Here is a 55975-nt window from a genome sequence, read left to right on the forward strand (position 1 = left end):
CGGGCCTCGTCGCGATCACGCCCTCCTGCGGCACGGTGTCCCTGCTCGGTGCGCTGGTCGTCGGCCTCGCCGCCGGCGTCGTCTGCTCGTACGCGGTGAGCTGGAAGTTCAAGCTCAACTTCGACGACTCGCTCGACGTCGTCGGCGTCCACCTGGTCGGCGGCGTCATCGGCACCCTCCTCATCGGACTGTTCGCGGTGAAGGAGATGACCGGCGGGGCCGAGGGCCTCCTCTACGGCGGTGGGATCGCGCAGCTCGGCAAGCAGCTCCTCGCGGTGGTCGTCGTGGCGCTGTACGCCTTCGCCGTGACGTACGGCATCGGCAAGCTGATCGACAAGACGATGGGCTTCCGCGCGAGCGAGGAGCAGGAGCACACCGGACTGGACCTTACGGTGCACGCCGAGACCGCTTACGATCACGGGGTCCTGGGCCACGGCGCCCCGGTCGCCCACTCCGTCCCCGCAACAGCCCAGAAGGTCACGACCCAGGCATGAAGCTCATCACCGCGATCGTCAAGCCGTTCCGCCTCGACACGGTCAAGACGGCCCTGCAGGAACTCGGCGTGCACGGCCTGACCGTGACCGAGGCCAGCGGCTACGGCCGTCAGCGCGGCCACACCGAGGTGTACCGGGGGGCCGAGTACCGGGTCGATCTCGTGCCCAAGGTCCGGATCGAGGTCGTGGTCGAGGACGCGGACGCCGAGGACGTCATCGACGCGATCGTGAAGGCGGCGCAGACGGGGAAGATCGGAGACGGGAAGGTCTGGGCAGTGCCGGTCGAGACGGTCGTACGCGTACGGACGGGCGAGCGCGGCCCCGACGCGCTCTGACCGCCGACGCCCCCGCCACGACTCCCGCGACGAACACGGCCGCGACAACCACCCACGGCAGCGCTAGGAACGAGGCGCTCGCCGACTCCCGCGTGTCCTTCGCGCTCGCCGTCAACGTGACGTCGCCCCAGTCGAACTGGGGCGCGTCCCGCCATGGTTCGGACAACCGCACGCGCTCACCGGGCAGCAGCTCGGAGGGGACGCGCGACAGGGAGCGCGTCAGGAGGGTCCGGCCGAACAGGCCCGTCGCCCGCAGCTCCACCTTCGGGTCGAGGGTGACGTTGCCGGTGTTGTGCAGGGTGTAGGAGACGGTCGCCGTGCTGTCCCCGAGGCCGGGGACCAGGGGCTGGTGGTGAGTGACGCGGACGTCCTCGACGGCGATGGCGGGCAGCGTGGGTCCGCCGACGCGGAGGTAGACACGGGCGCCGACGGCCAGCTGCACACCGAGCGAGACGGAGCCGTTCCCCTTGCCGCCCTTCCCCCGCTCTCGACCCCGCTCGAGCGGAGAGGCCCCCGTGTCCAGCGCCACCAGCGCCCCCGGGTGGTCACCCGGTTCGGCGCCCTCGGGCACTTGCAGGGTGAACGGCACGGTGACCGAGCCGTGCGCGGGGACCGTCACCCGGGCCTTCGCGGGCTTCGCCCAGGCCCCCACCCCCCGCTGCTTCTCCGTGGCCGTCCGCACCGCGAACCCGCCGTCGCGCGCGGTGTTGTAGGCGTCGGCCGCGTACAGCCGGAAGGTGAGCGGCTTCTCCGTCTTGTTGGCGACGACGACCTCGTCCTTCACGGTCGTACCGGGGTCGGCGGAGAGGTAGAAGTACGGGCGCGCGCCGAGGGGGGAGGCGGCCGGGTAGACCGACCAGCTGCCGTTGTCGGCGGCGCGCGCGGGCACCGCCGGTGAGGCGAGGAGGAGACCGGGCAGGAGGCACACGAGGAGGGCGTACGGCTTGCGCATGGGTGCGGACCCCTGGGAGAGACGGGAGAGAGGCGGACGGGCGGGTGCGGACCTGGTACGAGGGCGCCCGTGGCCGGCTGGATGCGCCGGACGGTCAGGTGAGCGTCAGGGTGAGCACGCCGGAGTACGACCCGGGAGGTGCGAACGCCGGTACGTCGAGCGAGAGCCCGGCGTCCACGGTGAACTCACCGCCGGTGAGAGTGCCGTCCGGGGCGGACGCCAGGGTCGCTCCCGATGCGCCCACCGTGCCCGCCGAACCGGTCCGGCAGGTGCTGGGGCTGCCCGCCTTGGTCGTGCAGGCCGGGGTCCAGCTCAGCTTTCCGGCGTCGATCCTGGCGCCGGGGCCGGTGAAGTCGGTGACCTTGCCGGTCAGGGACCAGCCCGCGGGTCCGCCGCGGTAGTCCTTGACGGTCACGGTCCGCAGGGCGCCGGCCGAGGCCCCGCCCTTGCCGAAGTCGACCGCCGACAGCTGGACGGCGTCCCCCGCCTGGGACATCGACAGGGTGCCCGCCTTCACCGTGGTGGTGAGCTTCTGGCTGTTCGCGGGGACGGGCGTGTCGTCCACAACCGTGTACGCGGCCGGACCGGCGCCCTTGTCCGCACTCCAGGCGCCGCCCTCGTAGGCCACGACACCGGTCGTCGTCCGGTCGCGCACGACGAGCGAGCCGCTGAAGGCACCCTGTGCGTTCGCGGTCACGGTCGCCGTGTCCGCGCTCTGGGTGGCCCCGGAGCGTCCCGCCAGGGTGACGCTCGCACCAGGGGTGAAGTTGCTTCCGGTGACGGTGACGCCGTCACCGGGTTTCCCGGACGCCGAACCGAGGGTGATGGCGCGGTTGTTGACCGGGGTGGAGTCCGTCGCGGTGACCGTCTCGGAGACGGGCGCGGGCGGATTGGTGACCGTGCAGGGGGTGTCCAGCTCGAGGATGTAGCTGGTGTGGATGTTGTAGTCGCCCGGCGACAGGGTGACGGCACCCGGCGAGGTGACCGTGAAGGTGCCGGTCATGCTGAACGACGGGAAGGCACCCTTGCCCGGCACCGGATCGTTCTTCTTGGGCCCGGTGACCGTGACGGACCCGTTCTGGGCTCCGCCCAGGGTGACCTTGCCGGTGGGCGTCATGATGTCGGCAGGCAGCGCCAGGTCGGTCGGATTGCTCGCGGCGGCCGTGACCACCGTGTAGGTCACGGTGACCGTGTCGCCGACCTTGGGACTGGCGTTGTCCACCGTGATCTTCGCGGTGGTGGTGCCGTCGATCGGGGGGATGCCCGCGACCGCGGGCGGAATGCAGTGGGTGGGGAAGCTCACCTGCTGCGGGGTGGCGCCGGCCGGACAGGCCAGGGCGCCCCCGCCGGCGACCGCGAGGGCGGTCACCGTGAGCACCGAGGCCCAGCGGCGTCTTCGAGTCGGTAAAGCCATGACGGCCCCCTCGTGTGGTTGCGGGCGCAGCGGCTCTTCTGCGCCGACAGGGGGCCATTGACGTGCGGGTTGTGTGAGAAGTCAATGGAGATGCGGCAAGTGGACTGACGGACCGTCAGTTCCCTCCGTTCGGCCGCGCGCGGGCCCTCAGCCCGCGGTCACCGTGACGCGAACCGTCCCGTCCGGTCCGGCCACCAGCACCGGCGTCCGAGCCCCGCCGAGGTCCCGCACGGCCGCACGGTCCTCCGCGGACGCGCCCTCGGCCTCCGTGACGACCGCCGCCGCCTCCAGCGACTTCGCGCCCGAAGCCACCGCCATGGCCACCGCTGTCTGAAGGGCACTCAGCTTCAGCGACTCGAGGGCGACGGTCCCGGCGGCGTACGTCCGTCCGGTCTCGTCCCGTACCGCGGCCCCCTCGGGCACGCCGTTGCGGGCCCGCACGGAACGAGCCAGGGTGACGATCTTGCGGTCCTCGGGGTCGAGCGCGTTGCTGTCGGTCATGCCACGAGCATACGAAGAGCGGCCGAGGTGATCCCGCAACGGGGTACCGCCGAAGTCGTCCCGTGCCGGAGCAATGCCGAGATCATCCCGCCACGGGATACATCGCCCCGCGCCTGCCCTGCGGCGACGCCAGCCACTCCAGCTTCGCCGTGGTGTTCGCCTCCTCCAGCGGGGTGTGGAGGACGATCGTCAGGTCGGGCCGCGCCGGGACCTTCAGCGCCGTCGACTCCACGCACAGCAGCCCCACCAGCGGATGGTCCAGCTCCTTGCGGATCACCCCGGCGTCCTTGATGTCCCGCCGCTCCCACAGCTCGGTGAACTCCGTGCTCACCGACCTCAGTTCGGCCAGCACCGCCCGGAACCCCTCGTCGTCGGGGCTGGCCGAGCACATCGCCCGGAACTGCGCCACGACCGTGTGCGCGTTCTGCTCCCAGCTGTGGGAGCGGGAGCGGTAGAGCGGGTCGGTGAAGAAGTCGACGATGCAGTTCTGCGTGATCTCGGGCCGCATCCCGAGCACCCAGCCCGCGGCATCGTTGTACATCACGCAGTTGTAGTACCGGTCCATGATGTGGGCCGGATACGGCATCCAGGCGTCGATCAGCCGCCGCATGCCCTCGCAGCCGTGGTCGGGCGCCGGTTCCGGCGCGGGCGGGTTCAGCCCGGCCAGGACGTACAGATGCCGGCGCTCGGCGTTGCTGAGCCGCAGCACCCGCGCCACCGCGTCCAGCACCTGCGGGGAGACGGAGATGTCCCGCCCCTGCTCCAGCCACTGGTACCAGGAGGCCCCCACCCCGGCCAGCACGGCGACCTCCTCGCGGCGCAGACCGGGCGTACGGCGCCGCGGCCCGCCGGCGGGCAGTCCGGCCTCCGCCGGGGTGACCCGGGCTCGCCTGCTCATCAGGAACTCGCGCAACTCACGCAGCCGATGGCTCTTCAGCGCGTCCTCGGGCACGTACGGATCCCCCCGTCCTGTCTGGTGGTGCCACCACCACCATAAGTGCCGACTCCCCACGGATATTCCGTTCGCACGAGGCTCTTGCCCATGGCGATCGACACCACCACCGAAACCATCCCCACACGCGAACCGCTCGACAACCCCCGGCTGTCGACGCGCGACAAACTCGTCCTCTTCGTGCTGTGCGCGGCCCAGTTCATGGTCGCGCTGGACTTCTCGGTCCTGAACGTGGCGCTGCCCGTCCTCGGCGACGACCTGGGAATGAGCCGCTCCGCCCTCCAGTGGGCCGTCACCGCGTTCGCCCTGCCGTCCGGCGGCTTCCTGCTCCTGTTCGGCCGGATGGGTGACCTCTACGGGCGCCGCAGGCTGTTCCTGACCGGCCTGGCCATGTTCGCTGCCGCCTCGCTGCTCGCGACGTTCGCCTGGGACCCGGCGTCGTTCCTGGCGGGCCGCGCCCTTCAGGGCCTCGGCGCGGCGGCGATCGTGCCCACCGGGATGTCGCTGCTCACCACGACCTTCCCCGAGGGCCCGGCCCGTGACCGCGCCCTCGGCATCTCGGGCACGCTGCTGTCGCTCGGCTTCACGGTCGGCATGGTCGCGGGCGGCGTCCTCACCGACGCCCTCGGCTGGCGCTCCACGATGGGCCTGCTCTCGGTCTTCGCACTGATCGTGCTGCCGCTCGCGCCCGGCCTGCTGCCCGAGTCCCTCCCCCACAGCCCTGACGGCGTGGGAGGTACCCCCGTCCCGGACCGCCCGCGCCTGGACGTCCCCGGCGCGATCACCGTCACCGGCGGCCTGCTCTCCCTGATCTACGCCCTCTCGACGGCCGCCGACCACGGCTTCGGCCGTGCGGACGTCATCGCGACGCTGGTCGTCGGCGCCCTGCTGCTGACGGCGTTCGCCCGGGTCGAGTCCCGCACCGCGCAGCCCCTGGTGTCGCTGCGCATGCTGCGTCGCCGCACGGTGGCGTGGGGCAACCTGGGTGGCCTGGTCACCTTCTCGATGATGTCCACGGTGATCTTCGTGCTGACCCTCTACCTGCAGGAGGTCCTGGGCCTGTCCGCCTTCGAGACCGGTCTGGTCTTCGGCTTCCAGGGTGTCCTGTCGGCGGTGGCGGGCGCGTACGCCGCCAAGGTCATCGGCCGCTTCGGCGCCCGCCGCACGCTGGTCGGCTCGCTTGCCGGGCAGGGCGTGCTGATCGCCGCCCTGCTGGGCCTGAACAGCCACGTCTGGTCGGTGTGGCTCGCCACGGCCGCAGTCTCCCTGGCCAGCATGTGCCACCTGGGCGCGATCATCTCCTACGGCCTGACGGTCACCTCGGGCGTCCCGGACGAGGAGCAGGGCCTGGCCACCGGTCTGGTCACCTCCACCCAGCAGGTCGGGATCACCGTCGGCATCCCGCTCCTCGGCGTCCTGGCCACCACGTCGACGGACCTGCTGTCGGGCCTGCACACGGTGATCGCGCTGGACGCGGCGATCGTCCTGGTGGCGGCGGTCCTTCTGGCGCTGGGACTGCGCACCCGGCCTGCGGGCGGCTCAGGGCCGGTCGAGGCGGAGGCGGTCGGCGCGCGGTAGGCCGGCGACGACCAGGTCGTACGAGTCCTCGATGAGCTCCCGGACCAGGCGGTCCGGGAGCTCGCCGTCGACCGTGACCGTGTTCCAGTGGCGTTTGTTCATGTGCCAGCCGGGGACGATCAGGCCCTCGTGCTCGCGGCGGAGCCGCACCGCGTCGTCCGGGTCGCACTTGAGGTTGACCGTCAGGGGCCGCGCCTGGAGGGCCGTCAGCGCGAAGAGCTTGCCCTGCACCTTGAAGACCGAGGTCTCCGGGTTGAACGGGAAGTCCTCCACCGCGGCGTTGAACGACAGACAGAAGGTGCGCAGCTCCTGAGGGGTCACTCGGGCTTCTTCTCCTCGTCCTCGGCGGGATCCACCGGGCCGACCGGCTCCACCAGCACCGTCACGATCTTGTTGCGGCGGCCCGCCGCGGCCTCCGCCGTCAGACGCAGTTCCCGGCCGTCCGGGAGCTCCACCACGGACGACGCCCCGGCGATGGGCACCCGGCCCAGGGCCTTGGCGAGCAGACCGCCGACGGTCTCCACGTCCTCGTCGTCGAACGCCTCGAGCCCGTACAACTCGCCCAGGTCGCCGATGTCCAGACGGGCGGTGACCCGGTAGCGGTCGTCGCCCAGCTCCTCCACCGGCGGCAGCTCGCGGTCGTACTCGTCGGTGATCTCGCCGACGATCTCCTCGAGGATGTCCTCGATGGTGACGATGCCGGCCGTGCCGCCGTACTCGTCGATGACGACGGCGACGTGGTTGCGCTCCTTCTGCATCTCGCGCAGCAGGTCGCCCGCGTTCTTGGTGTCGGGCACGAAGGTGGCCGGCCGCATGGCGGTGGAGACCAGCTCCGACTCGGCGTCCCGGCTGATGTGCGTCTTGCGGGCCAGGTCCTTCAGGTACACGATCCCGACGATGTCGTCCTCGCTCTCCCCGGTGACCGGTATGCGCGAGAAACCGGAGCGCAGGGCGAGGGTGAGGGCCTGGCGGATCGTCTTGAAGCGTTCGATGGTGACCAGGTCCGTCCTCGGCACCATCACCTCCCGCACGAGGGTGTCGCCCAGCTCGAACACCGAGTGCACCATGCGGCGCTCCTCGGCCTCGATCAGGGACTCCTTCTCGGCGAGGTCGACGAGGGCGCGCAGCTCCGCCTCGGAGGCGAAGGGGCCGCGGCGGAAGCCCTTGCCTGGGGTGAGCGCGTTACCGATGAGGATCAGGAGGGACGGGATGGGGCCCATGATCCGGGCCAGCGGCACCAGGACGTACGCCGCCACCGTGGCCGTGTTCAGCGGGTGCTGGCGGCCGATCGTGCGCGGGGAGACGCCGACGGCGACGTACGACACGAGGACCATGACCGCGATCGCCACCAGCAGGGCCTCCGCGGTACCGGGGAGCTCCTTCAGGCAGGCGTAGGTGACCAGCGCGGCGGCGGCCATCTCGCACGCGACACGGACCAGCAGGGCCACGTTCAGATAGCGGGTCGGGTCCGCGGCGACCTGGGCGAGCTTCGCGCTGCCGCGCCGGCCCGCCCTGACGGCCTCCTCGGCGCGGAAGCTGGAGACGCGCGCCAGGCCCGCCTCCGCGCAGGCGGCGAGCCAGGCGACGACGACCAGGGCGATCGCGCCGACGACGATCTGGGGGCTCATGACACGGTGGGGGCCGGGGACGGGCCGGTCAGGCCCCTCTCCGCGCGCCAGCCGTCCACAATGGCGGCCTGCAGACCGAACATCTCGGCCTTCTCGTCCGGTTCCTCGTGGTCGTAGCCCAGCAGGTGCAGCACCCCGTGGACGGTCAGCAGCTGGAGCTCCTCGTCCATGGAGTGCTGCGTCGGGGCCTCGGCGCCCTGCTTGGCGGCGACCTCGGGGCACAGCACGATGTCGCCGAGCAGGCCCTGCGGGGGCTCGTCGTCGTCCTTGGACGGCGGCCGCAGCTCGTCCATCGGGAAGGACATGACGTCCGTGGGCCCCGGCAGGTCCATCCACTGCACGTGCAGCTGCTCCATGGCGTCGGCGTCCACGACGATCACCGAGAGCTCGGAGAGCGGGTGGATGCGCATCCGCGCCAGCGCGTAGCGGGCGATGTCGAGGATCGCCTGCTCGTCGACCTCGGTTCCGGACTCGTTGTTGACGTCGATCGACATGTGGTGCTCGGTCTCTACTTCCCCTTGTGCCCGGCCTTGCCCCGGTTCTGGCCCTTGTGCGTGCCGTTCTGGGTGCCGTGCTTGCTGTCGTACTGCTCGTACGCGTCGACGATACGGCCGACCAGCTTGTGCCGTACGACATCGTGTGACGACAGCCGGGAGAAGTGGACGTCCTCGACACCCTCCAGGATCTCCTGGACCTGGCGCAGACCGCTCTTGGTGCCGTCCGGGAGGTCGACCTGGGTGACGTCACCCGTGATCACGATCTTCGAGTCGAAGCCGAGGCGGGTGAGGAACATCTTCATCTGCTCGGGGCTCGTGTTCTGGGCCTCGTCCAGGATGATGAAGGCGTCGTTGAGCGTGCGACCGCGCATGTACGCGAGCGGGGCGACCTCGATCGTGCCCGCGGCCATCAGCCGGGGGATCGAGTCGGGGTCGAGCATGTCGTGCAGCGCGTCGTACAGCGGGCGCAGGTAGGGGTCGATCTTCTCGTAGAGGGTGCCGGGCAGGAAGCCGAGGCGCTCGCCCGCCTCCACCGCCGGGCGGGTCAGGATGATGCGGTTGACCTGCTTGGACTGCAGGGCCTGCACCGCCTTGGCCATGGCCAGGTAGGTCTTGCCCGTACCAGCGGGGCCGATGCCGAAGACGATCGTGTGCTTGTCGATCGCGTCGACGTACCGCTTCTGGTTGAGCGTCTTCGGGCGGATGGTGCGGCCGCGCGACGACAGGATGTTCTGCGTCAGCACCTGCGCCGGGGTCTCCTGCGCGCCCTCGCCGTTCTCGCCCGCCCGGAGCATGGCGATCGAGCGTTCCACTGCGTCCTCCGTCATCGGCTGCCCGGTGCGGAGCACCAGCATCATCTCGGCGAACAGGCGCTGGATCAGGGCGACCTCCGTCGCGTCGCCGACCGCGCTGATCTCGTTGCCCCGGACATGGATGTCGACCCCGGGGAAGGCCGTCTCGATCACGCGCAGCAGGGAGTCGCCGGAACCCAGCACCATCACCATCGGGTGCTGGGCGGGGACGGTGATCTGTGCACTCGCCTGCCCCTGCGCGGGGGTGTGAGCTGTGGGTGTCTGAGTCATGGGCCGGCTCTGTAGGCCTGCGATTCCTCCTCCGTACGGCCGCGCGACTGACGGCGACCTCGCGACTTCAAGAGTACGACGCGGAGCTGACAGAGCCGTAGGGCTTTTCGTCGCGGTCTTGCACCGCCGCTCGGGTGACTTCGCCAGGGCCGCCGCGGCGCCCCGGGCGCGGAGACCCATACCACTTCTTCACGAAGCACACCGCTCCGTATCACGCCTTTTCATCAATCATGGCTGCGAGGGGTGACAGAGTGGTGACGCAGTGCAATGGTGCCGCACATGACCAGTCACGGGGGCCACGGGCCCGTCTTCTGCACCATCGTTCCACCGCACGTCCTCGACAAGCTCGCCCGGCACGAGGACACCGCGCTCGCCACTCCCGCGCGCCGCACCCTGGAGCGCGACGCGCTCGAGCGCACCCGCCGCCGGCTGACAACGGTCATCGGCGCACCCGCGGCGGCCCCGCCCCAGGACACCGCCGGCCAGCCGCACCGCACCGTCTACGACGCCGGGCACCACCAGACGCTGCCGGGGAAGAAGGTCCGCGGCGAGGGCGACGAACCCGGCAAGGACGCCACCGTCAACCGGGCCTACGCGGGCCTCGGCGCCACCTTCGAGCTGTACCGGACGGCGTACGGGCGCGACTCCATCGACGGCAAGGGGCTCGCGCTGGACGCCAGCGTGCACTTCGGTCAGGACTACGACAACGCCTTCTGGAACGGCGAGCAGATGGTGTTCGGCGACGGGGACGGCAGGATCTTCCTCGACTTCACCCTCCCGGTGGACGTCATCGGGCACGAACTCACCCACGGCGTCACCCAGTACACGGCGAACCTGGCCTACTTCGGCCAGTCGGGCGCCCTCAACGAGTCGGTCTCGGACGTCTTCGGCTCGCTGATCAAGCAGTACACGCTCGGCCAGACCGCCGACGGGGCCGACTGGCTGATCGGCGCCGGGCTCCTCGCCCCGCACGTGAACGGCACGGCACTGCGCTCCATGAAGGCGCCGGGCACCGCGTACGACGACCCGGCGCTCGGCAAGGACCCGCAGCCCGCGACCATGGCCGGGTACGTGAGGACCAGCCAGGACAACGGCGGCGTGCACATCAACTCCGGCATCCCCAACCACGCCTTCTACCTGGTCGCCACCGCGCTCGGCGGACACGCCTGGGAGCGGGCCGGGCAGATCTGGTACGACGTGCTCACCGGCGGCGAACTGCAGCAGGACGCGGCCTTCGCGGACTTCGCGAAGCTGACCGTGGCGGCCGCCAAGTCCCGCTACGGCGCCACCGGCCAGGAACAGGAGGCGGTGCTCAAGGCCTGGGAGGAGGTGGGGGTGCCGACGGCGTAGTTCTGTACTAGACAGACACCCATGCGTATTCACGTCAGGCGCACGGGCGGTTTCGCGGGCATCGAGCGGCAGGCCGAGGTGGACACCTCGGGGCGGCCCGACGCGCCCGAGTGGCACGCCCTGGCCGAGCGCGCGCTCGCGGCCGGCCAGGGCGCGCCCCCCGCGGGGGTTCCCGACGGATTCAGCTACCAGATCACCGTGGACGGCAGGACGGTGTACGCCGCCGATCCCCGGCTGACCGAGGAGCAGCGGCAGCTGGTCTCGCGGGTACTCAAGGAAGGGGCCTGACCGCTTGTTCACGCGCCTGCCCGTTGACTTCTGTTACCGGCGGTAAGGATGATCCGCGCATGGCGACAGACGAGCGCACGGCGACGGACCCGATACCTCAGTTCCCGCCCGGCTTCCTGTGGGGCGTGTCCACCTCGGCCCACCAGATCGAGGGGGCGGCCGGCGAGCGCGAGCCCTCGGTGTGGGACGCCTTCACCGCCGAGCCCGGCCGGGTGAAGGACGGCTCGACCGCGGAGGTGGCCTGCGACCACTACCACCGCTACCGCGAGGACGTGGCGCTGCTGGCCGGCCTGGGCGTGGACGCGTACCGCTTCTCCGTCTCCTGGCCCCGGGTGAACACCCCCGGCGGCCTCGACTTCTACGACCGCCTGGTCGACGAACTGTGCGCGGCGGGCGTACGCCCGGTCGTGACCCTCTTCCACTGGGACCTGCCGGTCACGCTGGACTGGCTCCAGCGGGACACGGCGTCGCGTTTCGCCGAGTACGTGTCGGTCGTGGCGGGCCGTCTCGGCGACCGCGTGCACAAGTGGATCACGCTCAACGAACCCGCCGAGCACACGCTGCTGGGCCATGCGCTGGGGGCGCACGCGCCCGGCAGGCAGCTGATGTTCGACGCCCTTCCGGTGGCCCACCACCAGCTGCTGGCCCACGGCCTGGCCGTACGGGCGCTGCGCGCGGCCGGGGCGGCCGACATCGGGATCGCCAACTCGCACGGCCCGACGTGGCCGGCGTCCGGGAAACAGGAGGACGTGGAGGCGGCGGAGTTCTACGACGTCCTGCTGAACCGGTTGTTCGCGGACCCGCTGCTGCTCGGCCGTTACCCGGACGGAATGGACGAGTTGATGCCGGGCGACGTGCACTCCGACCTGAAGGTGATCGCGGAGCCGGTCGACTGGTACGGGATCAACTACTACGCGCCGACGCGGGTGGGCGCCCCGCAGGGCGCGGAGATCGAGTTCGGCGGCCTGACCCTCCCCGCCGAACTGCCCTTCTCCGTACGGGAGACCGAAGGTCACCCGGTCACCGACTTCGGCTGGCCGGTGGTCCCCGAGGCGCTCACCGAGCTGCTGACCGGCTTCCGCGCACGCTACGGCGACCGCCTGCCGCCCGTCGTCATCACCGAGAACGGCTGCTCCTACGAGGGCGTCGACGACCAGGAGCGCATCGCCTACCTGGACGGGCACATCCGGGCCCTGCACCGGGCGCTGGAGGCGGGTGTCGACGTGCGGGGCTACTTCGTGTGGTCGCTGCTGGACAACTTCGAGTGGGCGGAGGGGTACGCGCGCCGGTTCGGTCTGGTGCACGTGGATCACGAAACTCTGGAGAGGACGCCGAAGGCGTCGTACGGCTGGTTCCGGGACCTGCTGCGGGCCCGGGGATGACGACGGCCGACCGGGCCGTGCCCGCCGTCGACGCCCTGGCCGAACCCGTCGAACGCGTCGGCCGGGGCTGGACCTGCGCCCTGTCGCTGGCCAACGGGGCGATCTGGGTCGGCTGGTACGGCCCGCTGCAGATCCTGCTGGCCTCCCAGGCGAAGGACTTCGCGCCCGGTTCCGGGATGTCCAAGGAGACGATGCTGGCCTGGGTGACGGGGGCGGGCGCGGCGGTGTCGCTGGTCGCGAACCCGTTCTTCGGCGCGCTCTCGGACCGTACGACGGCGCGCTGGGGCCGCCGTACGCCGTGGATCGTGGCCGGTACCGCCGGCGGCGCGGTGTCGCTGCTGCTGCTCGCGGGAGCGGGCGGTCCCTGGACCATGGCGTTCGGCTGGTGCCTGGTGCAGCTGACGCTGAACGCGGCCTTCGCGGCGGTGACGGCGGCGGTGCCGGACCGGGTGCCCCGGATGCAGCGGGGGTCGGTGGGCGGCTGGCTGGGCGCGGCGCAGATCCTCGGCGTGGTCGGCGGTACGGGCCTGGCGACGGTGGCCGGGGGCGTCGGGGCGGGCTACGCGGCGTGCGCGGTGTTCACGGTGGCGGGCGTCCTGCCGTATGTGCTCGCCCACCGGGACCTGCGGCTGCCGGTGGCGTCCCGGCCGCCCTGGTCGTGGCGGGGCTTCCTGGCCGGCTTCCGGCTGAGCCCCCGCCGCCACCCGGACCTGGCCTGGGCCTGGCTGACCCGCTTCCTGATCAACCTCAGCAACGCCCTGGTGCTCCTGTACCTCCTGTACTACCTGCGGGACCGCTTGCACCATCACGACCCGGACCAGGGCGTCCTGATCCTCACCGCGGTGAACGGGGTGACGCTGCTGGCGACGGTGGTGGTCGGCGGGGTCTGGTCGGACCGGGTGGGCCGCCGCAAGCCGTTCGTCATCTGGTCCGGGGTGCTCATGGCGGTCGCGACGGCGGCCCTGTCGGCCTGGCAGACCTGGCCGGGGGCGATCGTGGCGGCGGCGGTGCTGGGCGTCGGCTTCGGGGTGTTCACCTCCGTCGACTTCGCGCTGATGACGGACGTCCTGCCGAAGGCCCTGGACCGGGGCAAGGACCTCGGGGTCGTCAACGTCGCCAACGCCCTGCCCCAGGTCGCCGCCCCCGCACTGGCGGCACCGATCGTCACCCACCTCGGCGGGTACCGCGTCCTCTATCTGGCGGCGGCCCTGATCGGGATGGCGGGAGCGGGGCTGGTGGGGCGGATCCGGGGAGTGGACTGAGCCGGTGTGCGACCGCCCCGGGACTCAAGGGCGCCGCCAGTCGTCCCCGGCCATGTGCGAGCCGGCCATCGGGCCCATCCGCAGCATGCCGCCGTCCACGCTCCAGGAGGCCCCCGTGACGTAGGACGCGTCGGGGCCGGCGAGGAAGGCGATCACGGCCGCGACCTCACGGGCGTCGCCCGGGCGCCCGAGCGGGACGCCGGGGCGGGGCTCGGTGTGCACGTCCGTGTCCTCCTGGCCGGTCATGGGCGTGGCGATCTCGCCGGGCGCCACCGCGTTGACGGTGATGCCGTGCTCGGCCAGTTCCAGGGCCATGACCTGGGTGAGCAGGCCGAGCCCGCCCTTGGCCGCGCAGTACGGGGCCGCGCCCACCCGCGGCTGGTGCTCGTGCACGGAGGTCACGTTGACGATCCGCCCGCCGTCACCCTGCCGGATCATCCTCCGCGCCGCGCGCTGACCGCACAGGAACGGGCCCAGCAGGTCGACGTCCAGGACCTGGCGCACGTCGTCCAGCCCCAGGTCCAGGAAGGGGGTCATGGTGCCCGTACCGGCGTTGTTGACCAGGACGTCGATGCGGCCGAGCTCCTCGCACAGCGCGTCGACCGTGTCCGCGGCCTCGGGAAGCCGGGTCAGGTCCACCTGGGCCACGGCGGCCCGCCGCCCCTTGCCGCGGACCTCCTCGGCGGTCTGTTCGGCGCCCTTCTGGTCGCTGTGCCAGGTGATACCGATGTCCATCCCCGCCTCGGCCAGGCGGACGGCGGTGGCGCGGCCGATACCGGAGTCCGATCCGGTGATCACGGTCACCTTGGACGCGGACGGGGTGGGGGCGGACATACGGGCCTCCCGCGGGGGTGTGCGGTCCTGGACGAGGGGTCGACCGAGGGGCCGACGAGGGATCGCAGTACCCGGGGACGTACCGGGCAAACGGTGGCCGGCGCCTGCCGGGTACTACGGGGCGCCGGCGTCGCGGGCGGCCCACACGGTCGGGTAGTGAGGCCGGAAGCCGAGATCCCGCCGGATCCGCTCGGTGGACATGATTCCGAACCAACGGGTCGGGATCAGTGCGCTTGCGGAGTTCGGCGGGCACCTCGACGCCGTTGAGCCGGCGCCCGGGCACCGAGTCCCACGAGCGCCTCCGGCTCCTGCGGGTCGTGGGACTGCAGGACCTGTCACCGAGCGAGGCTGCGCAGGAAATGTGACTTTAGGAACTATTTGTCCGAAAGCCACCCCTGGTCCCGCATACTGATACGGGCCTTCGCATCCGGCGCGCCTCGGCTAGCATGCGGAGCATCATGCGTTTCGGGCTGCTTCTCCTTAGCTGCCGCGGCGAGGGCCTGTAGTCGAGGCCGACTCCCTCCCCGCGGAGCTTGGCGTTGCGTCGTCGGCCGTCCTTCCGGACCCCATGAGGAGCCCACGCACCATGGCGAACCGCCAGCAGCCCACCTCCATGCCGATCCACAAGTACCGGCCGTACGAGCAGGTCGACATCCCCGACCGCACCTGGCCCGACCAGCGGATCACCAAGGCCCCGCGCTGGCTCTCCACCGACCTGCGCGACGGCAACCAGGCCCTGATCGACCCCATGTCGCCGGTGCGCAAGCGCGCCATGTTCGACCTGCTGGTGAAGATGGGGTACAAGGAGATCGAGATCGGCTTCCCGGCCTCCGGCCAGACCGACTTCGACTTCGTGCGCTCCATCATCGAGGAGGAGGGCGCGATCCCCGAGGACGTGACGATCTCCGTCCTGACCCAGGCCCGCGAGGACCTGATCGAGCGGACCGTCGAGTCCCTGAAGGGCGCGCGGCGCGCCAACGTCCACCTGTACAACGCGACCGCCCCGGTCTTCCGCCGGGTCGTCTTCCGCGGCTCCAAGGACGACATCAAGCAGATCGCTGTCGACGGCACCCGGCTGGTGATGGAGTACGCGGAGAAGCTGCTGGGCCCCGAGACCGAGTTCGGCTACCAGTACAGCCCCGAGATCTTCACCGACACCGAGCTGGACTTCGCCCTGGAGGTCTGCGAGTCGGTCATGGACGTCTGGCAGCCCGGCCCGGACCGCGAGATCATCCTCAACCTGCCCGCCACCGTGGAGCGTTCGACCCCGTCCACGCACGCGGACCGCTTCGAGTGGATGCACCGCAACCTCTCCCGCCGCGAGTTCGTCTGCCTGTCCGCCCACCCGCACAACGACCGCGGCACAGCCGTCGCCGCCGCCGAGCTGGCGGTGATGGCGGGCGCCGACCGCGTCGAGGGCTGCCTGTTCGGCCAGGGCGAGCGCACCGGCAACGTGGACCTGGTCACCCTGGGCATGAACCTCTTCTCCCAGGGCGTCGACCCGCAGATCGACTTCTCCCACATCGACGAGATCCGCCGTACCTGGGAGTACTGCAACCAGATGGAGGTCCACCCGCGCCACCCCTACATCGGGGACCTCGTCTACACGTCCTTCTCCGGCTCCCACCAGGACGCCATCAAGAAGGGCTTCGACGCCATGGAGGCCGACGCGGCGGCTCGCGGCGTCACGGTCGACGACATCGAGTGGGCGGTGCCGTACCTGCCGATCGACCCCAAGGACGTCGGCCGCTCCTACGAGGCGGTCATCCGCGTCAACTCGCAGTCCGGCAAGGGCGGTATCTCCTACGTCCTGAAGAACGACCACAAGCTGGACCTGCCGCGCCGGATGCAGATCGAGTTCTCGAAGATCATCCAGGCGAAGACGGACGCCGAGGGCGGCGAGATCACGCCGAAGGAGATCTGGGACGTCTTCCAGGACGAGTACCTGCCGAACCCGGACAACCCGTGGGGCCGCATCCAGGTCAGGACGGGTCAGACGACCACCGACAAGGACGGCGTCGACACCCTCACCGTCGAGGCCACCGTCGACGGCGAGGACACGGTCCTGACCGGCACCGGCAACGGCCCGATCTCCGCGTTCTTCGACGCCCTGCAGTCCATCGGCATCGACGTACGCCTGCTGGACTACCAGGAGCACACGATGAGCGAGGGCGCCTCCGCGCAGGCCGCCTCGTACATCGAATGCGCGATTGACGGAAAGGTCCTGTGGGGGATCGGCATCGACGCGAATACGACACGTGCCTCGCTGAAGGCGGTCGTCTCCGCGGTCAACCGAGCCGCCCGCTGACCCTCTGACCTCCACGTTCACGGCCCCGTCCGCCTCCTGAGGCGGACGGGGCCGCGTCGTGCACCGGCCATTTCGGCCGAAGATCACGAGGAGGTCTCGTCCGGGGTGCTGACTCCGCCTCAATAATGTGGCTAACATCACGCCAGCAGCGGCGATGATGCCGCGGCGAGGACGGAGGTGCGACGTGCTGCCAGGACGGGGACGCAACGGCCCAGAAGCCCGCAAGGGCCGCATTTCGCAGATCCTCGGCGTCCGTACCGCGTGGACCGCCGTCGGCGACGGCGAGTTCTTCTGCCCCGGCTGCGGGGGCGACCGCAACTACCAGCGCCTCACCGGACGGCGTCGCCTCACCCTCGCCGGCCTGCCGGTCGTGCCGCGCGGGGAGACGGGTCCGGTCGTGGAGTGCGCGGCCTGCGGCCACCACTACGGCACGGACGTCCTGGACCACCCGACCACCACCCGCTTCGCCGCGATGCTCCGCGACGCCGTCCACACCGTGGCCCTGGCAGTCCTCGCCGCGGGCGGCACCTGCTCCCGTACGTCCCTGGAGACGGCCGCCACCGCCGTCCGCTCCGCCGGCTTCGACGACTGCACGGCGGACGGGCTCAGCGCCCTGGTCGACGCCGTGGCCGCGGACACCGGCCGGGTCTGCGGCGAACCGGGCGGCGGCGCGAGCCTGGCCATAGAGCTGCACGAGGCCCTGGACCCGCTCGCCCCGCACCTCGCCCCCACCGGCCGCGAGTCGATCCTCCTCCAGGGCGCCCGCATCGCCCTCGCCGACGGCCCCTACACCCCTGCGGAACGCGACGTCCTGGCCACGGTGGGCGCGGCGTTGACGATCTGCTCGCAGGACGTGACGCGCCTGCTCGCGGCGGCCCGCACGGTGTCGTAGTCGGCACGACGGGGCAGCGGTCACCCGGTCCGGTTCCGGCGCATTCCCCCGACCGACCCGAGTGACCGTCACAGCAGCCCGGCCGCCGCGAGATGCTTCCCGACCCGCTCCCGCTCCTCCTGCGTGAGCGGCACCTGTGGCTCCGCCGTCGCCGGGCACGCGATCACCCCGCGCAGATGCAACGCCGCCTTGAACGCGCCCAGCGCCGACGAGCTCGCGCCCATCCGGGCCGGGTCCCCGACGCCGACCATGCCGTACAGCGCGCACAGCCGCTCCTGCTCCGCCCGCGCCGCCTCCCAGTCGCCCGCGCGGCACAGCCGGTCCAGGCGGACATAGCCCTCCGGGTCCACGTTCGCCAGCCCGGGCACCGCCCCGTCGGCGCCCAGCGCCAGTGCCGAGTCCACGACCAGCTCCGAACCCGTCAGCGCGCTGAACCCGGTGAGCGCGGGACGCGACCGCACCCCCGTCACGACCGTGCGCAGACCGGCCAGGTCGCCGCTTGAGTCCTTCAGCCCGGCCAGCGTCCCGTCCGCCGCCAGCTCCAGCACCAGCTCCGGGCCCAGCTTCACGTGCACGGAGACGGGGATGTCGTAGGCGACGACCGGCACGGGGGAGCGGTGGGCGACCAGCCGGTAGTGCCGGGCGATCTCCGCGGGGTGCGTCCGTGTGTAGAAGGGCGCCGTCACGACGACCGCGTCCGCGCCCGCCCGTGCCGCATACGCCACGTGGTCCAGCACCCGCGGTGTCGTCATGTCGATGGCCCCGGCCAGTACCGGCACCTGCCCGGCGACATGGGCCACCACCGACTCGACCACGACAGCGCGCTGACGGTCCGTGAGGTGGGCGGCCTCGGCGGACGACCCCAGCACGAACAGGGCATCCACCCCGCCGTTCAGCAGATGGTCCACCAGCCGCAGCAGAGAGGGCACATCCACCTCGCGGTCCGGTGCCAAGGGGGTGCAGACGGGCGGGATTACTCCGGTCAGCGGGGCGGGGAAGGGCATCGGGGCTCCCGGACGTGTTCCTGTTCCCGGCGCGGCGCCGGCCACGGCGGTGGCCGTCGGGGGCCGGGACGGCCGACGTGTTCGGCTCGGAGGCGGCTCGCCCCCTCCCCAGGATGGTGGCAGCGAGAGCGCCGGCCGACGGCCGCCGACGGCCACCGCCGTGGCCGGCGCCGCGCCCGCCCCCGCGGGCCCGCCGGCCGACACTGGACCGATGAGCGATCCCGAACCGGACGACGGCGGCAGCGGGGCCGACGGCGGAGGCTGGGACCCCGGGGCTCCCGGCGTCCTGCGACTGCCGTCCGGGCGGCTGGTGCGCGGGCGGGGCCTGCGGCGGCCCGTGCCGGACGGGCCCGCGCCCACGTACGGGCTGTATCTGCTCGGCGGGCGGCCCCCGGACGTGCCCTGGGCCTGCGACTGGCTGCGGTGGCCCGACTTCCGGCTGCCCAGCAGCCGTGGCGAGGCCCGGCGGCTGCTGACCGAGGCATGGGAGCGGGCCGCACACGGGCGCGTCGAGGTCGCCTGCGGCGGGGGACGCGGCCGTACCGGTACCGCGCTCGCCTGCCTCGCCGTACTGGACGGCGTGCCGCCGGAGCGGGCCGTGGCCTATGTGCGCGCCCACTACGACCGGCATGCCGTGGAAACACCCTGGCAGCGGAGGTACGTACGGCGCTTCACAGGCCGAGCGTCATGATGAGCCGGTCCTCTCCGGCCCCGAAGTAGTCCTTGCGCACCCCCTCGTCGGACGAGAAGCCCAGCGACCGGTAGAGCATGATGGCGGCCGCGTTCGCCGGCTCCACCGTCAGCCGCACCTCGCGCACCTCCTCGGCCCGCAGCCGGCGCAGCACCTCCAGCATCAGCCGCCGGCCGAGCCCGCGCCCCCGCTGGTCCCGGGTGACGCCGAGGCTGACGATCCAACTCCGGTAGCGGTCTGGCGTGGTGACGTACAGGACGTACCCGTGCAGGCTCCGCCCGTCGTCCAGCACCAGCAGACAGTCCCCGTGCAGGTCGAACAGCTGGCGCAGCACGAAGTAGGGGTACGGCTCGTCGGGGAACGCCTCCCGGTCCACCCGCACCAGTTCGGGCAGGTCGTCCTCCGTCACCCCCCGCATCGTCAGGGGGCGGTCGACGAACGCCCGGTCGTGGAACAGAGCCGGTCCGGTCGGCCCGCCACGCGACGGGAAACGTTCCTCTGGAAACACAGTCATGCCGCCCCCCTGCGGAATGGAGTCAAGCGCGGGTGACCATCCGTACGGGTGGTACGAGTGGGACGCGCGCTGTCTGCCGTTCGGGTATGTTCGACAGATTTCCGACCATCTTGAGCGGGACGATCCGGCCCCTTCAAGGCAGGATCAGGTCCAATAAGTCGTTCGCCCCGATGCGCCCCCGGTGCGCCCCAAGTGGCCTAACTGCGTCGCCCGGTTGGCCCAAGGGGGATCCCGCCCGGTCTTCCGATTGGTACGCTCGACCAATGACCTTCAGATCGCCGGGGGACGTGCAGCTGAATGCGGACGTATCATGGGCCGCATTCGACCCCATTGCCTACGTTGAGCACAATTACCGCGGCCTGCAGGCGGAGGACGCGGAGATCCTTCAGATCGTGGGCGATCATTTCGGCGATCATTTCCAGGGACGTGACACCACCCACGTTTCGGGCATCGATGTCGGGGCCGGCGCGAACCTCTACCCGGCGCTCGCCATGCTCCCCTGGTGCGACGAGATCACCCTCTACGAGCGCTCGCCGTCGAACGTCCGCTACCTCGAGAGCCAGGTCGCCTCCTACGACGGGAACTGGGACCAGTTCTGGGACCTCCTGCGCAAGAACGAGGCATACGGCGCACTGGAGTTGGACCCGCGCGCCAGGTTCCGGGACGTGGTCCGGGTCCAGTCGGGCAACCTCTTCGACCTGGTGCGGCACCAGGGCCGCTGGTCCATGGGGACCATGTTCTTCGTGGCGGAGTCGATGACCACCTCGCACGCGGAGTTCGCCCGCGCCGTCGAGTGCTTCCTGCGCGCCCTCGCCCCAGGTGCACCCTTCGCCGCCGCTTTCATGGAACATTCGTCCGGGTATCACGCGGGCAAGCATTTCTTCCCGGCGTGCGACGTGGGAGAGTTGGAGGTGTACGAGAGTCTCGTGCCTTTCGCGGGCGAGTTCAAGACCATGCGTCTCAAGGCTTCGGCCGCCGTGCGTGAAGGCTATTCGGGAATGATCGTCGCCTACGGCTGGAGGAATTCGGAGTCCGACATTCCGGAGTCCGATATTCCGGCCGTTTGAGGACCGCATCGTCGCAACAGAAGACGGCACGTCCTCCAATCATGGCAACGCGGCCTGTGTGAGGGGCATGGGATGCAGATCAAGCCACGCCAGCATCTGCTGGACATCTGGCAGGCGATCGCCCGCCACTCGTTCGACGGCGGGGAGTGGACCTGGGGCAAGCGGGGCGGGGAAAGCAGCGTCGCCGACGCCGAGCGCCTGCTCTGCATCCTGTACCCGGCCACGGAGATCCCCGCCTTCCGCCTGGACGACCCGGACACCACACAGGACGACGTCCAGAGGGTGATGAAGCGGGCCGGCGGGCGCCTGGAGATCCCCGCGAACCTCGTCACGGCCACCGCCGAGTTCATGCGCAGGCACACCGACGAGAAGAGACCCACGTTCGCCGGCGGCCACTACTTCGTGTCCGGGGACCAGGACCGCGACCTCACCCAGGAACAGCGCGACCTCGGAGTCGTCGACTCGTACTCCATGTCGATCACCCTGTGCCTGGCCACCCTCGGCTTCCTCAAGATCTACGAGTCCAAGACCCGGCGCGGCGACGTCCTGGAGACCATCCAGGAAGTGCGCACCGCCACCAGCAACCGTCTCACCGCCGCCATGGTGAGCCTGCTGCGCTCCTTCACCATCAACGTCTTCGACACCGACTCCTCCCAGGGGCGCACGCTGTGCGAACTCCTCGGCCAGGGACGGCTGTCGCAGCGGCATGTGCTGCGCAGGTTCCAGGACCGCTTCGAGGCACTGCGCGCCTCGATCGTCGAGAGCTTCGTCCTCGGTGTCGACGTCGAGGAAGGCCTCAAGGACCCCAACCAGCTCTTCGAGTGCGGCTGGGGCTGGAGCATCGTCAGGGACGCGCCCGAGGTCCCGACCGACGAACCCATCGGGCCGCAGCCCCAGGGCGTCGCCAACCCGGTGCCGTACCTCTACTTCACCGTGGTCGCCCTCGACGGCATCCAGGACCTCTTCTCCGACCGCACCCTCACCCTCGGCCTGCTCAACCCCGAACAGCAGCGGCTCGCCGAGGCGTTACGACTGCGCTGGGAGATCACCCAGCAGTTCTGGTCCGGCATCGCGCGCTTCGGCGGCGACCGCTGGCCCCTCGAGGACATCCCCTGGCGCACCACCGGCCAGAAACTCGAATCCGAGTACTTCTCCCTCTCCGTCGCTGCCATCCTCGTCCACGACCTGATGCGGCGCCGCGCCACGGACGACGACCTGACCCGCACCGTCAGCGTCATGGAACGCCTCGCCGAGCGCGGTCGCATCACCAGCCGCATGACCCAGGACGACCCCATGGTCCGGCTGCACCACCCCGGCGTCACCCTGCCGCTGCAGGGCAGCGAGAGCGTCGGACCGCCCATGCAGTGGATCATGAGCGACTTCTCCGCGCAGCTGCTCAAGCGGACCATCCAGCTGTGCACGCTGTCCCGCAACCTGGGTTCGCACGACCGGCTGCTCCGGCTCGCCGAGGACATCTTCGACCACCTGTGGCGGCGCCGGATCGGCGACGGCGAGGGCACTGGCCTGTGGGACAACGTCCACGCCGCCTACCCCGAGACGCCGGCCTACGAGGGGCAGGTGTCCTGGAGCGTCACCGAGCGCGTCACCGAGGTGATGGTCCAGGTCCACCAGATGTACAAGCAGCCCCCCATCCGGAGCAGCGAACTCACCGTGCTGGCCCGCGCGTTGCTGAGCGAGTCCACCCACCTCCTCGGCAACGAGCAGATGGAGCCCGCGCCGGCCTCCGAGGGCAACCGCGGCATGGAACTCAGGAGCATCGAGGTCAAGTTGCGCCGCGCCCGCAAGCTCGTGGACGAACAACCCGGCACCGCCTGCTCGTTGACCCTCGACGTCCTCGGACAGCTCGACGCTCTCGCCCGGGCCCGCGAAGCCGCGGCCCAGGGGGTGTGACCGTGCTCGTCTTCGCGGCCTCCGACAAGGGGGGCACAGGCCGTTCCGTCACCAGCGCCAACCTCGCCTACCACCGTGCGCTGGCCGGCGACGACGTCTGCTACCTGGACTTCGACTTCGGCTCGCCCACCGCGGCGGCCGTCTTCGACGTACCCGACGCCCGCCGGGCCGCCGAGGACCGCGGCCTGCACTCCTACCTGACCGGCGAGGTCGGCGAACCGGCCCGCATCGACGTCTGGGCCGACACCGAACACCCGGTGCTGCGCAACCGGCCCCCCGGCTCCGGCAGCCTGGTGCTGATGCCCGGTGACGTCAGCGGCGGCGAGTTCGCCACCACCGACGCCACCCTGCGCCGCTGCGTCGACCTCCTGCTGCGGCTCAACGGCGAGTTCGACATCATCGTCGTCGACCTCAGCGCCGGCCGCAGCTACGCCGTCGACATGGCCCTCGAGGCCACCTCGCAGCGCGAGCTGCGCGGTGTCCTGGCACGCTGGCTGGTCTTCCACCGGTGGACCCGCCAGCACGTGGCGGCCGCGGCGAGCCTGGTCTACGGCAGGCGCGGCATCGTCGCCGGCGGGGTGGCCCGAGGGCACGACGAGGAGGGGCTGCGGAACGTCATCCGGTTCGTCCGTGCCGCCGTACCCGACCCCGAGTCCGCGCTGTGGTCGCAGGTGTCGGCGACCCAGTCGGCGTGGATGCGCGCCTGCGACCGCGACCTGAAGCAGATGTCCTCCAACCTCGGCATCGGCTACACCCAGGTCCTCGGCTCCGTGCCGCTGGAGCCCGTCCTGCAGTGGCGCGAGCAGCTCATCACCGACGAGGACGTCCTCGACAGCCAGATCGCCAACCGGGAGACGTGGGAGGCACTGAGCGAACTGGCGAACCGGCTGACCGACGACAAGTACTGGGAGCAGCCGTGACGGAAGCCGTGTTCCGCGAGACCACCGCAGAGCCCCGCACCCAGTCCGTACCGCTCGCCCACCTCTCCCTGGAACTCGGCCACCTCTACATGGAGGACTTCGAGGCCGGGCCCGAGCGGCTGCGAGAGCACTTCGCCGAGGTACGGATCTGGGTGGAGGCCGCCCGGGCCGCCGCCGCCCGCCGCACCGGCGGCAGGCGGCCCCGCATCAGCACCTGCTTCCTCATCGACGACTACTTCACCCGCTTCTCCACTCCCGCCGAGCTCGTCCCCGTGGTGCTTCAGGAGGCCGAGCGGGCCGGTCTCGTCATCGACTACCTGGCCCGCGAGTCGGGCTGCGCCGTCGCGGACAAGATCGAGCTCGCCGAGGCCGTGATGCACCGCCTCGTCGAGTCGCCCCCGCCGGGCAGCTACGGCTCCCGCCCGCCCGTCAGCCAGACCGGCTGGCTCGCCAACGGGCAGCGCAGCCCCGGCTCGCGCAGCGCCATGGGGGAGATCACCGGCTGGCAGCCGCCCCAGGAGACCGCCGCCCGCAACCACTCCGTGTTCATGGACGTCGAGCTGTGGTCCGAGAAGGACGGACAGCGGCTGTGGTCCTGCCCGTTCCTCGCCGCCGTCTGGCAGCTCGCCCGCCTCGGCCTGCTGCGCCACCTCGGCGAACCCGTCCTCGTACCGCGCCCCTGGAACGGCCGGGACTTCCCCCACGAGTGGGACCGGCTGCCGCCGCTGATCCAGCTCAACCCGGCGGCGGCGCCGTTCAGCGCGTACCGCACCTGCACCCTGATGGCCAACCGCTTCCTCGCCGTCGAGGACGCCGTACGGCTCATCCTCGACCAGATAGACGTCGACTCGGGCGCGCTCAAGCAGGTCGCCGAGCGCTCCGCCCGCGAGGGCGCGGCGGTGCCGGACGCGGTCGCGCAGCGCGCCACGTACGTCTTCTACGAGGAGCCCGCCGGCGCCCTCCCCGCCGAGGGGAGCTGAGATGCCGGCCGGGGGACAGTCGGCGCGCCCGGTGCTCGCCTGCGGTGAGGTGCGGACCTGTCTGCTGCCGTCCTTCCACGCCCTGGACGGCCGGGCCGCCGCCCAGTTGCTGAGGCTGCGCGCGGACGAACAGGTCCGGGTCTCCGAGCGGCCCAACCTGTACGCGCTGTCCCCGGACGTCCTCACCGGCGTGGACTGCCGGCTGCCCACCTCCAACGGCGCCAAGGTACGCGCCGTCGGCACGGTGGCCGCCCGCGCCGCGCTCACCGAGGGCCGCGTCCTGCAGGCCACCGCCTACTTCAGCGCCCCGTCCGCCGGCCCCGACACGCGCCGCCCCTGGGGCCACTACCTCGTCAGGCCCGGCCTGGTCGAACCCTTCGGGAAGCTCCCCGAACAGGCCACCGCCGAAGGCGTCCTGCGCGGCGGCGCACGGGGCGAACTCGACCTGGGAATGATCGCCGAGGGCCTGCTCGCCCAGCTGCTGCGCCACCCGCTGCTCGACCACAAGGCACCCTTCAAGTCCCGGCGCACCCATGTGCGCTGGGTCGCGCGACGCGCCCCGGACGGCGAGGGACCGTCGCTTCAGCGATTCACCCTCGCCGAGCACGGGCTGCGGACCGTGGAACTGAGGCTTCCGGAGGACGTCCCGGCCGCCGCGGCCGCCGGCCTGTGCGAGGACCTCGCCCTGCACGACTGGCTGCTGACGACCGTCGTGCACATGCTGGACAGCAGCCGGCTCGGTGCGGCGGACGGCCCCGCGGCCGTCCTCGCGCTGCGCCCGGCCGTCGATCACCTGCTGCATCTGTGGATGCCGCGCGCACACGTGGACCGCACCCTGGGTCACCTGTGGGACGTGCTGGAACGGGAGCCGGGGTTCACCCGTCAGTGGCAGACCCTGGTCCAGCGCATCCGTGACCAACTGGCCGTCCAGGCCATTCCGTTGCTGCACGAGGCACTGAGCACACGCTGAAGGGCGGCACGAACCGACAATCGCGACGGGGGAGAGGCGACATGACCGGATCGTCAGGAGCGTCATCAGGGGAAGCACGCAGGGCGTCCAGGAGCGAGGAGGGGCAGCGCTCACCGAACCTGTTACGGAAGACACTGGTCACGGCGGTGGTGGCCGCCGCCACCTACTTGCTCACCAACGTCCTCAACCAGGACAAGAACGAGGTGTGGCAGCTGACCGTGTCCGTCGTTCTCGGTGGCGCGGCGCTGATCATCCAGTACCTCGTGGACTTCGAGCAGCGGCTGAACTCGATGGAGCAGGGTCTGGACAAGTACCACCTGGAGATGCGGAGGGAGGTCGAGGGGGCCTTCGCGCGGATCAGTGAGGCGACCGAGCTGTTCAGCGAGGTGGACCGCTCGGTGCTGCGGTCCGACGGCGTGGCCCGGCTGGCCCGCGCCTACACACATGTGGGCCGCCAGGAGTCACAGCTGGTGAAGGACTTCGCCCAGGACCGGATCGCCCAGCTCGCGTCCACGATGGAGAGCCTGAGCCGGGGCAGCACGGACTGCCCGGGCGAGGAGCACGACTGGCTGATCTCCCTCACCGCGTGCTGCACGCGCACCCTAGAGGCCACCAGCACCCCCGTGGACCGCGACTTCTGGACCAGCGAGCCCGCCAACCGCTATCTGAAGGCACAGGAGGAGGCCGTCAAGCGGGGAGTGCGGGTACGGCGGCTGTTCCTCGTGAAGAATCCGCTGGAACGCACCGAGGAGCTGGAGGAACTCTGCCGCAGCCAGCGGGACCTGGGCATCGACGCACGCATCGCGGTCCGCTCGGAACTGCCGCAGCGCGCCCGCCTCACGCTCACGAACGACTTCATCGTCTTCGACGGGCAGCTCTGCTACGAGATAGAGCCGGACGTGGACGTCGTGCCGGCCAAGACCCTTCTGAAGATGACACCCGCACACGTCCAGGAGCGCATGAAGCGGTTCAACGTCCTGTGGGAGGCGACCGAGCCCACCGGGCCGGACCCCCTGCCCGCACCGACCGCCGCGTCCGGCTGAGCGGCAGGCCGCACGTCACGCGTCACACGCCGCACGTCACACGCCGCGGCGTCCACGGTGTTCTCCGGGCGGCGCTGCTCCGCCGGCCCGCTCCGGGGACAGGTCCTGGGTTCCGATCACCGAGAGCAGTTCCAGTTGGGCGGCGCCCTCGGTGCCGGGCGGCGCGGAGAACCACAGCAGGCGCTGGCGGCCGTCCTCGCTGAAAACAGGCTGTGGCAGTCCAGTTCGATGACGCCGAGGGCGGGGTGGACGATCCGCTTGTGGTCGCTGCGGCGCAACGCGACGTCGTGGGTCTCCCAGAGGCCGGAGAACTCCGGACTGCGCCGGCGCAGCGTGGCCACCAGCCGGGTCACCTCGGTGTCACCGGCCCGCCGGGCGGCGACCGCCTGGAGGTCGGCGACGAAGACGCGGGAGTGGTGCGGGTGGTCCTCGGCGGGGTAGATCCCGCGGGCGTCCGGATCGGTGAACCAGCGGTACACGAAACTCGCCTCCAGGCCGCGCACCGCCGGGGCAGGGCCGAGGAGCGCGACGGCCAGGGGATTCTGTGAACCAGGCGATTTGGGTGCTCGCCTGCCATGGGCCCGCCGAGGGGCGTCCCTTGGTCGATCGCATCAAAGGGTCGACGCTGCACAACCTGAAGGAGTTGCGCCCCGGGTCGACGGGGCGCAGTGAGGTGCGCGTTCTGTTCATGTTCGACCCCTGGCGCTCCGCGATCCTTCTGGTGGCGGGAGACAAGGCCGGAAACTGGAACGCTTGGTACGACGAGGCGATCCCTTTGACCGAGCGTCGCTACGCGGAGTACCTGGCTGATCGGAAGAAGGAGTCGGGGAAGTGAGCGGATACACCAACTGGTCGGCCAGTGGGCACCGTGAGCGGGCTGAGGAACTGGCGGGTGGTGAGGGCGCCTTTCTCGAGGGTGCCCAGAAGCTGCTGGCTGAGGCGAGGGCCTGGAGGCTCGTCGAGATGCGTCAGGAGCGGGGCTACACCCAGGCGCAGGTGGCCGAGCGTATGGGCGTGAGCAAGGGCCGGGTCTCGCAGATCGAGAGCGGTCAGGTCTCCGGTACGGACGTCGTGGCGAGGTATGTCGAGGCGCTGGGCGGGAGTCTGGTGATGGTCGCGGTCTTTGCGGACGGGGAGTTGCGGAAGGTCGGCTGACGTCTGCTGACCGAGCTTCGGGTCGGCCACCCCGCGCGGCCGCTCTCGCCGTCAACGCGTTCGTACGAGGAAGACGTCCCCTCGCTGATCCCCGGGCCGTATCAGCGGTGCGCTTCGGGTCCCCGTCCAACGACCGCCTGACGCTCACTGGGGAAATCCGGTGAGGCCTGTGAGGCTCCTGTGAGAAGGTGCTGACGACCACGCGGCACATGACATGTGCTGTTCAGCAGATCGCAGGGGGAGCATTCATGATCAATGCCCGACGTCGGCGTGCGTTCCGGGGCGCACTGGCCGCCACCGCCGCCACCGCCGTCACGGCCGTGCTGGCCGCCACGGCCGGTACGGCCTTCGCCTCCGGCGACCCGGCCGGGGCCGCCCGGACGCGTGCCGCATCCGGGCCCCGGCACCAGGCCCGCGACGTACAGAGCCTGGGGCCGCGCGTCCGTGCGGACGGCCCGGTGCAAACGCCCAGCTTCCCGCTGACCGCCGTTCACAAGCGGACCGCCGAGCTGTACTTGTACTTCACGGACGACAAGGGCGGCTTCAGGCCCCGCGAAGACGTGGGGGTCACGTTCGAGGCCTTCGCCGGCTCGATCGATGTCGACAACGACAAGGACGGGTACAGCGACGGCACCTGGTACCTCTACAAGGACGGGAAGCTGGACTTCGACTGGATCGACGACCAGCTCGACTCGCACACCAAGCACGTCGGCACGGGCTGGAACGTCTACACCACGGTCCTCTCTCCCGGGAACCTCGGCGGCGCCAAGGAGGCCGACCTCATCGGCGTCGACAAGGCCGGTGTTCTGTGGGAGTACCTCGCCCACCCGGACGGCACCCTCACCTCGCGGAAACGTATCGGCGCAGGCTGGGACCAGTACACCCAGATCGCCGGCCAGGGTGACCTGACCGGTGACGGCAAGGCCGACATCGTCGCCCGGGACAAGTCCGGCGTTCTCTGGCTCTACAAGGGCACCGGCGACTACCAGGCCCCCTTCGCGCCCCGTACGAGGATCGGCGCCGGCTGGAACACGTACGACCGGCTGCTGTCGGTCGGCGACCTCGACGCCGACGGCAAGCCGGACCTGATCGCGCGCAAGCCGAACGGCGACCTGTTCCGGTACTCGGGCACGGGCGACACCCGGGCCGTGTTCCTGAAGCCGGTGAAGATCGGCAGCGGGTTCCAGATCTACAACCTGCTGTAGCTGTACGGACCGGCAGGACCGGACCGGCCGTTGCCTCCGCCTCGGTGACGGCCCGGTTCGGCGTCTCCTGGGAACTGGACCTGCCCGTGTCAGCCACTCAAGGTGACACCGGTCCGGACCGAAGGCGAAGGGGAGAACATGTCCCAGAACGGTGATATCGACACTCGTGGAGCAAACAAGGCGTCCGCTCTGGCGGTGGGGCAGGTCCTCACGGCAGAGCGCACCATTCTGGCTGAGGACATCGCGGCCTTCGCCTCCCTGGTGGGCGACGAGGGGCGCCACCACATCCCGGCTGACGGGCCGGTCATGGCGCACGGGCTGCTGACAGCCTCGTTGGCGACGCAGATCGGCGGCCGACTGGACTACATCGCCCGTCGGATGAGCTGGGAGTTCCTCAAGCCCGTCTGGGAAGGGGACACCATCACCGCACACGTGACAGTGCGGGCACTGGAACGGAAACGGGCCGGGATGAGGATCGAGTTCGGCATTGTGATCGTCAACCAGGACGGCGACGAGGTGCTGCGCGGGGACAGCACGGGCGTTGTGCGCGACCAGGGAGTGCGTGAAATCCCCGGGCGGACGGGCGACGCCTGAGACCGTGCCTGCTGGGCAGACTGACCGGCATGGCGACCTACGACACGCTCGGCGCGACGTATGCCCGGACACGGCAGCCTGATCCGCGGATCGGCGCGCAGATCCGCACCGCACTCGGCGACGTCAGGGACGTGATCAACGTCGGCGCGGGCACCGGCTCGTACGAACCGCCGCAGACGGTCCTCGCGGTGGAACCCAGCCAGGTCATGATCGCCCAGCGCCCGCCGGGATCCGCACCGGCCGTGCAGGCCGTCGCGGAACGCCTCCCGCTGCGTGACGGTGCCGCCGACGCCGTGATGGCCCTGCTCACCGTCCACCACTGGTCCGACCTGGCGGCCGGAATCAAGGAACTGCGCCGGGTCGCCCGCCGCCGCATCGTCATCCTGACCTGGGACCAGCGCATCTTCCGCGAGCGGTTCTGGCTCGTACGGGAGTACCTGCCGGAGGCGGCCGCGTTCGACGACACCCGCGCCGTCCCCACCGACCGACTGGCTGACCTGCTCGGCGGGGCGCGCCAGGAACCGGTCCGGGTCCCCCATGACTGCGTGGACGGATTCGGCGCCGCATACTGGCGCCGCCCCAGCGCCTACCTCGACCCGCAGGTGCGGGCGGGAGTCTCCCTGTTCGCCCAGACCGGCGAAGACGCCCTCGCGCCCGGCCTGACCCGGCTCGCGGAGGACCTGGCGACCGGCCGCTGGCACACACGCCACGCCGAGCTGCTCACGCTCGACAGCATCGACGTCGGGTACCGGCTGCTCGTGTCCGACCGCTGACCCGCGGTGTCCGCGCACGAGCGCCGTCCAGGCGGCCTCGATCAGGGCCAGGGACGCCGTGGGCGAGAGCGCGGCGGCCCTGGGCAGATCGTATGGTCGGCGAGCGTCACCGCGCTCGCGTACTCCGCCGTCTGCGACAACCCCGGCACCGACGTCGGCGCGAACTCGCAGATCTTCGTGGCCGTCCGCTCGAGCTCAACCACCTGAGCGAAATAATCCGCGTGCCTCGCGTCATCAATGAGCTTTCGCCACGTCCGCTCGAAAAAGCCCTCGGTTTGCAGGACCTCGTCAATCCGCTGTGCCACGTCCAACTGAGGTTTGCGAATCGCCTGTTCGAATTGGCCGATGCGGCCGCCCGAGACGAAAACACGCGCCCCCAGCGACGCCTGGGTGAATCCGGCGTTCTCCCGTCGCCGCTTCAGCTCGGCGCCGAAGAACTCCCACGCCGCCTGCCGTGCACCGTTGGCCATGGCTCAACCCGCCCCTGCTGCCTCGCACTTGTAGGGCACAGACACCTGTCGAGTGTAGATGCAGAGCGTCACCATGGAGATGCGAAGCGTGAAATTGCATGGGGAAGGGGAGCACGGTGACTGCAGCACACGTATCACTCGGGGGACGAGACTCGGCGCACCGCGTCGAAGAGGCGGAGGAGACAGTGAAGGAATTGCGGGCTGCGCTCGCGAGCGTCGGAATCACATTGCCGTCGCTCCGGCTCGACCCGGCAAGTCTGGCGCGGGAGACACCCTGTCCGCTGGTGGAATTGGGCGGCTGTTCCGTCGATGTCGCCGCTCGGCTCGCGGCGGCGCTGCGGGCGCTGCCGGCGGCGGAGGCGCGATGAAGAAGAAGCCGCCGATCGGGTCGTACGCCGTCGACACCCGTACCGGGAGGGTGGGCATCGTCATGGGGCACGAGGGCCCGTACGTACAGCTGAGACCGTACGGCGGGGGCAAGGAGTGGGACGTCGAACCGGAGGCCGTGCGCCCGGCGACCCAGGCCGAGCGTCTGCGGGCCGCGACGGCGTACGCCAACGCACGCAGCCGCGGTGAGGTCCCTTGAGGACCCGGCCCGAGCCGGGCCCGCCGTAGGCGAGAATGGACCCCATGAGTCTGTTCCGCGACGACGGCATAGTGCTGCGCACCCAGAAGCTGGGTGAGGCGGACCGGATCATCACGCTGCTCACGCGTGGTCACGGACGTGTACGCGCCGTGGCCCGCGGGGTGCGCCGGACGAAGTCGAAGTTCGGGGCCAGGCTGGAGCCGTTCTCGCACGTGGACGTGCAGTTCTTCGTGCGCGGGAGCGAGCTGGTCGGGCGGGGGCTGCCGCTGTGCACCCAGAGCGAGACCATCGCGCCGTACGGCGGTGGGATCGTCACCGACTACGCCCGGTACACCGCCGGGACCGCCATGCTGGAGACCGCCGAGCGGTTCACCGACCATGAGGGGGAGCCGGCCGTCCAGCAGTATCTGTTGCTGGTCGGTGGCCTGCGGACGCTCGCCCGTGGTGAGCACGCGCCGCACCTCGTCCTGGACGCCTTCCTGCTGCGCTCCCTCGCCGTCAACGGCTACGCGCCCAGCTTCAGCGACTGCGCGAAGTGCGGCATGCCCGGGCCGAACCGCTTCTTCTCGGTCGCCTCGGGCGGTTCCGTGTGCGCCGACTGCCGGGTGCCCGGCAGCGTCGTACCCTCGCCGCAGGCCCTGGAACTGCTCGGCGCGCTGCTGACGGGAGACTGGGAGACCGCGGACGCGTGCGAGGCGCGGTACGTCCGGGAGGGCAGCGGGCTCGTGTCGGCTTATCTGCACTGGCACCTGGAGCGGGGGCTGCGCTCGCTCCGGTACGTGGAAAAGTAGGCGGCACAGCTACGCAGCGACAGAGCTGGACAGCGACAGAGCGAAGAACCGAGGAGCGAGAAGCACATGGCCGTACGCGGGTTTCTGGGCCGCCAGCGCCGGGAGTACAGGACGCCGGAGCCGCACCCGTCCGGCGCGCGGCCGCCGAAGCTCCCCGGGGAGCTGGTCCCGAACCACGTGGCGATCGTCATGGACGGCAACGGGCGCTGGGCCAAGGAGCGCGGCCTGCCCCGCACCGAGGGCCACAAGGTCGGTGCCGAGCGGGTGCTGGACGTGCTGCAGGGCGCGATCGAGATGGGCGTGGGGAGTATTTCCCTCTACGCCTTCTCCACCGAGAACTGGAAGCGCTCGCCCGAAGAGGTGCGCTTCCTCATGAACTTCAACCGCGACTTCATCCGCAAGACCCGCGACCAGCTCGACGAACTCGGCGTGCGGGTGCGCTGGGTGGGCCGTATGCCCAGGCTGTGGAAGTCCGTCGCCAAGGAGCTCCAGATCGCCCAGGAGCAGACCAAGGGCAACGACCGGCTCACGCTGTACTTCTGCATGAACTACGGCGGCCGCGCGGAGATCGCCGACGCGGTGCAGGCCATCGCGGAGGAGGTCAAGGCCGGCCGGCTCGACCCGTCGAAGATCTCCGAGAAGACGGTGGCGAAGCACCTGTACTACCCGGACATGCCGGACGTCGACCTGTTCCTGCGGCCGAGCGGTGAGCAGCGCACCTCCAACTACCTGCTGTGGCAGAGCGCCTACGCCGAGATGGTCTTCCAGGACGTGCTGTGGCCGGACTTCGACCGGCGCGACCTGTGGCGGGCGTGCGTGGAGTACGCCTCCCGCGACCGCCGCTTCGGCGGCGCGATCCCCAACGAGGAGCTGCTGGCGATGGAGGGCAGGCAGGAGTAGGCCCGGGGGCCGGCTGTCCGGCCCTGCGGTTGCGATCACGGCTCGTCACCGAAGGAGCGGGGAGGGGCCGTGACCGGACAGACCGTGGAGCAGCGCGGGACCGCCGTAGTCGGCCCACGCCAGTCGTACGTCGGCGTGGGCGCTCGTCGTCCACACACCCGCCTCGCCGATGGTGCTCCTCAAGCGCGGCGCGCGCACCCCGGAGGACGTGGACCGGCTGCGCGCCCTGCTGGACCGCCACCCGCCCCGCGTATGAGCCCCGCTCAGTCCCCGGCCGCAGCGCACTCCGCGCACGTGCCGAAGATCTCCACCGTGTGGGCGACGTTGACGAAGCCGTGCTCTGCCGCGATCGCCTCCGCCCACTTCTCCACCGCGGGGCCCTCGACTTCGACGGCCTTGCCGCAGACGCGGCAGACCAGGTGGTGGTGGTGTTCGCCGGTCGAGCAGCGGCGGTAGACGGACTCACCGTCGGAGGTGCGCAGGACGTCGACCTCGCCGGCGTCGGCGAGGGACTGCAGGGTGCGGTAGACCGTCGTCAGGCCCACCGAGTCGCCCTTGTGCTTGAGCATGTCGTGGAGCTCCTGCGCGCTGCGGAACTCGTCGACCTCGTCGAGGGCCGCCGCGACAGCGGCACGCTGCCGGGTGGCGCGGCCCTTCACGGGCGGTCCTGCGGTGGTCACCGGTTGCCTCCTTCTTGACGGCTCGTTCGCCTGCGGGGCGCTGTGAGCCGGTGCCGAGACCGGGACCGGCTCAGTCCTCCGGGCCTCCGCGAGCCCACGATCCCAACCCGGCGCGCCCCTTCGGCTCTCCGCGCCTGACGTCTGTGCCCTGCCGGGCCATTGTGCCAGTCCGGCCTGTGCGCGGTCAGACTCCGACCTCGTCGCCGGCCCCCCGAGTGGCCGGAATCGCGCACTCTGCGGGGTCCCCGGAGGGCTGCGCGGCGGCGAGCGCCCGCGCGCGTCGCCGGGCCAGCGGAGTGGCGAGGGCGGTGAGTGCGATGAACGCGGCGATGGTCAGCAGCACGATCGTCGCGCCGGGCGGCACGTCCTGGTAGTACGACGTGATCGTGCCGCCGAGGGTGACGGTCACGCCGATGGCGACCGCGATCGCGAAGGTCGCCGCGAAGCTGCGGCCGAGCTGCTGCGCGGCCGCCACCGGGACCACCATCAGCGCGGAGACCAGGAGGAGACCGACCACCCGCATGGCGACGGTCACCGTCACGGCCGCCGTGACCGCCGTCAGCAGGTTCAGGGCGCGCACCGGCAGGCCCGTCACCCGGGCGAACTCCTCGTCCTGGCTGACCGCGAAGAGCTGGCGGCGCAGGCCGAGGGTGACCAGGACGACGAAGGCCGCGAGCAGGCAGATCGCCACCACGTCGGACTGCGAGACGGTGGACAACGACCCGAACAGGTACGACGTCAGGTTCGCGTTGGAGCCGCCCGGCGCGAGGTTGATGAACATCACGCCGCCGGCCATACCGCCGTAGAAGAGCATCGCGAGCGCGATGTCGCCGCGTGTCTTCCCGTACCAGCGGATCAGTTCCATCAGGACCGAGCCGAGGACGGAGACGGCCGTCGCCATCCACACCGGGGAGGTGGACAGGAGGAAGCCGAGGCCGACGCCCGTCATCGCCACGTGGCCGATGCCGTCGCCCATCAGGGCCTGGCGGCGCTGGACGAGGTAGATGCCGACGGCGGGGGCCGTGATGCCGACCAGGACGGCGGCGAGCAGGGCCCGCTGCATGAAGGCGTAGTTCAGGAAGTCCATCAGCTCAGCAGTCCCGTGCGGATCGGTTCGGCGCCCGCGGCGTCGTGCGGGTGGACGTGGTCGTGGCCGGGCAGGGCGTGCTGGCCCACGGCCTTCGGGGGCGGCCCGTCGTGGAGCACGCAGCCGTCGCGCAGGACGACCGCCCGGTCGATCAGGGGCTCCAGGGGGCCGAGTTCGTGCAGCACCAGCAGGACGGTGGCGCCGGAGGCCACCTGGTCCTTGAGCGTCCGGGCGAGCACCTCCTGGCTCGCCAGGTCGACGCCCGCCATCGGCTCGTCCATGATCAGCAGTTCGGGCTCGGAGGCGAGCGCGCGGGCGATCAGCACGCGCTGGTGCTGGCCGCCGGACAGGGCGCCCACGGAGTCCCTGGCCCGGTCCGCCATGCCGACGAGGTCCAGGGCGTGGCGTACGGCCTCGTGGTCGGCCTTGCGCAGGATGCCGAAGCGGGCCCGGGACAGACGGCCCGCGGCGACTACCTCGGTCACCGTGGCGGGCACGCCGCCCGCGGCGGTGGTGCGCTGCGGCACGTACCCGACGCGCCGCCAGTCGCGGAAGGCGCGCCGCGGGGTGCCGAAGAGTGCGATCTCCCCGGCGCTCACCGGCACCTGGCCGATGATGCTGCGCACGGCGGTCGACTTGCCCGAGCCGTTCGCCCCGAGCAGCGCGACCACCTCACCGCGGTGGACGGTGAGGTCGATGCCGCGCAGGACGGGGCGCGAGCCCAGGTCGGCGCGTACGCCGCGCATCGATATGACGGGCTCGCCCATCGCGTCCATGGCGTCCATGGCGTCCTCCGTAGCGATCACTTCGTGCCCAATGCGGTCTGCAGTGCCTTGAGGTTGGACTCCATGACCTGGAAGTAGTCGCGGCCGCGGGACTTCGGAGTGATGCCCTCGAGCGGGTCGAGGACGTCCGTCTTCAGGTTCGCGTCCTTCGCGATGGTCTTCGCGGTCTTGTCGCTGACGAGCGTCTCGTAGAAGACGGTGGAGACGCCGTCGGCCCTGGCCATCTTCTCGAGGTCGCGGACGCGCGCGGCGCTGGGCTCGGAGTCGGGGTCCAGGCCGTTGATGGCCTCCTCGGTGAGGCCGTAGCGCTCGGCGAGGTAGCCGAAGGCGGCGTGTGTGGTGATGAAGACCTTGGTCTTCGTGTTCCTCAGACCGTCCGCGTACCGGGTGTTCAGGTCGCCGAGCTTCTTGACCAGCGCGTCGGTGTTCTTCTTGTAGGTGTCCGCGTGCTCCGGGTCCGCCTTCTCGAAAGCGGCGCCGACGCCGCCCGCGACCTGGGCGTAGCGCACCGGGTCGAGCCAGATGTGGGGGTCCCTGCCGCCGGCCTCCTCGCCCTGGTGGGTGTCGTGGGCGGCCGCGTGCCCGCCGACCTCGTTGCCGTGCTCCTCCTCGGTGGTCAGGGAGGCGGCGTCGATCTTCGTCCTGATCTCGGACTGAGCCACCGCGTCGTCGACGGAGGGCTGCAGGCCCTTGAGGTAGAGCACCGCGTCGGACTCCTGGAGCTGCGCGGTCTGCTTGGCGCTGATCTCCAGGTCGTGCGGCTCCTGGCCGGGCTGGGTCAGACTGGTGACGTGGACGTGGGACCCGCCGATCTGCTCGGCGAGGAAGGCCAGCGGGTAGAACGACGCCACGACGTCGAACCTGCCGCTGTCGCCCGGTGCGGCGCCGGCCGAGGAGCAGGCGGAGAGGGCTCCGAGGCCGAGGGCGGTGGCCGCCGCGACCGCGGCCCCGGGTATGAGGCGTCGTCGTACGTTCATGACAGTCATTTTCATCAAACATGGAAACCGTTGTCAACAAGCTCTGGTGTGGGCTTGTGGACGGCACCGATTTGATTGAGGGGGAGCCACCGCCGGTACCCTGAAGCATTCGCTTTGAAGCGTCTCGCTTCGTCGCCCGTCGTCGTAATGAAGAGAGCACCGTGGCCGCCGACAAGATCGACACCATCGTCAGCCTGAGCAAGCGCCGTGGCTTCGTATTCCCCTGCAGCGAGATCTACGGTGGTCAGCGTGCCGCCTGGGACTACGGACCGCTGGGTGTCGAGCTCAAGGAGAACATCAAGCGCCAGTGGTGGCGCTACATGGTGACGTCGCGCGAGGACGTCGTCGGTATCGACTCGTCGGTGATCCTGGCGACCGAGGTCTGGGTGGCCTCCGGCCACGTCGCCACCTTCACCGACCCGCTCACCGAGTGCACCTCCTGTCACAAGCGCTTCCGTGCCGACCACCTGGAAGAGGCGTACGAGGCCAAGCACGGCCGCCTTCCGGAGAACGGCCTCGCGGACATCAACTGCCCCAACTGCGGCAACAAGGGCCAGTTCACCGAGCCGAAGCAGTTCTCGGGTCTGCTCTCCACCCACCTCGGCCCGACGCAGGACAGCGGCTCGATCGCGTACCTGCGCCCCGAGACCGCGCAGGGCATCTTCACCAACTTCCTCCAGGTCCAGCAGACCTCGCGCCGCAAGCCGCCGTTCGGCATCGCGCAGATGGGCAAGTCGTTCCGCAACGAGATCACGCCGGGCAACTTCATCTTCCGCACCCGCGAGTTCGAGCAGATGGAGATGGAGTTCTTCGTCAAGCCGGGCGAGGACGAGAAGTGGCACGAGTACTGGATGCAGGAGCGCTGGAACTGGTACACGGGTCTCGGCCTGCGCGAGGAGAACATGCGCTGGTACGAGCACCCGAAGGAGAAGCTCTCCCACTACTCCAAGCGCACCGCCGACATCGAGTACCGCTTCCAGTTCGGCGGCTCGGAGTGGGGTGAGCTGGAGGGTGTCGCGAACCGCACGGACTACGACCTCTCCGCGCACTCCAAGGCCTCCGGCCAGGACCTCTCCTACTTCGACCAGGAGGCCGGCGAGCGCTGGACGCCGTTCGTCATCGAGCCGGCGGCGGGTGTCGGGCGCACCATGCTGGCGTTCCTGCTCGACGCGTACGTCGAGGACGAGGCGCCCAACGCCAAGGGCAAGATGGAGAAGCGCACGGTGCTGCGCCTCGACCACCGTCTGGCTCCCGTGAAGGTCGCGGTGCTGCCGCTGTCCCGCAACCCGGAGCTGTCGCCGAAGGCCAAGGGTCTGGCGCAGGCGCTGCGCAAGCACTGGAACATCGAGTTCGACGACGCGGGCGCGATCGGCCGCCGCTACCGCCGCCAGGACGAGATCGGCACGCCGTACTGCGTGACGGTGGACTTCGACACGCTGGACGACAACGCGGTGACGGTGCGTGAGCGTGACTCCATGAAGCAGGAGCGGGTGTCTCTCGACCAGATCGAGGGGTACCTGGCCGGGCGGCTCCTGGGCTGCTAGGCGCTGGGCGCTCCGCGCGGGACCGCGAGACGAGGACGCCGGGCGGGCTGGATGGTTTCCAGCCCGCCCGGCGTCTTTTGTTTGGGTTCTGGAGGTGCCGCCCGGGTGAATGTGCGGTCGGCACGTCCTGCCGGAGCCGCTCGGCGACAAAAAGGATCTTCATACTGCGTGCATGCGGACACCGGAGAAGATTCCCGCCCTGATCCATCAGACCTGGAAAGACACCGACGTACCCGAGAAGTGGCGCAAGTGGGTTGATTCCTGGCGTCAGCATCACCCCGGCTGGGGATACCGGCTGTGGACCGACGCGGACAACCGTGCCTTCCTCCAGGAGCACTATCCCTGGTTCCTGCCGGTCTACGACGCCTACCCCGAAGCGATCATGCGGGCCGACGCCATCCGCTACTTCCTGCTCGATCATTTCGGCGGGCTCTACGTGGACATGGACTTCGAGTGCCTGAAGCCGGTCGGCGCACTCCTCGACGGACGCGAACTCGTCCTCGGCTGCGAACCCGAGGCCCACACGCGTCTGCTGCTGGCCCGCCGGCACGGATTCGGCCGCATCGTCGGCAACGCGTTCATCGCGTCACGGCCGGGCCACCCTTTCTGGGCCCATGTGCACCGGCAGCTGGTCGGCGCCCACCGGGCGCCCGACGCTCTGGAGGCCACAGGCCCCTTCTTCCTCACCAGGGCGGTCGACAGCGCCCCGGAGCCCGCCTCGGTCACGGTCCTCGGGCCGGAAGCCCTGTATCCCGAGGTGAGCCCTCACGCGGCAGAGCTGTTCGGCCCTCAGGAAGCCGACTACGAGCGTGCGTACGCCGTGCACCACTGGTCCGGCAGCTGGATGCGGGACGACTCCGGGGCAGTGCGGATCTCGGCCGGCAAGCGGTTCCCCTTCTGGGCGAGCCAGGGGCTGCACCCGCTCGCCGACGGTCAGCTCAGCCTCGACGCCCAAAGGCGCCGCTGGGCCTCGGGCGCGCCCGCGCCCACGGTGTCCTGCCTGATGGTGACCAAGGGCCGCATGGCGATGGCGAGCCGCGCGATCGCCTGCTTCCGTGCGCAGACGTACCGCGCACTGGAACTGGTCGTCGTGGACGACGGCACCGACGACGCCCTCGAGCGGTACGTCCGGGATCTGGGCGACCCGCGGATCCGTCATCACCGGCTTCCCCCGGAGGGGCGGACCCTCGGCGAACTGCGCAACGAGGCGGTGGACCGGGCCACCGGGCCCTACGTGTGCCAGTGGGACGACGACGACCTGTACGACCCGGAGCGGGTCGAGACGCAGATGGCGGCGATCCTCGCCCTCGGCGCAGAGGCCTGTTTCCTCGCCCGTGAACGGCTGTGGTGGCCCGCTCGCCGCAAGCTCGCGATCTCGTGCGCGCGCGTCTGGGAAGGATCGATGATCTGCGCCAGGGACCGGATGCCGCGCTATCCGGCGCAACGCCGGGGCGAGGACACACCGGTGGCGGAAGAGGTGGTCCGCACCTGCCGGGTCGTCTCCATCGACGCCCCGGAGCTGTACACCTACATCTGCCACGGCGGCAACACGTTCGACGAGTCGCATTTCACCGAGCACTTCGAGGTGGCGACCCAGGTCTGGGCCGAACCCGGCGCGTACACCGAGCGGTTGCTGGCCATGGCGACCCGGCTGCCGATCGAGCCGCGGGACGTCGCCCACGCCGAGACCGGCGCCGCCGCCGAGCGAGCGGCCGGGGTGCGACCGCGTACGGCTGCCGAGCCGGCTCCGGGCCCGGCGAGTGAGCGGCCCCTCGTGCTGGTGCTCACCCCCCTGAAGGACGCGGCCTCGCACCTGCCCGGCTATCTGGAGAAACTGCGCTCCCTGGACTATCCGCGTGAGGCGATCTCCCTCGGCCTGCTGGAGGGCGACAGCCGGGACTCGACGCCGGAACTGCTGCGGCAGGTCCTGCCCGGCCTCCAGGCGGAGTACCGGCGGGTCACCCTCGTCCACCGCGACTTCGGCCTGCAGGTGGCCGGGCCGCGTTGGGAGCCGGGCCTCCAGCGCCGGCGCCGGTCGGTACTGGCCAAGGTGCGCAACCATCTGCTCGCCCGGGCCCTTGCCGACGAGGAGTGGGTGCTGTGGCTCGACGTGGATGTCACCGACTACCCGGCCGACCTGATCCAGCGGCTGCTCGGAGCGCGCAAGGACATCGTCGTCCCGCACTGCGCCACCACCGCCGGGGGAGCCACGTACGACCTCAACACCTTCGTTCTCCAGCCCCGTGCCGGCACGCTCGACTGGTCCCAGTGGCTTCGCGACGGCATTCTGCAGCCGCCCAAGGGGTTCGGCCGGACCTACCTCGACGAGCTGCGCGGCAAAGGGCTTCTCCGGGTGGACTCGGTCGGCGGCACCGTGCTGCTGGTCCGCGCCGACGTGCACCGCGACGGCCTGAACTTCCCGTCCTTCCCGTACCGGTACCTCATCGAGACCGAGGGCCTGGCCGCGATGGCCCGGGACATGGGCACCGCCTGCTGGGCGCTGCCCGACCTGGAGGTGCTGCACCCGCTCCCTGTCCCGGATGCGGCCGACACCGCGGCCCTGTCCCCGTCCTGAACCCGACGGTGCCGCCACGTGGCGCCTCCGCCACTCGCACGGCGTAATCGTTTTGCCACGCACAGTATGCAAATCCTACGGTGGCGATGCTGCCCCTCCCGTGAAGGTCGCCGGCTGTCGGGGCAGCCCCACCGAAAGGAAGGCACCACCGTGAAAGCTCGTGTCATGTCCTCCCTGGCTCTCCCGGCCGCACTGGCAACCGCCGGACTGCTCAACACCGCGGAGGCCGCCTACGCCGCCGCCCTCGGACAGGAAGCGCTGACGGCCTCGGCCCCGTACGCGCACCAAGGGCAGCCCATGAGCGGCGACGTCACCCTCATACCGGGGGAGGACCACCCCTGCAAGAACTTGGCGAACGTCACGATCGGCGACTACGGCCGCTGCTGCCCCCCGATCGGCAACGTCACGATCAGCAACTACGGCCACTGCTGCCCATCGATCGCCAACGTCACCATCAGTAACTACGGCCACTGCTGCGCACCCGTGGCCAACATGACCATCTGTGACTACGGCCACCATCACAGCTCCGGCCGCTACTCCGACTACGCCGACCGCGACTACGCGCGCAGCCTGGGCATCGGCTAGCAGGTGATCGGCGGGTCCGCTGCGACGTGGCCCTGGCACAGGGGCCGGGGGGGGCCGCCCACGCGCGACGTCGCAGAGGCCTGCCGCCCGTGGTCCGGGCTCCTCGTCCCTCCCCTTCCGTTCCGAGCGAAAGACGGCTCATGCCCCACGGTTTCGACCCTGTGGTCTCGGTGGTCATCCCCTGCCACGACTACGCCCGCTATCTGCCCGACGCGGTGTCCAGCGTCGTCGCCCAGACGTTCCGTGACTGGGAACTCGTCATCGTCGACGACGGCAGCACCGACGACACCGCCGAGGTGGCCGAGGGCCTGATCGCCCGCCACCCCGACCGGCGCATCCGGCTGCTCCGGCAGGCCAACGCCGGAGTCTCCGCGGCCCGCAACACCGGGATCGAGGCGGCCGCCGGCCGCTACATCCTTCCGCTGGACGCCGACGACGTGATCGCGCCCACGATGCTGGAGAAGACGGTCGGGGTCCTGGACGGCGACCCCGGCATCGCCATCGCGTCGACGGACGTCTTCACCTTCACCGACGACGACCTGCCCCCGCAGGCGATGCCCCTGCCCGCCTACAGCCGGGAACTGATGCTGCAGCGGCTGATCATGTTCTACTGCTCGCTGTACCGCCGCGAGGCGTGGCAGGCCGTGGGCGGGTACGACGAGACCATGAGAGCGGGGGAGGACTGGGACTTCTGGATCGGCTGCGTCGAGCACGGCTTCGACGCCCACCACATCCATGAGCCGCTGTTCGGGGCGCGCAACAAGGACACCGGACTGCATCTGGAAGCCGCCGAGAACGACCTGGCCATCCGGGCGCGGATCGTGGTCAAGCACCCGGGCCTGTACAAGCCGATCACGCGTGGCTGGGCGCACGCCGTACTGGGTCAGGACGCGGAAGCCTGCCTGCGGGACGAGAACGTACCCGACGACATCCTCACCCGGGCCACCGAGATGGATCAGTTCCTCGGTGCGGTCATGGCCCTGCAGCGCACCACGCGGGTGCAGTACTACCACATCCGCCGCCTGGAGAAGGAGCTGGCCGCGCACGCCGGCACCGCCGCCCCGCCCACCCGGGAGAGCGAGCCCGCCGCGACGGCTGCCGCCGTGCACTAGGCCGCTGCCAGGCCCGCTACGAGGCCGCTACGAGGCCACCGCTAGGCCACGCAGAACTCGTTGCCCTCCGGATCGCGCATGACCCACCAGTGACCGGCCGGGCCCTTGTTCACCTCCTCGACGCGACTCGCGCCCAGGGCCTCCAGGCGGGCGACCGTCGCCTCGCGGGCGCCCGGGCCGGCGTGCACGTCGAGGTGGAGGCGGTTCTTCGCGGTCTTCGGCTCGGGGACGTCCTGGAAAAGGATGCGGCGGCCCCGGCCGATGCCCGTCTCCTTGTCGTACGGGTCGTCCGGGTGCCGGATGGCGGCGAAACCCCGGAAGATCCGAGTGCCGTTGTGCTCGGCGACCGCCGCCTCCGGGAGCTGACCCGCCGTCAGCAGCCGGTCGATCAGCGCGCTGTTGTCCTCCACCTCGTACCCCAGCGCGGCCGCCCAGAAGTCCGCGAGGGCGGGAGCGTCGTGCGTGTCGACGACCAGTTTCCAGTCCAGTGTGGCTGCCATGCGGCCACTATCCCGGAGGGCGCCGACGCCTGTCCCGGAGATCACGTAGGAGGACGCGCCCGCGGCGCGGGAGCACACGGCGGCCCCGCACCCGTCTCACCGGGGTGCGGGGCCACGTCCGACTGCGTGGGCGGCAGGTCAGCTGACCGTGCGTGGCAGGCGCAGGCTCAGGGCCGCCGTCAGGGCGATGCCGGCCAGCTGGACCAGCAGCGTCGTCACCAGGGCGTCGCGCATGCCCACACCCGGCACCAGCGTCAGGAACAGCGTGCCGAGCGTCGCCACGCCCAGCGCGAGCGCCGACTGCTGCGTCGTCACCATGACACCGCTGCCGACGCCCGCCCGTGCCGTCGGCACCTCGGACAGGACGATCCGCATGATGATCGGGAGCTGGAGCGCCTGACCCGCGCCCGCCACCGCCGCGCCCGGCAGCAGCTCCCACACGCCCAGGTGCGGCCAGGAGCGCCAGGCGGTCAGGACCAGCAGCCCGATGCCGACCGCCTGGATCAGCCCCCCGGCGGTCACCACCCGGGTGCCGAAGCGGGCGACCAGCCGCGGCCCGTACAGCGAGACCACGAAGAAGGCCACCGCCATCGGCGTCAGCGCCAGGCCCGCGGGGACCGGACCGAGGCCCGCGCCCTGCTGCAGCGACACCGCGATCACGAACATGAAGCCGCTGAACCCGATCGAGAACGGCACCATCATCACCAGTCCACGCCGCAGCGACGTGAGCGCGAACAGGCTCGGCGGCACCAGCGGCGTACGGCCTTGCCGGTCCGCCCGGCGCTCCACCGCGTAGAACGCCCACGCCGCGAACGGGAACGCGGCCAGCGCCAGCCAGGTCCACAGCGGCCAGCCCGCGGCCCGGCCCTCGGTCAGCGGCGCCAGCAGGGTCAGCAGCGAGACGGCGAGCAGCACCGTGCCGGGCCCGTCCACCGGCTCCGGGTGCTGCGAGCGGGTCTCCGGCACCGCCCGTGCCCCCAGGAACAGGCCGACCACCACGACCGGCACGTTGACGAGGAACACCGCACGCCAGCCGGTGCCCCAGATGTCCGCCGCCACCAGCACACCGCCGAGGATCTGCCCGGCCACCATGGAAAGACCGGCCGTCGCGCCGTACAGGCCCATCGCCCTGGCGCGGTGCTGCCCGCTGGTCGCCGCCTGGATCGTGGCGAGCACCTGCGGCAGCATCGCCGCGGCGGCCGCGCCCTGCGCGACCCGCGCCGCAACCAGCGTCCAGGCGGTCGGGGCGAGCCCGCACGCCAGCGAGGTCACGCCGAAGGCGGCCATCCCGTAGAGGAAGAACTCACGCCGGCCGAACAGGTCGCCCAGCCGGCCACCGAGCACCAGCAGCACGGCGTACGACACCCCGTACCCGGCGACGACCAGTTCCAGGACGGCCTCGCCCGCGTGCAGGTCCCTGCCGATCGTCGGAAGGGCGACGTTGACGATGAAGAAGTCGATGAGGGGCAGTGCCGCGCCCAGCAGCACCGTGAACAGTCCGAGTCCGCCCAGCCGTGGGGTCGCCACCGGCGAGCGGACAGTAGGGGTAGTGAGAGTCTCGGTCACACCAGCAAGGCTCCGCCGACCCTCAGGGGGGTACCAGAGTGTCTTTATCCTGGTACCGGCACTACCTGGAAACAGGCTCCGCGGAGCGGCAGGCTAGGGGTATGGCGACGATGATGCAGGAGACGGTGGCGGTCCGCGAGACACCGACGGGCCGGGAGGCGGAGGTGCCCGAGCGGCGCGCATCCGAGATCCGGCGGCATGAACTGGCCGCGTTCCTGCGGCACCGCCGCGAACACATCACCCCCGAGCAGGTCGGACTGCCCCGCGGCCGGCGCCGCCGCACCCCGGGGCTGCGCCGCGAGGAGGTCGCGCAGCTCGCCGCGGTCGGTGTCACCTGGTACACCTGGCTGGAGCAGGCCCGGGACATCCAGGTCTCCGTCCAGGTCCTCGATGCCCTCGCCCGCACGCTGCTGCTCGACGCCAGCGAACGCGCCCACCTGTTCAACCTGGCCGGTGCCGTCGACCCCGCGCCCGGCGCGCACTGCCCGTCGGTCACCGACGCCCAGCGCATCCTGCTGGAACAGCTCGAGCCGCTCCCGGCCTGCATCTCCAACAGCCGGTACGACATCCTCGCCTACAACCGCACCTACGGGCTGCTGATGTGCGACCTCGACGCCGTCCCGCCGGCGGACCGCAACTGCATGGTGCTGTGCTACACGCACCCGGACTGGCGGGCGTCGATCGTCGAGCACGAGGCGACCATGCGGCTGATGGCCGCGAAGTTCCGCGCCAACATGGCCGACCACCTCGGTGAGCCCGCCTGGAAGATACTGCTCAACCGGCTGATGACCGAGTCCGCCGAGTTCCGCGAGGCCTGGGAACGGCACGAGGTGGTCGGCTCCCGCAGCAAGCGCAAGCAGTTCCGCAACGCTCACGTCGGCCTGCTGACTCTCGACCACACCGATCTGTGGCTCGGGCCGCACAACGGGCCCCGGATGGTGACGTACGCGCCGGCGGACCGGGAGTCGCGGGAGCGGCTGGAGAAGTTGCAGGCGATCGCGTCGGATCGGAGCGCCGCCTGATCCCTGGCGGCACTAGGCGGAGACGCCGGAGGCCTCACGAACCTCGGGGGACTCGAGCCGGTCAGCCGTAAGCTCTGCCGTCCTCCTGGCCCACCGGCCGGTGGTGAGCGCCCCGAGTACCAGCACGGCCGCACCGCAGGCGACGAGAATCCACCAGCCGGGGCGGGCCGCCGAGACGAACGTCTGCCTGTACGCCGACGCCGTCACACCGGAGGCCAGCACCGCGCCGACCACCGCCACGCCGAGGGTCTGGCCGAGCTGGCGGCTGGTGGAGGCGACCGCCGCGGCGACGCCGGCCTGGGCGCGGGGCATGCCGGAGACGGCGGTGTTGGTGATGGGGGCGTTGACGAATCCGAAGCCGATGCCGAACAGGACATAGCCGACGAGCAGCATGGTGTTCGACGTCTCCGCCTCGAAGGCCGCGAACAGCACCGCGCTCGCGGTCATCGCACAGCCCGCCACCAGCAGCGGCAGGCGCGGCCCCCGGTTGCCGACCAGACGGCCGGACAGCGGGGCGCACAGCATCGTCGGGGCCGCCAGCGCCAGCATCCACAGGCCCGCGTGCAGGGCGTCCAGTCCGCGTACGTTCTGCAGGTAGAGCGTGGACAGGAACAGGAAGCCGCCGAGAGCCGCGAAGGCGCTGATGGCGATCACTGTTGCCCCGCTGAACGGCGCCGAGTGGAAGAAGCGCAGGTCGATGAGCGGTTCGGCGCGGCGCGGCTCGTACCGGAGCAGGGCGAGCAATGCCACGAACGCGACCGCGGCGAACGGGACGATCGTTGCGGCACCGGCCTCCGGGGCCTCGATGATCGTGTACGTCAGGCAGCCGAACAGGGCGATCACCAGCAGCTGGCCGACCGGGTCCGGGCGGCGTGCCTTGGGCGCCCGGGACTCGGGGACGAAGCGCAGGGTGAGCAGGAGCGCCGCCAGTCCGACCGGCAGGTTTACCCAGAAGATCGAACGCCAACTGACCGACTCCACCAGCAGCCCGCCGACCAGTGGTCCCGCGGCCATGGATATGCCGACCACGGCACCCCACGCACCGATCGCGCGGGCGCGCTCACGGGCGTCGGTGAAGGTGTTGGTGATGATCGACATCGCGACCGGGTTGAGCATCGAACCGCCCACCGCCTGCACCATGCGGAACACGACCAGCAGTTCGAGGTTCGGAGCGAGCGAGCACAGCAGGGAGCCGACGCTGAAGACGATCAGGCCCGCCATGAAGACCCGCTTGCGGCCGATCCGGTCGGCCGTGGAACCCGCGAGCATCAGCAGCGAGGCCAGGACCAGCGTGTACGCGTCGATCGTCCACTGCAGTCCGGAGACGCTCGCATGCAGTTCCCGCTGCATAGAGGGCAGCGCCACGTTCAGGACGGTGTTGTCGAGGCTCACGATCAGCAGGCTCATGCAGCAGATCGCGAGCACCAGAAGACGTCGGCTGTGGCTGAGCTCGGGCATGCGGTCCATGGTACGCCGACATTGATAGTGCGTCTAACTAATGAGTGCTACATGATCATTGCCGATACGCGACAATGGGGCAATGCCCATGACCGAGTCCCCCCTGCAGATCGGCCCGCACACCGTCCGGCCGCCCGTCGTGCTCGCGCCCATGGCCGGAATCACGAACGCGCCGTTCCGCACGCTGTGCAGGGAGTTCAGTGGCGGCAAGGGCCTGTTCGTGAGCGAGATGATCACGACCCGGGCGCTGGTCGAGCGCAACGACAAGACCATGCAGCTGATCAAGTTCGACGCGAGCGAGCGGCCTCGGTCGATCCAGCTGTACGGCGTGGACCCGGCGACCGTCGGCAAGGCCGTCCGCATGATCGCGGAGGAGGACCTCGCCGACCACATCGACCTCAACTTCGGCTGTCCGGTACCCAAGGTGACCCGCAAGGGCGGCGGCTCCGCGCTGCCCTACAAGCGGAACCTGCTGCGGGCGATCCTGCGCGAGGCGGTCAGCGGCGCCGGCGACCTCCCGGTCACCATGAAGATGCGCAAGGGCATCGACGACGACCACATCACCTACCTCGACGCCGGGCGGATCGCCGTCGAGGAGGGCGTGACGGCCATCGCGCTGCACGGACGTACCGCCGCCCAGCACTACGGCGGCACGGCGGACTGGGACGCCATCGCGCGGCTGAAGGAGCACGTGCCGGAGATCCCGGTGCTGGGCAACGGCGACATCTGGTCGGCCGAGGACGCGCTGCGCATGGTGCGGGAGACGGGCTGCGACGGTGTCGTGGTGGGACGCGGGTGCCTGGGGCGTCCGTGGCTGTTCGCGGACCTGGTGGCGGCCTTCGAGGGGCGCAACGGCGACTTCCGGCGGCCCGCACTCCGCGAGGTCGCCGACGTCATGGTCCGGCACGCCACCCTGCTCGGCGAGTGGCTCGGCGACGAGTCGCGCGGCGTCATCGACTTCCGCAAGCACGTGGCCTGGTACCTGAAGGGCTTCGCGGTCGGCTCGGAGATGCGCAAGCGGCTCGCGATCACCTCCTCCCTCCAGGAGTTGCGGGCCGGCCTCGACGAGCTGGACCTCGACCAGCCCTGGCCGTCCGGCGCCGACGGGCCCCGCGGCCGTACGTCCGGCAACAACCGGGTGGTGCTGCCGGACGGCTGGCTGAAGGACCCGTACGACTGCGCGGGGATCAGCGAGGACGCGGAGCTCGACACCTCCGGAGGCTGATCAGTCCCCGGCGGGGTGCGGCGTGGAGCCGTACGCCGTCAGGAAGCGGTCGCGGAACGAACTCATCTTCCACACCGGCGCGTTGTGGGCGGGCCGCAGGCCGTCCGTCCAGCCCCAGCTCGCGATCCTGTCCAGGACCTTCGGGTCCTTGGCGACGATCGCGCAGGGCACGTCATGGCTGGCGTGGTTGCCGCTGACGTGGGCGTTCGCCTGGTGGTCGCCGAGGAAGACGAGCACGGTGTCGTCGTTGCCGTAGCGCTCCAGGAACTGGGTGAGGGCGGTCACCGAGTACTGGACGGACTTGCCGTACTCCTCCTTGGAGTGGGTGTCGCTGGTGTACGTGTAGTCGGGCTTGTTGCCCGCCTTCTGGATGGCGTCGAAGACCGAGCCGTCGCCCAGCTGGTTCCAGCCGACCATCTTGGGGATGGGGGCCCAGGGGGTGTGGCTGGAGGTCAGGATGATCTCCGACATCAGCGGCTTGTCGCGCTTCCTGCCGTGCTCCAGGCGCTGGAACGCCTCGAGCGCGTACTGGTCGGGCATGGTGGACCAGCTGAACTTCGGGCCCTTGTAGCCCATCTCGAAGGCGTTGTAGACCTTGTCGAGGCCGTAGTACTTCTGCTCCGGCCAGCCCTTCTGCACACCGGGCATGATGCCGACGGTGTCCCAGGCGCCGGTCTTCTTGAACACCTTGGTGAGGCTGAGGTGGTCGCTGGTGGTGACGGTGCGATAGCGGTTCTGGTTGTCGATCCACAGGCCCGAAAGGAACGTGGAGTGGCCGAGCCAGCTGCTGCCGCCGTACGTCGCCGAGGTCAGCCAGCCGCTCTTGGCGTGGAAGCCGGCCTTGGCGAGGGCCTGGGTGCTGCTGTCGAGGGTCTTGTCGACGCCGGGTGCCATGACCGGGTCCTCGATGGCACTGCGGCCGTAGCTCTCGATGAACGTGAAGATCATGTCCTTGCCGCGCAGATCGGGCACGAGCTGCGAGCCCGGGGTGGCCCCGAAGGCGTCGACCTTGGCGGTGTTCGCGAAGTCCCGCTCGTCCCTGATGGTCTGACGGATGAGGTCGGAGCGGGCCTTGAGCATCGTGACGGTGCGCTCGGCGGCCAGCGACACGCCCCCGAACTGGAGGCCGAGGACCGTGCAGGTCATCCACACCATGCTGAGCACGAGGACGGTACGGGTGCTGGTGGAGCGGTGCCGGGCCATGACGTTGCCGAGCCGCACGACCGAGAGTGCCGAGACGGCGAGGACGACGAGGACGATCGCGACGGCCGCGAGCAGGACTCCCAGGGCGCCCGCTCCGCCGAGGGTGTCCTGGAGGTAGGAGTAGGCGTCGCTGAGGAGTGGCCAGTCGAGGACGGCGTTGAAGTCGCGGCCGAGGTACTGGTAGAAGCCGGCGTCCAGCAGGTTGAGCATGGTCTGCACGCCGAGCGCGACACCGCCGACCCAGGCGACGACCAGCCGTGGCCGCCGGGGCAGTGCGGTCAGCACCACGCCCCCTATCAGCGCCTCCACCGGGATCCGCGTGAACATGGCCGGCCGGAAGCTCGCGAGCCTGTTGGGCATGACGAGGGAGACGACGACGAGGACACCGGCGAGCACGGTGACCGTGATGCCGAGGACGCGGGCGGCGAGCGGGTGGTCGGCCCGCCAGGTGCGCGGGCGGAAGCGGGGACGGGGGCCGTCGGCTGTGCCGGCCCGGTCCTCCGCCGCCTTGTTTTCCGCGGCCTCCGGTTCTGCGGTCTCCGGTTCTGCGGTCTCGGTTTCCGCAGCCTCCGGCTTCGCGGTCTCGGTTTCCGCGGCCTCGGCTTCCTCGGTCTCGGTTTCCGCGGTCTCCGGTTTCGCGGCCTCCGGTTCCGCGGTCTCGGTTTCCGCGGCCTCGGTTTCCGCGGCCTCCGGCTTCGCGGTCTCGGTTTCTGCGGCCTCGGTTTCCGCGGCCTCGGCTTTCGCGGTCTCGGTTTCCGCGGCTTCGGTTTCCGCGACCTCGTTTCCGGCCGTGGGGGCGTCCTCGTCGTCCGGCTCCGTCGTACGGTCGGCGGACTCGTCCGGAGCGACGGGTTCCGCCTCCGGCACCGGCCGCTCGTCCTCCTCCGCCGGCAGGATCCCGTCGGTGGCCGCCCCCGCCTTGCTCGTCGTCTGTGGTGCGCGCGTGTTGAGAGGCAACCCGAGGGTCCTTCCGTGCGAAGCCCGTGGTGGAGGGGCGGGCCGCGCTGGGGAGGCCGGCCCGCCGTCATCCCGTACGGGTGGCCGGGTACATGCGTTCACCACGACGCCCCAGCACCCGGCAAACACCCGGCAAATCCCAGGTCAACCACTCCGGGAGCACATCGGGTCGCACAGGCGGGGCGCCGGGAAGGAGTCGCCCCGGGGCCGCGCGCCGCCCGCCCATTGGCTCCGCGCGGTCCCGGGTGTCCGTGGGGGCTGTGCCCCGCCCGCCGCCGCAGCCGGCTCTACGCCCCGCCCACCGCCGTGAGCAGGGCGAGTGGTGTCGCCGCCGAGCGGGATTCGCGGACGCAGGCGTGCGGGTACGGCACCGGCTCCGGGTGGCTGTCGCGGCTGTAACCGGCGAGCACCTCCGGCAGCCGGTGGCCCGTCGCCGTCGCCGCGTCGACCAGGGCGTGGGCGACCGCACGGGCCTCGTCGTGCAGGCCGTAGCGGGCGAGGCCCAGCGTGATCAGCGCGTTGTCGTGCGGCCAGACCGAGCCGCGGTGGTACGACATCGGGTGGTACGCCGCCTGGCCCCCGGCCAGGGTGCGGACGCCCCAGCCAGAGAAGAAGTCCTCCTCCAGGAGGCGCCGGCCCACCAGTTCCCCGTACTCCTTGTCCAGCAGGCCCGACCACAGCAGATGCCCCGCGTCCGAGGCCAGCGCGTCCACCTGGTTGCCCTCGCCGTCCAGTGCCAGCGCCGGGAACGCCTGCTCCTCCATCCAGAAGTCCCGTTGGAAGCGGTCGCGCAGATCTGCGGCCGCCTGTTCGAGCAGCGCCGCGTACACCTCGTCCCCCCACACCGTTCGCGCCAGGTGCGCGGTGCGGCGCAGCGCGTCGTACGCGTACCCCTGCGCGCCCGCCGCCATCACCGGCCCGGTGGGGCGGCTCCCGTCGGCGGAGCAGATCGCGCCGGGGGAGTCCTTCCAGTTCTGGTTGGCGAGGCCGCCCTGGTCGGCGCGGTAGACCAGGTAGCCGCGCGAGGTGAGGCCGCCGTGGTCCAGCATCCAGCCGACCGCCGCGCGGGCGTGGGGTTCCAGACGGCGAGCCATCGCCGTGTCACCGGTCTGCTCGACGTAGGCGCCGAGCAGCACCAGGAAGAGCGGTGTCGCGTCGACCGAGCCGTAGTACCGCCCGTACGGCACCTGCCCGAAGTGCGCCAGCTCCCCGTGCCGCACCTCGTGCACGATCTTCCCCGGCTGGGCGACCGAACCCGCGACGACCTCCGTCGCCTGGGTCGCGGCGAGGGCGGGCAGGGTCGCCGCCGCCGGCTCGGGGCGGTAGGGGAGCACGAAGAGGGAGGTCAGGAGCGCGTCGCGGGCAAGGAGCGTGAGGAACCAGGGCGCGCCGGCCGCCGGGACGCGCAGCTCCTCCCCGTCGGGGCCCGTCGCCGGGACCTGGAGCGCGGCGAGATCGGACAGGCCCCGCGCACACGCCGTGGCCAGCTCGGGCCAGCCGGTGGGGAAGGCGATGCCTTCCATGAACTCGCCCTCCAGGCGCAGGAGCCGGTGGTTGGCGGCGGCCGGGGACGCGGGGACCACCGGGTCCTGAGCCGCCCCGTGCGGCCGGGCGGCGACCCGCAGGGACAGTTCCGCCGAGCCGTGCGGCTCCAGCTCCAGCGTCCACACCAGGCGCCGGGCGCCCGTGCCGGTCTCCTCGACACCGTCCGGCGCGGGCTCGGCCGTGACCCTCGTACAGGAGCGCCACTCGCCGCGCCGGTAGCCGAACTCCACGCCGTCCTCGAGCACCCGGCGGAAGCGCACGGCACCCGTCTTGGCGTACGTACGGTGGTCGGAGCGCAGCTCGAACTGGTCGGTGAAATCGGCGTCCGCGGTGACGGCGACACGGACCGTGGTCGGCACCGGGCGGTTGCTGGTGACCCGCAGCGACTCCACGAACGCACCGTCGACGACGGCCTGTTCGCGGAAGAGCGTGTGCGCGGGCGGCTCCTGGCGGCCTCCGCGCGGCACGAGGACGCACCGCGCCATGTCCCCGTCGGCGACGGGCGTGAGCGTTTCGGGCACCGCGCCGTCCACGGTGAGCTGCCAGCGACTCAGATGGCGTGCGTCCCGTACGAACAACCCGGACGGGGAGTTGACGCCCCGTACCCCGCTGATGTCCCCGCTGTCGCTCACGGCGGCGAACGTCCCACCGCACACGAGCAGATGATGCCGGTCCGTCATCCCCGGCCCCCTCCCTTGTCACTCCTGTCGAACGTGCCGTTGCCCGTCGGGGACACGCCCTGTCCGGGGTGGTCGTGGAGCAGGTCGAGCGTGAGGGCGGCGGTCCAGCCGAAGCCGACCGCTCCGCACGCCTCGCCCGTGTACGGATCGACGTACTCCGCGAAGTCGGAGGTGCCCGCGGTCTCCAGCAGGGCCTCGCGCAGCGCGTCGGCGTCCGCCCGCTCGCTGTGCAGGCGCAGCCCGCGCTCCAGCAGCCAGCCGGTGTTGAACCAGGCGGGCCCGCGCCAGTACCGGTGTGGATCGAAGGCCTCGCCGAGCAGGTCGTAGCTGGGCACGAGCCGGGTGGCGTTGCCGAGCGAGAAGTGCGGCCCGCGCAGGGTGCCGACGAGGGTGGTGGTGATGTCGCGCGGGAGGGTGGGCAGCAGCAGAGGGATGAGGCCGGAGACGGTGCGCTCGGGGACGAGGGCGCCGGTGGGGGAGCGGCGCTCCGTCCCGAGAGCGCTGCTCCCGAAGCAGCGGCGCTCCGTCCCGAGAGCGCTGTTCCCAAAGCGCTGATCTCGATCGAGAGCACCGCTCTCCCGCGTCTCGCCCCCATACACGTCCCGGCAGAAGAACATCCCCTCCACGGGGTCCCACAGCCGGTCGACCAGAGCCTCCGTCAGGCGCTCCGCACGGGCATGCCGTGCCGTCCCCGGTGCGCCCAACTCCTGTGCGATCCGGGCCAGCGCGTGCTCCGACGCGATCAGCAGCGCGTTGAACGCCGGGTCCTCCACCGCGAAGCGGCTGCTTCCGTCGGCGTATCCGCCGTCGCGGTACTCCGTCGCCAGCCGTACGTACCGCCCGTAGTCCAGATCCGTCGGCCGGTCCTCCGCCGCGCCGTGGGCCAGGTCCGCGCGGCGGAAGGAGCGGGCCGGGGCCGGGGTGATCCGGGTCAGCGGCGCGTCCCAGGCGGGGCTGTTGTCCATGCCCTGCTCCCAGGGGTGCACCACCGAGGCCAGCCCGCCGCCGCCCAGGTCGCGGCGGTGCAGCAGATAGCGGTGCCAGGCCGCCAGGCGCGGGTGGACCCGGGCTAGGAAGCCGCGCGCCAGGGACAGCCCGGGGTCGGCCAGGTGAACCAGCCAGGCCGCCAGCGCGTGTACCGGTGGCTGCACGATGCCCGAGGTCTGTACGGTGCGCGGGGCGCCCGCGGCGCGCCCGGTGGTGGAAGAGCGCCAGAAGTCGGGGCTCGGGAAGTACGCGTCGAAGGGCACGGAGGGGTTGAACACGATGTGCGGGATCCGCCCGTCCGCCCACTGTGCGTCCAGCAGCGTCTCCAGCTCGGTCTGCGCCCGTAACGGCGAGATGTGGCGCAGCCCGATCGCGATGAACGCCGAGTCCCAGGACCACTGGTGCGGGTACAGCCCGCGCGAGGGGACCGTGGACGTGCCCGTCCAGTTGGCGTCGAGCACCCGCGCCGCCCTGACGTGCAGCGATCCGGGAATGTCCGGTTCGTATACAGGTGTTCCGGAAGGGCTGGTCTCACGGGGGTGGGACGTGGTCGCTGAGCCCGAGGGGTGCGCGGGAGGTGCCGGTTCCGTACGGCGGGCGGTGAGTTGGGTCGTGCGCTCCACTCAGGTCTCCCCGAAAGACGTGCGGCCGGATGGTTCGGCGCGGTTCGGCAGTGGCTACCGTAGGGTTACGCCTATTTAACACGCAAAACTCAATATGTAATGCAAGGTTGGTGAACGCAAGGGGGTGCGCATGAGCGGAAGAGTCGGAAAGCCGGGCGCGTCGGCCGGCGCCGGGGATCTGCTCGAACTGGTGCGCAGTGGCCGCGCTACGACCCGGGGTGCCTTGCAGCAGGCCACCGGCCTGTCCCGGGCCACGGTCGGCCAGCGTCTGGACCGGCTGTTCCGGGCCGGGTGGCTGCGCGAGGGTGCGGGCGGACCGGTCGACTCGCCGCTGGGCGGACGCCCCTCGATCACGCTCGAGTTCGACGACGCCCATGCCGTGGTGCTCGCCGCCGACCTCGACACCCGGCACGCCCGCGCCGCCGTCCTCACGCTGGCCGGAGAGATCCTGGCCGAGCACACCGGCGTCCTGCTCCTCGAGGACGGCCCGGACGCCGTCCTCGGTGAACTGGGCCGCTGGTTCGCCGGACTTCTCGACAAGGCGGGCCATCGGGCGCACGAGGTCTGCGGGATCGGCCTCGCGGTGCCGGGGCCCGTCGACAGCGACACCGGCCGGGTCGTGCAGCCGCCGATCATGCCGGGCTGGGACGGCTACGACATAACGGGGCGCCTCGCCCGCGCCTTCGCCGAGCACGCGCGCGGCACCGCCGACGTCCCCGTCCTGGTCGACAACGACGCGAACCTGATGGCGTACGGCGAACAGCGCACCGCACATCCGGACTGCCGGGCGTTCGTGCTGGTCAAGGTCTCCACCGGGATCGGCGCGGGCGTGGTCGTGGACGGCCGGATCTACCGCGGCATCGACGGGGGCGCCGGCGACATCGGGCACATCCGCGTCCCCGAGGGCGCCGACGCGCTCTGCCGCTGCGGGTCCTACGGCTGCCTGGCCGCCGTCGCGAGCGGTGGTGCCGTCGCGCGCCGGCTGGATCGGGCGGGGGTGCCGGCCGCCTCGGGCTCCGACGTGCGGGACCTGCTGGCCGCGGGGCACCCGGAGGCCGTCGCGCTCGCGCGGGAGGCCGGGCGGAGGGTCGGGGAGGTGCTGGCGACCGTGGTGACCCTGCTGAACCCGGGGGTGCTGATGATCGCGGGCGACCTGGCCGGGACGCCGTTCCTGACGGGCCTACGGGAGTTGCTGTACCAGCGGGCGCTGCCCCGCTCCACCGCGCATCTCGACGTGGTGGTCTCGCGGCTGGGGGAGCGGGCGGGGCTGGTGGGTGCGGGCGCGTTGGTCGTCGAGTACCTCTACGCGCCGGAGCGGGTGGAGGAGCGGCTGAAGGCACTGGGTGTCTGACGCCCCAGCCGGTGGCCGGAGATCCTTCCCTTGTTCTTGTCGTGAGCGTGACAGTCTGATTTCGGTCCGGATCACCGTCCGCATGGTGAAATCGGGCGACCTCGGCTAGCGTGATTCTCGCCACCCCTGATAGGGGTTGCGCTCAGATGAGCGGATCTTGGGCGGCTGCACTTCCTCAAGGGGTGGCACT

At 71.0% G+C, this 55975-nt stretch carries 52 protein-coding genes and 4 pseudogenes (1 of these 56 only partly in view); 31 read left to right on the forward strand and 25 right to left on the reverse strand.

The window, feature by feature from the left end:
* Both ACFYZE_RS00740 and ACFYZE_RS00745 read left to right on the forward strand, forming a co-directional pair.
* On the forward strand, positions 1-494 hold the final stretch of the coding sequence (locus tag ACFYZE_RS00740) for an ammonium transporter (protein WP_388986430.1). Its footprint begins 817 nt before the window's first position; the window shows 494 of its 1311 coding nt (coding positions 818-1311); its start codon lies off the left edge, out of view; the stop codon is at positions 492-494.
* Positions 491-829 (forward strand): P-II family nitrogen regulator, encoded by a 339-nt coding sequence (locus ACFYZE_RS00745; RefSeq protein ID WP_388986433.1) that lies wholly within the window; start codon positions 491-493, stop codon positions 827-829. Before ACFYZE_RS00740 ends, ACFYZE_RS00745 begins: the two co-directional genes overlap by 4 nt.
* Here ACFYZE_RS00745 and ACFYZE_RS00750 read toward each other — a convergent pair.
* From ACFYZE_RS00750 to ACFYZE_RS00765, 4 genes and pseudogenes are all read right to left on the reverse strand, one after another.
* Positions 726-1781: pseudogene (locus ACFYZE_RS00750) on the reverse strand (WxL protein peptidoglycan domain-containing protein); the annotation flags it as partial. The gene ACFYZE_RS00745 and the pseudogene ACFYZE_RS00750 overlap by 104 nt on opposite strands.
* A gap of 94 nt (positions 1782-1875) precedes the next feature.
* Entirely contained in the window at positions 1876-3195 is a 1320-nt protein-coding gene (locus tag ACFYZE_RS00755; RefSeq protein WP_388986436.1) for a beta-xylosidase, read from the reverse strand.
* Positions 3196-3342: 147 nt separating this feature from the next.
* The gene (locus ACFYZE_RS00760; RefSeq protein WP_388986439.1) at positions 3343-3696 is read right to left on the reverse strand and encodes a cytidine deaminase; all 354 of its coding nucleotides are present in this window, start codon (positions 3694-3696) and stop codon (positions 3343-3345) included.
* 82 nt (positions 3697-3778) lie between these two features.
* Positions 3779-4648, reverse strand: a complete 870-nt coding sequence (locus ACFYZE_RS00765; RefSeq protein ID WP_388986442.1) for a helix-turn-helix transcriptional regulator — start codon at positions 4646-4648, stop codon at positions 3779-3781.
* A gap of 90 nt (positions 4649-4738) precedes the next feature.
* Between ACFYZE_RS00765 and ACFYZE_RS00770 the strand changes: the two genes are divergently transcribed.
* Positions 4739-6226, forward strand: a complete 1488-nt coding sequence (locus tag ACFYZE_RS00770; protein ID WP_388986445.1) for an MFS transporter — start codon at positions 4739-4741, stop codon at positions 6224-6226.
* Here the strand turns inward: ACFYZE_RS00770 and ACFYZE_RS00775 are convergent.
* From ACFYZE_RS00775 to ACFYZE_RS00790, 4 genes are read right to left on the reverse strand one after another with little or no spacing between them, the layout of a single operon-like run.
* Positions 6188-6547 carry an MmcQ/YjbR family DNA-binding protein gene (locus ACFYZE_RS00775; RefSeq protein ID WP_388986448.1) on the reverse strand — a complete coding sequence of 120 codons (360 nt, stop codon included), beginning with the start codon at positions 6545-6547 and terminating at the stop codon, positions 6188-6190. The genes ACFYZE_RS00770 and ACFYZE_RS00775 overlap by 39 nt on opposite strands.
* Positions 6544-7854 (reverse strand): hemolysin family protein, encoded by a 1311-nt coding sequence (locus tag ACFYZE_RS00780; protein ID WP_388986451.1) that lies wholly within the window; start codon positions 7852-7854, stop codon positions 6544-6546. The genes ACFYZE_RS00775 and ACFYZE_RS00780 overlap by 4 nt, the downstream gene beginning before the upstream one ends.
* A complete protein-coding gene (gene ybeY / locus ACFYZE_RS00785; RefSeq protein ID WP_103838288.1) occupies positions 7851-8348 on the reverse strand; it encodes an rRNA maturation RNase YbeY in 498 nt (165 codons plus the stop codon). The genes ACFYZE_RS00780 and ybeY overlap by 4 nt, the downstream gene beginning before the upstream one ends.
* A gap of 14 nt (positions 8349-8362) precedes the next feature.
* Positions 8363-9433 carry a PhoH family protein gene (locus ACFYZE_RS00790; protein ID WP_388986456.1) on the reverse strand — a complete coding sequence of 357 codons (1071 nt, stop codon included), beginning with the start codon at positions 9431-9433 and terminating at the stop codon, positions 8363-8365.
* A gap of 279 nt (positions 9434-9712) precedes the next feature.
* Here ACFYZE_RS00790 and ACFYZE_RS00795 point away from each other — a divergent pair, with 279 nt between their 5' ends.
* From ACFYZE_RS00795 to ACFYZE_RS00810, 4 genes are read left to right on the forward strand one after another with little or no spacing between them, the layout of a single operon-like run.
* Positions 9713-10783 carry a M4 family metallopeptidase gene (locus tag ACFYZE_RS00795; protein WP_388986459.1) on the forward strand — a complete coding sequence of 357 codons (1071 nt, stop codon included), beginning with the start codon at positions 9713-9715 and terminating at the stop codon, positions 10781-10783.
* Between the two features lie 21 nt (positions 10784-10804).
* Positions 10805-11071: a protealysin inhibitor emfourin gene (locus ACFYZE_RS00800; protein WP_388986461.1), complete on the forward strand. Its 267-nt coding sequence runs from the start codon at positions 10805-10807 to the stop codon at positions 11069-11071.
* A 59-nt stretch (positions 11072-11130) separates the two neighbouring features.
* Positions 11131-12453: a GH1 family beta-glucosidase gene (locus ACFYZE_RS00805; protein WP_388986464.1), complete on the forward strand. Its 1323-nt coding sequence runs from the start codon at positions 11131-11133 to the stop codon at positions 12451-12453.
* Positions 12450-13715 carry an MFS transporter gene (locus tag ACFYZE_RS00810; RefSeq protein ID WP_388986467.1) on the forward strand — a complete coding sequence of 422 codons (1266 nt, stop codon included), beginning with the start codon at positions 12450-12452 and terminating at the stop codon, positions 13713-13715. The genes ACFYZE_RS00805 and ACFYZE_RS00810 overlap by 4 nt, the downstream gene beginning before the upstream one ends.
* 24 nt (positions 13716-13739) lie before the next feature.
* Here the strand turns inward: ACFYZE_RS00810 and ACFYZE_RS00815 are convergent, their stop codons facing one another.
* Both ACFYZE_RS00815 and ACFYZE_RS00820 read right to left on the reverse strand, forming a co-directional pair.
* Positions 13740-14549, reverse strand: coding sequence for an SDR family oxidoreductase (locus tag ACFYZE_RS00815; protein WP_388986470.1), 810 nt, complete (start codon positions 14547-14549; stop codon positions 13740-13742).
* 114 nt (positions 14550-14663) lie between these two features.
* Positions 14664-14820 (reverse strand): annotated as a pseudogene (locus ACFYZE_RS00820) (NAD(P)-dependent oxidoreductase); the annotation flags it as partial.
* Between the two features lie 315 nt (positions 14821-15135).
* On the opposite strand from ACFYZE_RS00820, the gene leuA reads away from it, so the two are divergent.
* Positions 15136-16857 (forward strand): 2-isopropylmalate synthase, encoded by a 1722-nt coding sequence (leuA, locus tag ACFYZE_RS00825; protein ID WP_388986473.1) that lies wholly within the window; start codon positions 15136-15138, stop codon positions 16855-16857.
* 184 nt (positions 16858-17041) lie between these two features.
* Positions 17042-17749 (forward strand): TerB family tellurite resistance protein, encoded by a 708-nt coding sequence (locus tag ACFYZE_RS00830; protein ID WP_388986476.1) that lies wholly within the window; start codon positions 17042-17044, stop codon positions 17747-17749.
* 68 nt (positions 17750-17817) lie between these two features.
* Here the strand turns inward: ACFYZE_RS00830 and ACFYZE_RS00835 are convergent, their stop codons facing one another.
* On the reverse strand, positions 17818-18753 hold the full coding sequence (locus ACFYZE_RS00835) for a dihydrodipicolinate synthase family protein (protein ID WP_388986480.1): 936 nt from the start codon (positions 18751-18753) through the stop codon (positions 17818-17820).
* 211 nt (positions 18754-18964) lie between these two features.
* Here ACFYZE_RS00835 and ACFYZE_RS00840 point away from each other — a divergent pair, with 211 nt between their 5' ends.
* A complete protein-coding gene (locus tag ACFYZE_RS00840) occupies positions 18965-19444 on the forward strand; it encodes a protein-tyrosine phosphatase family protein (protein ID WP_388986483.1) in 480 nt (159 codons plus the stop codon).
* Here ACFYZE_RS00840 and ACFYZE_RS00845 read toward each other — a convergent pair.
* Positions 19425-19958, reverse strand: a complete 534-nt coding sequence (locus tag ACFYZE_RS00845) for a GNAT family N-acetyltransferase (protein ID WP_388986486.1) — start codon at positions 19956-19958, stop codon at positions 19425-19427. The two genes, ACFYZE_RS00840 and ACFYZE_RS00845, sit on opposite strands and share 20 nt — an antisense overlap.
* 263 nt (positions 19959-20221) lie before the next feature.
* On the opposite strand from ACFYZE_RS00845, the gene ACFYZE_RS00850 reads away from it, so the two are divergent.
* The 6 genes from ACFYZE_RS00850 to ACFYZE_RS00875 all read left to right on the forward strand — a co-directional run bounded on the left by ACFYZE_RS00850 (position 20222) and on the right by ACFYZE_RS00875 (position 26849).
* The gene (locus tag ACFYZE_RS00850; protein ID WP_388986489.1) at positions 20222-21025 is read left to right on the forward strand and encodes an SCO2525 family SAM-dependent methyltransferase; all 804 of its coding nucleotides are present in this window, start codon (positions 20222-20224) and stop codon (positions 21023-21025) included.
* 72 nt (positions 21026-21097) lie between these two features.
* Positions 21098-22936, forward strand: coding sequence for an SCO2524 family protein (locus ACFYZE_RS00855; RefSeq protein WP_388986491.1), 1839 nt, complete (start codon positions 21098-21100; stop codon positions 22934-22936).
* Between the two features lie 2 nt (positions 22937-22938).
* A complete protein-coding gene (locus tag ACFYZE_RS00860; protein ID WP_388986494.1) occupies positions 22939-23856 on the forward strand; it encodes an SCO2523 family variant P-loop protein in 918 nt (305 codons plus the stop codon).
* Positions 23853-24836, forward strand: a complete 984-nt coding sequence (locus ACFYZE_RS00865; RefSeq protein ID WP_388986497.1) for an SCO2522 family protein — start codon at positions 23853-23855, stop codon at positions 24834-24836. The genes ACFYZE_RS00860 and ACFYZE_RS00865 overlap by 4 nt, the downstream gene beginning before the upstream one ends.
* A 1-nt stretch (position 24837) precedes the next feature.
* A complete protein-coding gene (locus tag ACFYZE_RS00870; protein WP_388986499.1) occupies positions 24838-25806 on the forward strand; it encodes an SCO2521 family protein in 969 nt (322 codons plus the stop codon).
* A gap of 41 nt (positions 25807-25847) precedes the next feature.
* Entirely contained in the window at positions 25848-26849 is a 1002-nt protein-coding gene (locus ACFYZE_RS00875; protein WP_388986502.1) for a DUF6879 family protein, read from the forward strand.
* A gap of 36 nt (positions 26850-26885) precedes the next feature.
* Here the strand turns inward: ACFYZE_RS00875 and ACFYZE_RS00880 are convergent.
* A pseudogene (locus tag ACFYZE_RS00880) lies at positions 26886-27394 on the reverse strand (transcriptional regulator); the annotation flags it as partial.
* Here ACFYZE_RS00880 and ACFYZE_RS00885 point away from each other — a divergent pair.
* From ACFYZE_RS00885 to ACFYZE_RS00905, 5 genes are all read left to right on the forward strand, one after another.
* Entirely contained in the window at positions 27394-27684 is a 291-nt protein-coding gene (locus ACFYZE_RS00885; RefSeq protein WP_388986505.1) for a type II toxin-antitoxin system RelE/ParE family toxin, read from the forward strand. The pseudogene ACFYZE_RS00880 and the gene ACFYZE_RS00885 overlap by 1 nt on opposite strands.
* Positions 27681-28004: a helix-turn-helix domain-containing protein gene (locus tag ACFYZE_RS00890; protein WP_388986508.1), complete on the forward strand. Its 324-nt coding sequence runs from the start codon at positions 27681-27683 to the stop codon at positions 28002-28004. Before ACFYZE_RS00885 ends, ACFYZE_RS00890 begins: the two co-directional genes overlap by 4 nt.
* Positions 28005-28252: 248 nt before the next feature.
* Positions 28253-29209, forward strand: coding sequence for an FG-GAP repeat domain-containing protein (locus ACFYZE_RS00895; RefSeq protein WP_388986510.1), 957 nt, complete (start codon positions 28253-28255; stop codon positions 29207-29209).
* A gap of 138 nt (positions 29210-29347) precedes the next feature.
* Positions 29348-29803 (forward strand): hypothetical protein, encoded by a 456-nt coding sequence (locus tag ACFYZE_RS00900; RefSeq protein WP_388986513.1) that lies wholly within the window; start codon positions 29348-29350, stop codon positions 29801-29803.
* Positions 29804-29832: 29 nt separating this feature from the next.
* Positions 29833-30576: a methyltransferase domain-containing protein gene (locus tag ACFYZE_RS00905; RefSeq protein ID WP_388986515.1), complete on the forward strand. Its 744-nt coding sequence runs from the start codon at positions 29833-29835 to the stop codon at positions 30574-30576.
* Positions 30577-30662: 86 nt separating this feature from the next.
* On the opposite strand, the pseudogene ACFYZE_RS00910 reads toward ACFYZE_RS00905, so the two are convergent.
* Positions 30663-31046 (reverse strand): annotated as a pseudogene (locus ACFYZE_RS00910) (Scr1 family TA system antitoxin-like transcriptional regulator); the annotation flags it as partial.
* Between the two features lie 364 nt (positions 31047-31410).
* Between ACFYZE_RS00910 and ACFYZE_RS00915 the strand changes: the two are divergent.
* From ACFYZE_RS00915 to ACFYZE_RS00925, 3 genes are all read left to right on the forward strand, one after another.
* On the forward strand, positions 31411-31632 hold the full coding sequence (locus ACFYZE_RS00915; RefSeq protein WP_388986518.1) for a hypothetical protein: 222 nt from the start codon (positions 31411-31413) through the stop codon (positions 31630-31632).
* A gap of 44 nt (positions 31633-31676) precedes the next feature.
* Positions 31677-32423, forward strand: coding sequence for a DNA repair protein RecO (recO, locus tag ACFYZE_RS00920; protein WP_388986521.1), 747 nt, complete (start codon positions 31677-31679; stop codon positions 32421-32423).
* A gap of 66 nt (positions 32424-32489) precedes the next feature.
* A complete protein-coding gene (locus ACFYZE_RS00925) occupies positions 32490-33323 on the forward strand; it encodes an isoprenyl transferase (RefSeq protein ID WP_388986524.1) in 834 nt (277 codons plus the stop codon).
* A gap of 45 nt (positions 33324-33368) precedes the next feature.
* Here the strand turns inward: ACFYZE_RS00925 and ACFYZE_RS00930 are convergent, their stop codons facing one another.
* The 5 genes from ACFYZE_RS00930 to ACFYZE_RS00950 form a co-directional block, all read right to left on the reverse strand.
* Positions 33369-33506, reverse strand: coding sequence for a hypothetical protein (locus tag ACFYZE_RS00930; RefSeq protein WP_388986527.1), 138 nt, complete (start codon positions 33504-33506; stop codon positions 33369-33371).
* Between the two features lie 80 nt (positions 33507-33586).
* Entirely contained in the window at positions 33587-34003 is a 417-nt protein-coding gene (locus tag ACFYZE_RS00935; protein WP_366024419.1) for a transcriptional repressor, read from the reverse strand.
* 184 nt (positions 34004-34187) lie between these two features.
* Positions 34188-35090 carry a metal ABC transporter permease gene (locus tag ACFYZE_RS00940; RefSeq protein ID WP_200417277.1) on the reverse strand — a complete coding sequence of 301 codons (903 nt, stop codon included), beginning with the start codon at positions 35088-35090 and terminating at the stop codon, positions 34188-34190.
* Positions 35090-35875: a metal ABC transporter ATP-binding protein gene (locus ACFYZE_RS00945; RefSeq protein ID WP_388986532.1), complete on the reverse strand. Its 786-nt coding sequence runs from the start codon at positions 35873-35875 to the stop codon at positions 35090-35092. The genes ACFYZE_RS00940 and ACFYZE_RS00945 overlap by 1 nt, the downstream gene beginning before the upstream one ends.
* Positions 35876-35892: 17 nt before the next feature.
* Positions 35893-36852, reverse strand: a complete 960-nt coding sequence (locus ACFYZE_RS00950; RefSeq protein WP_388986536.1) for a metal ABC transporter substrate-binding protein — start codon at positions 36850-36852, stop codon at positions 35893-35895.
* A 161-nt stretch (positions 36853-37013) separates the two neighbouring features.
* On the opposite strand from ACFYZE_RS00950, the gene ACFYZE_RS00955 reads away from it, so the two are divergent.
* The 4 genes from ACFYZE_RS00955 to ACFYZE_RS00970 all read left to right on the forward strand — a co-directional run bounded on the left by ACFYZE_RS00955 (position 37014) and on the right by ACFYZE_RS00970 (position 42668).
* Positions 37014-38396 carry a glycine--tRNA ligase gene (locus ACFYZE_RS00955; protein WP_388573163.1) on the forward strand — a complete coding sequence of 461 codons (1383 nt, stop codon included), beginning with the start codon at positions 37014-37016 and terminating at the stop codon, positions 38394-38396.
* Positions 38397-38568: 172 nt separating this feature from the next.
* Positions 38569-40971, forward strand: a complete 2403-nt coding sequence (locus tag ACFYZE_RS00960; RefSeq protein ID WP_388986539.1) for a glycosyltransferase — start codon at positions 38569-38571, stop codon at positions 40969-40971.
* Between the two features lie 165 nt (positions 40972-41136).
* The gene (locus ACFYZE_RS00965) at positions 41137-41556 is read left to right on the forward strand and encodes a hypothetical protein (protein ID WP_388986542.1); all 420 of its coding nucleotides are present in this window, start codon (positions 41137-41139) and stop codon (positions 41554-41556) included.
* 140 nt (positions 41557-41696) lie between these two features.
* Positions 41697-42668 (forward strand): glycosyltransferase family 2 protein, encoded by a 972-nt coding sequence (locus tag ACFYZE_RS00970; RefSeq protein ID WP_388986545.1) that lies wholly within the window; start codon positions 41697-41699, stop codon positions 42666-42668.
* 41 nt (positions 42669-42709) lie between these two features.
* Here ACFYZE_RS00970 and ACFYZE_RS00975 read toward each other — a convergent pair whose 3' ends face one another.
* Entirely contained in the window at positions 42710-43168 is a 459-nt protein-coding gene (locus tag ACFYZE_RS00975; protein WP_388986548.1) for a VOC family protein, read from the reverse strand.
* Positions 43169-43306: 138 nt separating this feature from the next.
* On the reverse strand, positions 43307-44734 hold the full coding sequence (locus tag ACFYZE_RS00980; protein ID WP_388986551.1) for an MFS transporter: 1428 nt from the start codon (positions 44732-44734) through the stop codon (positions 43307-43309).
* 101 nt (positions 44735-44835) lie between these two features.
* On the opposite strand from ACFYZE_RS00980, the gene ACFYZE_RS00985 reads away from it, so the two are divergent.
* Positions 44836-45756 carry a helix-turn-helix transcriptional regulator gene (locus ACFYZE_RS00985; RefSeq protein WP_388986555.1) on the forward strand — a complete coding sequence of 307 codons (921 nt, stop codon included), beginning with the start codon at positions 44836-44838 and terminating at the stop codon, positions 45754-45756.
* A gap of 12 nt (positions 45757-45768) precedes the next feature.
* On the opposite strand, the gene ACFYZE_RS00990 is transcribed toward ACFYZE_RS00985, so the two are convergent.
* A complete protein-coding gene (locus ACFYZE_RS00990) occupies positions 45769-47214 on the reverse strand; it encodes an MFS transporter (protein WP_388986558.1) in 1446 nt (481 codons plus the stop codon).
* Positions 47215-47296: 82 nt separating this feature from the next.
* Between ACFYZE_RS00990 and dusB the strand changes: the two genes are divergently transcribed.
* A complete protein-coding gene (gene dusB / locus ACFYZE_RS00995; RefSeq protein ID WP_388986561.1) occupies positions 47297-48439 on the forward strand; it encodes a tRNA dihydrouridine synthase DusB in 1143 nt (380 codons plus the stop codon).
* Here the strand turns inward: dusB and ACFYZE_RS01000 are convergent, their stop codons facing one another.
* The 3 genes from ACFYZE_RS01000 to ACFYZE_RS01010 form a co-directional block, all read right to left on the reverse strand.
* Entirely contained in the window at positions 48440-50599 is a 2160-nt protein-coding gene (locus tag ACFYZE_RS01000) for a CDP-alcohol phosphatidyltransferase (RefSeq protein WP_388986564.1), read from the reverse strand.
* A 287-nt stretch (positions 50600-50886) separates the two neighbouring features.
* Positions 50887-52824, reverse strand: coding sequence for a glycogen debranching N-terminal domain-containing protein (locus ACFYZE_RS01005; protein ID WP_388986567.1), 1938 nt, complete (start codon positions 52822-52824; stop codon positions 50887-50889).
* Positions 52821-54434, reverse strand: a complete 1614-nt coding sequence (locus tag ACFYZE_RS01010; RefSeq protein ID WP_388986570.1) for a hypothetical protein — start codon at positions 54432-54434, stop codon at positions 52821-52823. Before ACFYZE_RS01010 ends, ACFYZE_RS01005 begins: the two co-directional genes overlap by 4 nt.
* Before the next feature lie 130 nt (positions 54435-54564).
* Between ACFYZE_RS01010 and ACFYZE_RS01015 the strand changes: the two genes are divergently transcribed.
* Positions 54565-55785, forward strand: coding sequence for an ROK family protein (locus ACFYZE_RS01015; RefSeq protein WP_388986573.1), 1221 nt, complete (start codon positions 54565-54567; stop codon positions 55783-55785).
* Positions 55786-55975 lie beyond the last annotated feature (190 nt).

The sequence above is a fragment of the Streptomyces sp. NPDC001796 genome (genome assembly GCF_042892355.1).
In the GTDB taxonomy this organism is placed as follows: Bacteria; Actinomycetota; Actinomycetes; order Streptomycetales; family Streptomycetaceae; genus Streptomyces.

Excerpts from the sequence above, each read along its gene's own strand:
- ACFYZE_RS00745 (WP_388986433.1), top strand. The coding sequence starts at position 491 with ATGAAGCTCATCACCGCGATCGTCAAGCCGTTCCGCCTCGACACGGTC.
- ACFYZE_RS00755 (WP_388986436.1), bottom strand. The coding sequence starts at position 3,195 with ATGGCTTTACCGACTCGAAGACGCCGCTGGGCCTCGGTGCTCACGGTG.
- ACFYZE_RS00760 (WP_388986439.1), bottom strand. The coding sequence starts at position 3,696 with ATGACCGACAGCAACGCGCTCGACCCCGAGGACCGCAAGATCGTCACC.
- ACFYZE_RS00770 (WP_388986445.1), top strand. The coding sequence starts at position 4,739 with ATGGCGATCGACACCACCACCGAAACCATCCCCACACGCGAACCGCTC.
- ACFYZE_RS00780 (WP_388986451.1), bottom strand. The coding sequence starts at position 7,854 with ATGAGCCCCCAGATCGTCGTCGGCGCGATCGCCCTGGTCGTCGTCGCC.
- ybeY (WP_103838288.1), bottom strand. The coding sequence starts at position 8,348 with ATGTCGATCGACGTCAACAACGAGTCCGGAACCGAGGTCGACGAGCAG.
- ACFYZE_RS00790 (WP_388986456.1), bottom strand. The coding sequence starts at position 9,433 with ATGACTCAGACACCCACAGCTCACACCCCCGCGCAGGGGCAGGCGAGT.
- ACFYZE_RS00795 (WP_388986459.1), top strand. The coding sequence starts at position 9,713 with ATGACCAGTCACGGGGGCCACGGGCCCGTCTTCTGCACCATCGTTCCA.
- ACFYZE_RS00800 (WP_388986461.1), top strand. The coding sequence starts at position 10,805 with ATGCGTATTCACGTCAGGCGCACGGGCGGTTTCGCGGGCATCGAGCGG.
- ACFYZE_RS00805 (WP_388986464.1), top strand. The coding sequence starts at position 11,131 with ATGGCGACAGACGAGCGCACGGCGACGGACCCGATACCTCAGTTCCCG.
- ACFYZE_RS00810 (WP_388986467.1), top strand. The coding sequence starts at position 12,450 with ATGACGACGGCCGACCGGGCCGTGCCCGCCGTCGACGCCCTGGCCGAA.
- ACFYZE_RS00815 (WP_388986470.1), bottom strand. The coding sequence starts at position 14,549 with ATGTCCGCCCCCACCCCGTCCGCGTCCAAGGTGACCGTGATCACCGGA.
- leuA (WP_388986473.1), top strand. The coding sequence starts at position 15,136 with ATGGCGAACCGCCAGCAGCCCACCTCCATGCCGATCCACAAGTACCGG.
- ACFYZE_RS00835 (WP_388986480.1), bottom strand. The coding sequence starts at position 18,753 with ATGCCCTTCCCCGCCCCGCTGACCGGAGTAATCCCGCCCGTCTGCACC.
- ACFYZE_RS00840 (WP_388986483.1), top strand. The coding sequence starts at position 18,965 with ATGAGCGATCCCGAACCGGACGACGGCGGCAGCGGGGCCGACGGCGGA.
- ACFYZE_RS00845 (WP_388986486.1), bottom strand. The coding sequence starts at position 19,958 with ATGACTGTGTTTCCAGAGGAACGTTTCCCGTCGCGTGGCGGGCCGACC.
- ACFYZE_RS00850 (WP_388986489.1), top strand. The coding sequence starts at position 20,222 with ATGACCTTCAGATCGCCGGGGGACGTGCAGCTGAATGCGGACGTATCA.
- ACFYZE_RS00855 (WP_388986491.1), top strand. The coding sequence starts at position 21,098 with ATGCAGATCAAGCCACGCCAGCATCTGCTGGACATCTGGCAGGCGATC.
- ACFYZE_RS00870 (WP_388986499.1), top strand. The coding sequence starts at position 24,838 with ATGCCGGCCGGGGGACAGTCGGCGCGCCCGGTGCTCGCCTGCGGTGAG.
- ACFYZE_RS00875 (WP_388986502.1), top strand. The coding sequence starts at position 25,848 with ATGACCGGATCGTCAGGAGCGTCATCAGGGGAAGCACGCAGGGCGTCC.
- ACFYZE_RS00895 (WP_388986510.1), top strand. The coding sequence starts at position 28,253 with ATGATCAATGCCCGACGTCGGCGTGCGTTCCGGGGCGCACTGGCCGCC.
- ACFYZE_RS00900 (WP_388986513.1), top strand. The coding sequence starts at position 29,348 with ATGTCCCAGAACGGTGATATCGACACTCGTGGAGCAAACAAGGCGTCC.
- ACFYZE_RS00905 (WP_388986515.1), top strand. The coding sequence starts at position 29,833 with ATGGCGACCTACGACACGCTCGGCGCGACGTATGCCCGGACACGGCAG.
- ACFYZE_RS00915 (WP_388986518.1), top strand. The coding sequence starts at position 31,411 with ATGAAGAAGAAGCCGCCGATCGGGTCGTACGCCGTCGACACCCGTACC.
- recO (WP_388986521.1), top strand. The coding sequence starts at position 31,677 with ATGAGTCTGTTCCGCGACGACGGCATAGTGCTGCGCACCCAGAAGCTG.
- ACFYZE_RS00925 (WP_388986524.1), top strand. The coding sequence starts at position 32,490 with ATGGCCGTACGCGGGTTTCTGGGCCGCCAGCGCCGGGAGTACAGGACG.
- ACFYZE_RS00940 (WP_200417277.1), bottom strand. The coding sequence starts at position 35,090 with ATGGACTTCCTGAACTACGCCTTCATGCAGCGGGCCCTGCTCGCCGCC.
- ACFYZE_RS00945 (WP_388986532.1), bottom strand. The coding sequence starts at position 35,875 with ATGGACGCCATGGACGCGATGGGCGAGCCCGTCATATCGATGCGCGGC.
- ACFYZE_RS00950 (WP_388986536.1), bottom strand. The coding sequence starts at position 36,852 with ATGAACGTACGACGACGCCTCATACCCGGGGCCGCGGTCGCGGCGGCC.
- ACFYZE_RS00960 (WP_388986539.1), top strand. The coding sequence starts at position 38,569 with ATGCGGACACCGGAGAAGATTCCCGCCCTGATCCATCAGACCTGGAAA.
- ACFYZE_RS00965 (WP_388986542.1), top strand. The coding sequence starts at position 41,137 with ATGTCCTCCCTGGCTCTCCCGGCCGCACTGGCAACCGCCGGACTGCTC.
- ACFYZE_RS00970 (WP_388986545.1), top strand. The coding sequence starts at position 41,697 with ATGCCCCACGGTTTCGACCCTGTGGTCTCGGTGGTCATCCCCTGCCAC.
- ACFYZE_RS00975 (WP_388986548.1), bottom strand. The coding sequence starts at position 43,168 with ATGGCAGCCACACTGGACTGGAAACTGGTCGTCGACACGCACGACGCT.
- ACFYZE_RS00985 (WP_388986555.1), top strand. The coding sequence starts at position 44,836 with ATGGCGACGATGATGCAGGAGACGGTGGCGGTCCGCGAGACACCGACG.
- ACFYZE_RS00990 (WP_388986558.1), bottom strand. The coding sequence starts at position 47,214 with ATGCCCGAGCTCAGCCACAGCCGACGTCTTCTGGTGCTCGCGATCTGC.
- dusB (WP_388986561.1), top strand. The coding sequence starts at position 47,297 with ATGCCCATGACCGAGTCCCCCCTGCAGATCGGCCCGCACACCGTCCGG.
- ACFYZE_RS01005 (WP_388986567.1), bottom strand. The coding sequence starts at position 52,824 with ATGACGGACCGGCATCATCTGCTCGTGTGCGGTGGGACGTTCGCCGCC.
- ACFYZE_RS01015 (WP_388986573.1), top strand. The coding sequence starts at position 54,565 with ATGAGCGGAAGAGTCGGAAAGCCGGGCGCGTCGGCCGGCGCCGGGGAT.